At 71.2% G+C, this 57,318-nt stretch carries 49 protein-coding genes and 2 tRNA genes (2 of these 51 only partly in view); 33 read left to right on the top strand and 18 right to left on the bottom strand.

All coding sequences use genetic code 11. The features are described from left to right. Positions 1-2,342: the 5' portion of a lysylphosphatidylglycerol synthase domain-containing protein gene (locus ACZ4LX_RS25800; RefSeq protein WP_467648870.1), read on the bottom strand. 517 nt of this gene lie to the left of the window's left edge; the window shows 2,342 of its 2,859 coding nt (coding positions 1-2,342); the start codon lies at positions 2,340-2,342; the stop codon falls past the left edge of the window. Between the two features lie 221 nt (positions 2,343-2,563). Here ACZ4LX_RS25800 and ACZ4LX_RS25795 point away from each other — a divergent pair, with 221 nt between their 5' ends. The 5 genes from ACZ4LX_RS25795 to nudC all read left to right on the top strand — a co-directional run bounded on the left by ACZ4LX_RS25795 (position 2,564) and on the right by nudC (position 12,697). Then, on the top strand, positions 2,564-2,968 hold the full coding sequence (locus ACZ4LX_RS25795; protein WP_467648873.1) for an MGMT family protein: 405 nt from the start codon (positions 2,564-2,566) through the stop codon (positions 2,966-2,968). 318 nt (positions 2,969-3,286) lie between these two features. Continuing rightward, positions 3,287-6,643 carry an ATP-dependent helicase gene (locus ACZ4LX_RS25790; RefSeq protein ID WP_467648877.1) on the top strand — a complete coding sequence of 1,119 codons (3,357 nt, stop codon included), beginning with the start codon at positions 3,287-3,289 and terminating at the stop codon, positions 6,641-6,643. Between the two features lie 105 nt (positions 6,644-6,748). Continuing rightward, a complete protein-coding gene (locus ACZ4LX_RS25785; RefSeq protein ID WP_467648882.1) occupies positions 6,749-10,303 on the top strand; it encodes a UvrD-helicase domain-containing protein in 3,555 nt (1,184 codons plus the stop codon). Positions 10,304-10,313: 10 nt separating this feature from the next. Beyond that, positions 10,314-11,708 (top strand): dipeptidase, encoded by a 1,395-nt coding sequence (locus tag ACZ4LX_RS25780; RefSeq protein WP_467648886.1) that lies wholly within the window; start codon positions 10,314-10,316, stop codon positions 11,706-11,708. Positions 11,709-11,752: 44 nt separating this feature from the next. Beyond that, on the top strand, positions 11,753-12,697 hold the full coding sequence (nudC, locus tag ACZ4LX_RS25775) for an NAD(+) diphosphatase (protein WP_467648890.1): 945 nt from the start codon (positions 11,753-11,755) through the stop codon (positions 12,695-12,697). 162 nt (positions 12,698-12,859) lie between these two features. Here nudC and ACZ4LX_RS25770 read toward each other — a convergent pair whose 3' ends face one another. Continuing rightward, positions 12,860-13,117: a mycoredoxin gene (locus ACZ4LX_RS25770; RefSeq protein ID WP_467648894.1), complete on the bottom strand. Its 258-nt coding sequence runs from the start codon at positions 13,115-13,117 to the stop codon at positions 12,860-12,862. Between the two features lie 426 nt (positions 13,118-13,543). On the opposite strand from ACZ4LX_RS25770, the gene ACZ4LX_RS25765 reads away from it, so the two are divergent. From ACZ4LX_RS25765 to ACZ4LX_RS25745, 5 genes are all read left to right on the top strand, one after another. Continuing rightward, a complete protein-coding gene (locus ACZ4LX_RS25765) occupies positions 13,544-15,733 on the top strand; it encodes an ATP-dependent DNA helicase UvrD2 (protein WP_467648896.1) in 2,190 nt (729 codons plus the stop codon). Between the two features lie 165 nt (positions 15,734-15,898). Then, a complete protein-coding gene (locus ACZ4LX_RS25760) occupies positions 15,899-16,234 on the top strand; it encodes a hypothetical protein (protein WP_467648900.1) in 336 nt (111 codons plus the stop codon). A 173-nt stretch (positions 16,235-16,407) separates the two neighbouring features. Next, entirely contained in the window at positions 16,408-16,776 is a 369-nt protein-coding gene (locus ACZ4LX_RS25755) for a WhiB family transcriptional regulator (protein ID WP_326738612.1), read from the top strand. A gap of 32 nt (positions 16,777-16,808) precedes the next feature. Beyond that, positions 16,809-17,132 (top strand): hypothetical protein, encoded by a 324-nt coding sequence (locus ACZ4LX_RS25750; RefSeq protein ID WP_467649145.1) that lies wholly within the window; start codon positions 16,809-16,811, stop codon positions 17,130-17,132. Between the two features lie 279 nt (positions 17,133-17,411). Continuing rightward, on the top strand, positions 17,412-17,615 hold the full coding sequence (locus ACZ4LX_RS25745; RefSeq protein ID WP_467648906.1) for a hypothetical protein: 204 nt from the start codon (positions 17,412-17,414) through the stop codon (positions 17,613-17,615). Positions 17,616-17,654: 39 nt separating this feature from the next. Here ACZ4LX_RS25745 and ACZ4LX_RS25740 read toward each other — a convergent pair whose 3' ends face one another. Next, positions 17,655-19,202 carry an ABC1 kinase family protein gene (locus ACZ4LX_RS25740; RefSeq protein ID WP_467648908.1) on the bottom strand — a complete coding sequence of 516 codons (1,548 nt, stop codon included), beginning with the start codon at positions 19,200-19,202 and terminating at the stop codon, positions 17,655-17,657. 41 nt (positions 19,203-19,243) lie between these two features. Continuing rightward, the gene (locus ACZ4LX_RS25735) at positions 19,244-20,389 is read right to left on the bottom strand and encodes a ThiF family adenylyltransferase (RefSeq protein WP_467648911.1); all 1,146 of its coding nucleotides are present in this window, start codon (positions 20,387-20,389) and stop codon (positions 19,244-19,246) included. A 202-nt stretch (positions 20,390-20,591) separates the two neighbouring features. On the opposite strand from ACZ4LX_RS25735, the gene ACZ4LX_RS25730 reads away from it, so the two are divergent. From ACZ4LX_RS25730 to ACZ4LX_RS25715, 4 genes are all read left to right on the top strand, one after another. Beyond that, positions 20,592-21,215, top strand: coding sequence for a M48 metallopeptidase family protein (locus ACZ4LX_RS25730; RefSeq protein WP_467648914.1), 624 nt, complete (start codon positions 20,592-20,594; stop codon positions 21,213-21,215). A 130-nt stretch (positions 21,216-21,345) separates the two neighbouring features. Beyond that, a complete protein-coding gene (locus tag ACZ4LX_RS25725; RefSeq protein WP_467648917.1) occupies positions 21,346-23,028 on the top strand; it encodes a TerD family protein in 1,683 nt (560 codons plus the stop codon). A gap of 11 nt (positions 23,029-23,039) precedes the next feature. Continuing rightward, complete coding sequence (locus tag ACZ4LX_RS25720; protein ID WP_467648920.1) at positions 23,040-23,720, top strand: AIM24 family protein; 681 nt, start codon at positions 23,040-23,042, stop codon at positions 23,718-23,720. Positions 23,721-23,739: 19 nt separating this feature from the next. Beyond that, positions 23,740-24,495, top strand: a complete 756-nt coding sequence (locus ACZ4LX_RS25715) for an AIM24 family protein (RefSeq protein WP_467648922.1) — start codon at positions 23,740-23,742, stop codon at positions 24,493-24,495. 105 nt (positions 24,496-24,600) lie between these two features. On the opposite strand, the gene ACZ4LX_RS25710 is transcribed toward ACZ4LX_RS25715, so the two are convergent. Then, positions 24,601-25,152 (bottom strand): NUDIX hydrolase, encoded by a 552-nt coding sequence (locus tag ACZ4LX_RS25710; RefSeq protein ID WP_467648925.1) that lies wholly within the window; start codon positions 25,150-25,152, stop codon positions 24,601-24,603. Continuing rightward, positions 25,149-26,606, bottom strand: coding sequence for a zinc-dependent metalloprotease (locus tag ACZ4LX_RS25705; protein WP_467648929.1), 1,458 nt, complete (start codon positions 26,604-26,606; stop codon positions 25,149-25,151). Before ACZ4LX_RS25705 ends, ACZ4LX_RS25710 begins: the two co-directional genes overlap by 4 nt. Before the next feature lie 190 nt (positions 26,607-26,796). On the opposite strand from ACZ4LX_RS25705, the gene ACZ4LX_RS25700 reads away from it, so the two are divergent. From ACZ4LX_RS25700 to ACZ4LX_RS25685, 4 genes are all read left to right on the top strand, one after another. Further along, the gene (locus ACZ4LX_RS25700) at positions 26,797-27,963 is read left to right on the top strand and encodes an SDR family oxidoreductase (RefSeq protein WP_467648932.1); all 1,167 of its coding nucleotides are present in this window, start codon (positions 26,797-26,799) and stop codon (positions 27,961-27,963) included. 189 nt (positions 27,964-28,152) lie between these two features. Then, a complete protein-coding gene (locus ACZ4LX_RS25695; protein ID WP_467648936.1) occupies positions 28,153-28,614 on the top strand; it encodes a molybdenum cofactor biosynthesis protein MoaE in 462 nt (153 codons plus the stop codon). 128 nt (positions 28,615-28,742) lie between these two features. Beyond that, positions 28,743-28,931 carry a hypothetical protein gene (locus ACZ4LX_RS25690; protein WP_467648939.1) on the top strand — a complete coding sequence of 63 codons (189 nt, stop codon included), beginning with the start codon at positions 28,743-28,745 and terminating at the stop codon, positions 28,929-28,931. 144 nt (positions 28,932-29,075) lie between these two features. Next, entirely contained in the window at positions 29,076-30,164 is a 1,089-nt protein-coding gene (locus ACZ4LX_RS25685) for a YlbL family protein (protein ID WP_467648942.1), read from the top strand. Positions 30,165-30,193: 29 nt separating this feature from the next. Here ACZ4LX_RS25685 and ACZ4LX_RS25680 read toward each other — a convergent pair whose 3' ends face one another. Next, entirely contained in the window at positions 30,194-30,763 is a 570-nt protein-coding gene (locus ACZ4LX_RS25680; protein ID WP_467648945.1) for a PPA1309 family protein, read from the bottom strand. A 127-nt stretch (positions 30,764-30,890) separates the two neighbouring features. Between ACZ4LX_RS25680 and ACZ4LX_RS25675 the strand changes: the two genes are divergently transcribed. The 4 genes from ACZ4LX_RS25675 to ACZ4LX_RS25660 all read left to right on the top strand — a co-directional run bounded on the left by ACZ4LX_RS25675 (position 30,891) and on the right by ACZ4LX_RS25660 (position 36,473). After that, the gene (locus ACZ4LX_RS25675; RefSeq protein ID WP_467649148.1) at positions 30,891-33,824 is read left to right on the top strand and encodes a UPF0182 family membrane protein; all 2,934 of its coding nucleotides are present in this window, start codon (positions 30,891-30,893) and stop codon (positions 33,822-33,824) included. Between the two features lie 51 nt (positions 33,825-33,875). Continuing rightward, positions 33,876-33,949 (top strand) — tRNA-Met (locus ACZ4LX_RS25670). A 213-nt stretch (positions 33,950-34,162) separates the two neighbouring features. After that, on the top strand, positions 34,163-36,220 hold the full coding sequence (locus ACZ4LX_RS25665) for a tetratricopeptide repeat protein (protein ID WP_467648949.1): 2,058 nt from the start codon (positions 34,163-34,165) through the stop codon (positions 36,218-36,220). A 179-nt stretch (positions 36,221-36,399) separates the two neighbouring features. Next, a tRNA-Met gene (locus ACZ4LX_RS25660) sits at positions 36,400-36,473 on the top strand. 73 nt (positions 36,474-36,546) lie between these two features. On the opposite strand, the gene ACZ4LX_RS25655 is transcribed toward ACZ4LX_RS25660, so the two are convergent. The 4 genes from ACZ4LX_RS25655 to ACZ4LX_RS25640 all read right to left on the bottom strand — a co-directional run bounded on the left by ACZ4LX_RS25655 (position 36,547) and on the right by ACZ4LX_RS25640 (position 40,071). After that, the gene (locus tag ACZ4LX_RS25655; RefSeq protein ID WP_467648953.1) at positions 36,547-37,695 is read right to left on the bottom strand and encodes an ABC transporter substrate-binding protein; all 1,149 of its coding nucleotides are present in this window, start codon (positions 37,693-37,695) and stop codon (positions 36,547-36,549) included. A 32-nt stretch (positions 37,696-37,727) separates the two neighbouring features. Further along, on the bottom strand, positions 37,728-38,597 hold the full coding sequence (locus ACZ4LX_RS25650) for an ABC transporter permease (RefSeq protein ID WP_467648956.1): 870 nt from the start codon (positions 38,595-38,597) through the stop codon (positions 37,728-37,730). Continuing rightward, positions 38,594-39,412, bottom strand: coding sequence for an ABC transporter ATP-binding protein (locus ACZ4LX_RS25645; RefSeq protein WP_467648959.1), 819 nt, complete (start codon positions 39,410-39,412; stop codon positions 38,594-38,596). Before ACZ4LX_RS25645 ends, ACZ4LX_RS25650 begins: the two co-directional genes overlap by 4 nt. Before the next feature lie 239 nt (positions 39,413-39,651). After that, on the bottom strand, positions 39,652-40,071 hold the full coding sequence (locus tag ACZ4LX_RS25640) for a Fur family transcriptional regulator (protein ID WP_467648961.1): 420 nt from the start codon (positions 40,069-40,071) through the stop codon (positions 39,652-39,654). Between the two features lie 173 nt (positions 40,072-40,244). Here ACZ4LX_RS25640 and ACZ4LX_RS25635 point away from each other — a divergent pair, with 173 nt between their 5' ends. Further along, on the top strand, positions 40,245-41,696 hold the full coding sequence (locus tag ACZ4LX_RS25635) for a catalase (protein WP_467648965.1): 1,452 nt from the start codon (positions 40,245-40,247) through the stop codon (positions 41,694-41,696). 111 nt (positions 41,697-41,807) lie between these two features. Here ACZ4LX_RS25635 and ACZ4LX_RS25630 read toward each other — a convergent pair whose 3' ends face one another. Then, positions 41,808-42,209 (bottom strand): CBS domain-containing protein, encoded by a 402-nt coding sequence (locus tag ACZ4LX_RS25630; protein WP_467648968.1) that lies wholly within the window; start codon positions 42,207-42,209, stop codon positions 41,808-41,810. A 225-nt stretch (positions 42,210-42,434) separates the two neighbouring features. Beyond that, complete coding sequence (gene hisN / locus ACZ4LX_RS25625; protein ID WP_467648972.1) at positions 42,435-43,235, bottom strand: histidinol-phosphatase; 801 nt, start codon at positions 43,233-43,235, stop codon at positions 42,435-42,437. Positions 43,236-43,357: 122 nt separating this feature from the next. Here hisN and ACZ4LX_RS25620 point away from each other — a divergent pair, with 122 nt between their 5' ends. Beyond that, positions 43,358-43,978: a TetR family transcriptional regulator gene (locus ACZ4LX_RS25620; protein ID WP_467649151.1), complete on the top strand. Its 621-nt coding sequence runs from the start codon at positions 43,358-43,360 to the stop codon at positions 43,976-43,978. Between the two features lie 66 nt (positions 43,979-44,044). Here ACZ4LX_RS25620 and ACZ4LX_RS25615 read toward each other — a convergent pair whose 3' ends face one another. The 4 genes from ACZ4LX_RS25615 to ACZ4LX_RS25600 form a co-directional block, all read right to left on the bottom strand. Then, the gene (locus tag ACZ4LX_RS25615; RefSeq protein ID WP_259928749.1) at positions 44,045-44,368 is read right to left on the bottom strand and encodes a DMT family transporter; all 324 of its coding nucleotides are present in this window, start codon (positions 44,366-44,368) and stop codon (positions 44,045-44,047) included. Between the two features lie 149 nt (positions 44,369-44,517). Further along, positions 44,518-45,534, bottom strand: coding sequence for a ribosome small subunit-dependent GTPase A (gene rsgA, locus ACZ4LX_RS25610; protein ID WP_467648974.1), 1,017 nt, complete (start codon positions 45,532-45,534; stop codon positions 44,518-44,520). Between the two features lie 3 nt (positions 45,535-45,537). Continuing rightward, positions 45,538-46,878 carry a 3-phosphoshikimate 1-carboxyvinyltransferase gene (gene aroA, locus ACZ4LX_RS25605; protein ID WP_467648978.1) on the bottom strand — a complete coding sequence of 447 codons (1,341 nt, stop codon included), beginning with the start codon at positions 46,876-46,878 and terminating at the stop codon, positions 45,538-45,540. A 101-nt stretch (positions 46,879-46,979) separates the two neighbouring features. Continuing rightward, the gene (locus tag ACZ4LX_RS25600) at positions 46,980-47,693 is read right to left on the bottom strand and encodes a M50 family metallopeptidase (RefSeq protein WP_467648980.1); all 714 of its coding nucleotides are present in this window, start codon (positions 47,691-47,693) and stop codon (positions 46,980-46,982) included. Positions 47,694-47,758: 65 nt separating this feature from the next. Between ACZ4LX_RS25600 and ACZ4LX_RS25595 the strand changes: the two genes are divergently transcribed. The 9 genes from ACZ4LX_RS25595 to ACZ4LX_RS25555 all read left to right on the top strand — a co-directional run bounded on the left by ACZ4LX_RS25595 (position 47,759) and on the right by ACZ4LX_RS25555 (position 56,332). Beyond that, the gene (locus ACZ4LX_RS25595) at positions 47,759-48,574 is read left to right on the top strand and encodes an SOS response-associated peptidase (protein ID WP_467648984.1); all 816 of its coding nucleotides are present in this window, start codon (positions 47,759-47,761) and stop codon (positions 48,572-48,574) included. A gap of 50 nt (positions 48,575-48,624) precedes the next feature. Continuing rightward, a complete protein-coding gene (locus ACZ4LX_RS25590; protein ID WP_467648988.1) occupies positions 48,625-49,275 on the top strand; it encodes an alpha/beta hydrolase family protein in 651 nt (216 codons plus the stop codon). A 351-nt stretch (positions 49,276-49,626) separates the two neighbouring features. Then, a complete protein-coding gene (locus tag ACZ4LX_RS25585) occupies positions 49,627-50,283 on the top strand; it encodes a sigma-70 family RNA polymerase sigma factor (RefSeq protein ID WP_018105559.1) in 657 nt (218 codons plus the stop codon). Next, a complete protein-coding gene (gene rsrA / locus ACZ4LX_RS25580; RefSeq protein WP_467648992.1) occupies positions 50,280-50,600 on the top strand; it encodes a mycothiol system anti-sigma-R factor in 321 nt (106 codons plus the stop codon). The genes ACZ4LX_RS25585 and rsrA overlap by 4 nt, the downstream gene beginning before the upstream one ends. A 280-nt stretch (positions 50,601-50,880) precedes the next feature. Continuing rightward, complete coding sequence (locus ACZ4LX_RS25575) at positions 50,881-52,314, top strand: HD-GYP domain-containing protein (RefSeq protein WP_467648995.1); 1,434 nt, start codon at positions 50,881-50,883, stop codon at positions 52,312-52,314. Beyond that, positions 52,311-53,603, top strand: coding sequence for an HD-GYP domain-containing protein (locus ACZ4LX_RS25570; protein ID WP_467648997.1), 1,293 nt, complete (start codon positions 52,311-52,313; stop codon positions 53,601-53,603). The genes ACZ4LX_RS25575 and ACZ4LX_RS25570 overlap by 4 nt, the downstream gene beginning before the upstream one ends. Before the next feature lie 90 nt (positions 53,604-53,693). Beyond that, positions 53,694-54,686, top strand: a complete 993-nt coding sequence (locus ACZ4LX_RS25565; protein WP_467649001.1) for a tetratricopeptide repeat protein — start codon at positions 53,694-53,696, stop codon at positions 54,684-54,686. Positions 54,687-54,792: 106 nt separating this feature from the next. Next, positions 54,793-55,431, top strand: coding sequence for a peptide deformylase (gene def, locus ACZ4LX_RS25560; RefSeq protein WP_467649003.1), 639 nt, complete (start codon positions 54,793-54,795; stop codon positions 55,429-55,431). A gap of 169 nt (positions 55,432-55,600) precedes the next feature. Further along, a complete protein-coding gene (locus ACZ4LX_RS25555) occupies positions 55,601-56,332 on the top strand; it encodes a D-Ala-D-Ala carboxypeptidase family metallohydrolase (RefSeq protein ID WP_467649006.1) in 732 nt (243 codons plus the stop codon). 44 nt (positions 56,333-56,376) lie between these two features. Here the strand turns inward: ACZ4LX_RS25555 and ACZ4LX_RS25550 are convergent, their stop codons facing one another. After that, positions 56,377-57,318, bottom strand: partial view of a family 20 glycosylhydrolase gene (locus ACZ4LX_RS25550; RefSeq protein ID WP_467649009.1) — the 3' end only. Its footprint extends 963 nt past the window's final position; only the last 942 of its 1,905 coding nucleotides appear in the window; the start codon falls outside the window, past its right edge; the stop codon is at positions 56,377-56,379.

Below are 57,318 nucleotides of genomic sequence, written 5' to 3'. Positions count from 1 at the left end.
TTCTCCGTACCCGTCAGATAGCCGAACGCGGCCAGCAGCACGATGTGGCACCCGAGCCCGAACAGCTGCGAGGCGCCCACACTCGCGACCGCCAGCCCCGGGCGCACACCGGAACGCTGGAGGAACCGGGTGTTCAGCGCCACACCGCCCACCGCGGCCGGGGCCACGATCTTCACGAACGAGCCGGCGACCTGCGCCAGCACCGTCTTGCCGAACGGCACCCGCTCGGGCACGAAGCCCAGCAGGCTCATCGAGGCCGCGATGTAGCTGAGCGCCGAGAAGCCGAGCGCGGCCGCCACCCAGCCCCACTCCGCCTGCTCGACCACCGCACCGAAGTCGGCCTCGGTGACCTGGGAGATCAGGAAGTAGGCGGCGATCGCACCGGCGATGAAACTGAACAGGGTGCGCGGCTTGATGCGTTCCAGACGGACCGGCTCGACCGGGGCCTGCGGCCGGATCAGCAGCACCTCCTGGCGGATCTGGGAGAGCAGATCCTCCTCGCGCGCGCCGTCCAGCGCGTCGTCCATGGCCCGCTTCTCGGCCTGCTTCTCGGTGCGCTGGGACTTGCGGGCGGTCTTGCGGCCGGCGCCGGCGGTACGCTCCGCCCCCTGCGACCGGGCCCGCTTGGCCGCGTCCGAGGCGTCGAGTACGGCCTCGCGCTCGCGCTGCGACCGCTCCCGGGCGAGCCTGCGCAGGTGGGCGCGGGTGGAGCGGCTGAGCGCGATCGGCTGGAGCAGTGGCAGACAGTCGGCGACGGCGTCCGGGCCGAGCACCGCCAGTGCGGCCGCGACCGCCCGCTCGGCGCCCACCCGCAGGCCCGTGGTGGTGAGCAGCTGGGCGATGTCCATCCGCAGGACCAGATCACCGGCGGCGATCTCGCCGCCGCGCAGGTCGGTGACGAACACCTTGCCGGATCGGTCCGCCAGGATGGCGTCACCGGTCAGCCTGCGGTGCGCGATCCGCCGTGACTGGAGGGCCTGCACCTGACGCCAGGCGCCGCGCACCAGGTCGTCGGTGATCTCGGAATCCTCCAGCGCGTCCAGTGAGCGGCCGCCGATGTGCTCGTACACCAGCATCACGGCATCGGGACCGAGCTCGGAGGTGGCGATCAGCTTGGGGGCGTTGGCGCCGGCGGCGATCGCCGCGTACGCGAGCAGCGCCTCCTGCTCCAGTGCCTGGCGCAGCGACTGGATGGAGCGCCGCTGGGTGATGCCGCGCAGGGTGAGCCTGCGCCACACACGGTAGAAGAAGCCCTGCGCCTGCTGTTCGCGGTCCACGACCGTCACATCGAGCGGTGGGCCGTCCTCCAGGGAGACCACGTAGCGGCGTCCCCGGTCGCTCTGGTCGCCCGAGTCGGGGGCGTCCTCGGCCCGCATCGCGGTGACCGGGCGGAAGCCGACGTGGCGCAGGCCTGCCATCAGGTGCTGGCCGGTCGGCCGGACATTCGGCGAACCGACCGCGTACAGCGTGCCGTACGCGACCGTCCAGCCGATGAGCACCGTGAGGATGATCGAGAGCGGGGTCGTGTACCCGCCCACGAGCATGGTGAAGGCGTCGAGCAGCAGCACCACCCACAGCACGACCCGCCACCGGGGCCGTCTCGCCATGCCGACCGCCGTCATATAGGCGATCACCGGGGCGAGATAACCGTGTACGGGGTCGGTGAGCGCGTCACCGGGCTGCGGCTGGGTCAGGGCGTCCTGAATCGTGCCGGACGCGGAGTTGGACACCCACAGATCCGTGGCGAGGGTGACCCCGTGCGCCAGCACGGCGGCCAGGACGCCGTCCGCGATCCGCAGCCCGTCGCGTTTGATCAGCCGCTCGATGGCGAAGGCCACCGGGACGAGCAGCACGGCGATGCTGGAGACGAGACCGGCGAGCTTGATGAGCAGATCGGGCGCCTGGCCGGTGCCCTTGTTGATGTCCTGTTCGAGGCCCGCCGTCGTGCCGTGGGCGAACGCGGCGACGGCGAACAGCACGACGACCGCCAGCACCCCGATGAGGAGCCGCAGCAGGTCGGAGGGGCGGTGCACCCGGGCGGGGAGCAGGGGCTCGTCCCCCGAGACACGGTCGGACAGAGCCGCCTCGGAGGTCGAGAGCGTCGAGCCCTCCAGACGGGCCGGGCCCGGACGGTCCGAGCCTCCGGGACGGTCCGAGCCCTCCGGACGGTCCGGGGACGGCTTCGGGCGGGCAGCGCGCTGCTCGTTCCGGTCCGGGGACGGCTGCGGACGGTTGCCGGTCCGATCCGAGGTGGTGTGCGGGCTGACGGCGGTCTCCTGCCCGTTCTTCTCCTCGGGGTGTGGCTCGGCATCAGAGGCGTCGGCCGCCTTCGGTGGCTGCACGCCCTGCTCCTTCGTCGCCTCTGATTGGTCTTCGTGTTCTCGTATCACCGGTCACCGCCCGCATGATGGTGGCACGGCCGGCGCGCGTAAGGGGGCATCAGGGTGCGATGCAGGGGTGCGGGATGCGCAAGATACGCTCCGTTCCGCTCCGGCGCACACTCCGTGTCCGGACGGATACGGAACAGCCCGGACTGTCGGTGGCGTACGGCAGGATGGGACGGATGAGCGAACACCCGACGAGCGACGCGCTGCCGGAGTACGCGGAGCGCGTGCTCGACGTCGCCGAACTGATCCCGCCCGGCCGCGTCATGAGCTACGGCGACATCGCGGAGTGGCTGGGGGACGGCGGGCCGCGCCAGGTCGGCCGGGTCATGGCGCTGTACGGGGGAGCGGTGCCGTGGTGGCGCGTGGTGCGCGCCGACGGTGCGCTGCTGCCCGGTCACGAACTGCGGGCGCTGGACCACTACCGCGAGGAGAACACCCCGCTGCGCGAGGCCTCGCGCTCCGCGGAGGGCCACGTCCCGCGCCTCGACATGAGGCGCGCACGGTGGGACGGCGGGGCGGCGGGCTCCGGGCCGGGCGGGCCCGGCCCGGAGGGCGACGACGGCGGGGGATCTCACACCTGACAGCTTCGGCCATCCGGCGGCACATCGGGCGGAGCCGGGCCCGTACGGCGTACCGGAAGCCTGAAGCGGATGCGGCTCGGGGACCGTCCCACCGGCGGCGCCGTCCGTTCCGGTGAGGTCCCCCGCCCGGGCGCGGCCCGCCGGCCGGGCCGCGTTCCCCGCCCGCCCCGCACCGCCCACACCGGCGGAACGTGACGATCCACGCATCCGTACCGCGCCGATCGGCCGCCTCGCCGGAGTAGCGTCGTCAGTTCGCGGCACGCGCCGCGCCGTCATCTCCAGCACCCCAGCACACCCACCAGGACCGGCGATCCCCACGTGAGCTCCTCCTCCACCACCCGGAACAGTCCGCACCGTCAGGCACGACGGCGGACCGCGGGCGCGTACCGGCTGGTGCGTACCCTGCCGGGCTCCGTGGATTCCCCTCTCCTGGACGCGGCGCAACGAGCGGTGGTTGACCACACCGGCGGCCCGCTGCTCGTCCTCGCCGGGCCCGGGACCGGCAAGACCACCACGCTCGTCGAAGCGGTCGCCGCCCGCATCGCCCGGGGCGGCGACCCGGCCCGCATCCTGGTCCTCACCTTCAGCCGCAAGGCCGCCGTCGAGCTCCGCGACCGGATGGCCGCCCGGCTCGGCGCCGTCCGAGGACCGCAGGCCACCACGTTCCATTCGTTCTGCTACGCCCTGGTGCGCGCTCATCAGGACGCCGATCTCTTCGCGGACCCGCTGCGGCTGCTCTCCGGACCGGAACAGGACGTCACCGTCCGCGATCTGCTGGCCGGCCAGCTCGACCTGGAGAAGGAGGGCCATGCCCGCATCGGCTGGCCCGACGAACTGCGGGCCTGCCTGACCACACGCGGATTCGCCGACGAGGTGCGCGCCGTGCTCGCCCGCAGCCGTGAGCTGGGCCTCGGTCCGGAGGCCCTGGCCGACTTCGCCCGGCGCACCGGACGGCCCGACTGGGGTGCGGCCGCCGCGTTCCTCGCCGAGTACCTCGACGTCCTGGACGCCCAGGGCGTGCTGGACTACGCGGAGCTGGTCCACCGCGCGGTGCTGCTCGCCGAGCGCCCCGAAGTGGCGGGGCCGCTGGCCGGTGCCTACGACACCGTGTTCGTCGACGAGTACCAGGACACCGACCCGGCGCAGGTGCGGCTGCTGCACGCGCTGGCCGGGAACCGGGGGAGCACCCCGGGCGGTGGCGGTGGCCGCGACCTGATCGCGTTCGGCGACCCGGACCAGTCGATCTACGCCTTCCGGGGTGCCGACGTGAACGGCATCCTCGACTTCCCCGAGACGTTCAGGCGTGCGGACGGCGCTCCGGCCCCGGTCGGCGTCCTCACCACCTCGCGCCGCTCCGGCGACCGGCTGCTCGCCGCGACCCGGCTCCTCACCCGCCGGATGCCGCTCACCCGGCTGCCGTCGGCGAAGGTCCGCGCCCACCGGGAGCTCGGCGCGGTCCGCGAGGGCGGCAGCGTCGAGACGTACACCTACCCGACCGCGTCCACGGAGCTCGACAACATCGCCGACCTGCTGCGCCGGGCACATCTGGAGGACGGGGTGCCGTGGAACGAGATGGCGGTCCTGGTCCGCGCCGGCGGCCGCACCATTCCCGCGGTGCGCCGGGCCCTGACCTCGGCGGGCGTCCCGCTGGAGGTCGACGGCGACGACCTGCCCCTGCGCCACGAACCGGCGGTGGCCCCGCTGCTGACGGCTCTGCGCACCGTGGCCACGGCCGCACTCCGCCGGAACACGGAGCCGGACCCCGCCGCCGGGGCGGAATCCGGGGCTCCGGCCCCCGCCTCCTGGCTCGACACCGAGACTGCGCTGACCCTCCTCGCCTCTCCCCTGGGGTCCATGGACGCCGCCGATCTGCGCCGGCTCGGCAGGGCCCTGCGTGACGAGGAGCGCGCCGCCGGCAACCGGGTGCCCGCGCCCTCCGGCGACCTGCTCGCCCGCGCTCTCGCCGAACCCGAGCGCCTGGTGGCGCACGATCCGGCGTACGCCCGGGGCGCCCAGCGCCTCGGTGCGCTGCTGCGCACGGCGCGCGAGCTCCTCGAAGCCGGCAGCACCGCCGAGGAGGCGCTGTGGGCCCTGTGGTCGGGCACCCCCTGGCCGGCCAGGCTGGAGCGCGCCGCGCTGCGCGGGGGCGCGGGCGGCCGCAACGCCGACCGCGACCTCGACGCCGTCTGCGCCCTCTTCGACACCGCGGCCCGCGCGGAGGAGCGCACCGGCGGCCGGGGCGCGCTCAACTTCCTGGAGGAGGTCGACGCCCAGGACATCGCCGCCGACACCCTCTCCCGGCGTTCCGTGCGGCCCGACGCCGTACGGCTGATGACCGCGCACCGCTCCAAGGGCCTGGAGTGGCGCATGGTCGTCGTCGCAGGAGTGCAGGAAGGCCTCTGGCCCGACCTGCGCCGCCGGGGCTCGCTGCTCGAAGCGGACCGGATCGGCCGCGACGGCCTCGCCGAACCCCTCACCCCCGGCGCCCTTCTCATGGAGGAGCGCCGGCTCTTCTACGTCGCGGCGACCCGCGCCCGCGAACGTCTCGTCGTCACGGCGGTCAAGGCGCCCGCCGACGACGGCGACCAGCCGTCCCGCTTCCTCACCGAGCTCGGCGTCGAACCCCGCGACGTCACCGGCCGCCCCCGCCGCCCCCTCGCCGTCGCCGCCCTCGTCGCCGAACTGCGTGCCACCACGGTCGATCCCACCGCCTCCGACGCGCTGCGCGAGGAGGCCGCCCACCGCCTCGCCCGCCTCGCGGCGCTCAGCGACGACGAGGGCCAGCCGCTCGTACCGTCGGCCCACCCCTACCGGTGGTGGGGCCTGTACGAGCCGACCCGCTCGGCCGTCCCGCTGCGCGACCGGGACCAGCCCGTCGCCCTGTCCGGCAGCGCGCTCGACCAGCTCGCCAACTCCTGCGCGCTCCAGTGGTTCCTGGGCCGGGAGGTGAAGGCCGACGCCCCGGCGACCGCGGCCCAGGGCTTCGGCAACGTCGTCCACGTCCTGGCCGACGAGGTGGCGTCCGGCCGGACCCCCGCCGATCTGGCCGTTCTGATGGAGCGGCTCGACTCGGTGTGGGACGGGCTGGTCTTCGACGCCCCCTGGAAGTCGCAGCAGGAGAAGCAGCAGGCCCGCATTGCCCTCGAACGCTTTCTGCGCTGGCACGTCATGGACCGCACCGGCCGCACCCCGGCCGCCAGCGAGCACGACTTCGATGTGACGCTGGAGGCGGGGGAGTACGAGGTACGCATCCGGGGCTCCATGGACCGCGTCGAACGCGACGCCGACGGCCGTGCCTACGTCGTCGACTTCAAGACCGGCAAGCAGGCCCCGACGAAGGACGAGGTCGCCCGCCATCCCCAGCTCGCCGTGTACCAGCTGGCGGTCCGGGAAGGCGCGGTCGACGAGGTCTTCGACGGTGTGCGCCCCGCATCCGGGGGCGCCGAACTCGTACAGCTGCGCCAGCCCGCCCCCAAGAAGGAGGGCGGCGATGCCGTCCCCAAGGTGCAGGCCCAGGAGCCGCCCGCCACCGAGTGGGTCGCCGATCTGCTGGCGACCGCCGCCGGCCGGGTCCTGGACGAACGGTTCACGCCCTCGACCGGCCAGCACTGCACCCACTGCGCCTTCAGGGCCTCGTGCAGTGCGCAGCCGGAGGGCAGGCACGTCGTGGAGTGAGGCGCTTCACGGCTTTCCCCGGGCTCCGCGCGCAGGCCCTCGCGAGCACGCCGCCGCCTCACGCGACTTCGTGGGTTGTCGGTCCCTCCGGTTAGCCTCTGTGGAGTGGCCTCACGTATCACCGATCCCGAGCAGCTCAAGGAGCTTCTCGGGATCCCCTTCACTCCGGAGCAGACGGCGTGCATCATCGCGCCGCCCGCCCCGCAGGTGATCGTCGCCGGAGCCGGGTCGGGGAAGACCACGGTGATGGCCGCCCGCGTCGTGTGGCTGGTCGGGACGGGGCAGGTCGCCCCCGAGCAGGTCCTCGGGCTCACCTTCACCAACAAGGCGGCCGGCGAGCTCGCCGAGCGTGTCCGCAAGGCACTGATCGCCGCCGGGGTCACCGACCCGGACACCATCGACCCGGACAACCCCCCGGGCGAACCCGGTATCTCCACGTACCACGCCTTCGCCGGCCGGCTCCTCACCGAGCACGGGCTGCGGATAGGACTCGAACCCACCACCCGCCTTCTCGCCGACGCCACCCGCTACCAGCTCGCCGCCCGTGTGCTGCGCGAGGCGCCCGGCCCCTACCCGGCCCTGACCAGGTCGTTCCCCACTCTGGTCAGTGATCTGCTGGCCCTGGACGCCGAGCTCGCCGAACATCTCGTACGTCCCGAACAGCTCGCGGAGTACGACACCGGACTGCTCCGTGCCCTGGAGACCGCCAAGCTCAGCAACGCGGAACTGCGCAAGATCCCCGAGACCGCCGGGGCCCGCCGTGAACTGCTCTCGCTGACCAGCCGCTACCGGGAGGCCAAGCGCAGCCGCGACCTCCTCGACTTCGGTGACCAGATCGCCCTCTCCGCACAGCTCGCCCTCACCCGCCCCGAGGTCGGCGCGATCCTGCGCGACGAGTACCGGGTCGTCCTGCTCGACGAGTACCAGGACACCTCGGTCGCCCAGCGCCTCCTGCTCTCCGCCCTCTTCGGCAGCGGCCCCGACGGCTCCGCCTCCGGACACGCCGTCACCGCGGTCGGTGACCCCTGCCAGGCCATCTACGGCTGGCGCGGCGCGTCCGTCGCCAACCTCGACGACTTCCCGAGCCACTTCCCGCACGCCGACGGCACCCCGGCCGCCCGCTACTCCCTCAGCGAGAACCGCCGCAGCGGCGGCCGGCTGCTGCACCTCGCCAACGGACTCGCCGCACCCCTGCGCGCCATGCACGAGGGCGTCGAGGCCCTGCGACCCGCCCCGGGGGCCGAGCGCGACGGCCTCGTACGCTGCGCGCTGCTGCGCACCCACGCCGAGGAGATCGACTGGCTCGCCGACTCCCTCGCCCACCTCGTGCGCACCGGCAAGGCCCCGGGCGAGATAGCCGTGCTGTGCCGCACCGCCGGTGACTTCCCCGAGATCCAGGCCGCGCTCGTCGCCCGGGACATCCCGGTCGAGGTCGTCGGCCTCTCCGGGCTGCTCCACCTCCCCGAGGTCGCCGACCTCGTGGCCGTCTGCGAGGTCCTTCAGGACCCGGGAGCCAACGCCTCCCTGGTCCGGCTGCTCACCGGCCCCCGCTGGCGGATCGGCCCCCGTGACCTGGCGCTGCTCGGCCGCCGTGCCCGCCTCCTCGTCCACCGCGCCTCCCACGGCGACGACGAGGACTTCGACCCCGACCGCCGGCTCGCCGAAGCCGTCGAGGGCATCGACCCGGCCGAGGTGATCTCGCTGGCCGACGCCCTGGACACCTTCCTCGACTCCGGCGGCGAGGAGGACGACCGCCTGCCCTTCTCCGCCGAGGCCCGGGTCCGCTTCGCCCGCCTCGCCACCGAGCTGCGCGACCTGCGCCGCTCGCTCGCCGATCCGCTGATGGACGTCCTGCACCGGGTCCTCACCACCACCGGCCTGGAGGTCGAGCTCTCCGCCTCGCCACAGTCCCTGGCCGCCCGTCGCCGTGAGACCCTCGCCAACTTTCTCGACGTCGCCGCCCGGTTCGCCGCAGTCGACGGCGAGGCGACGCTGCTCGCCTTCCTCGGCTTCCTGCGTACCGCCGTGCAGTACGAGAAGGGTCTCGACAACGCGCTGCCCGGCGGCGAGAACACCGTCAAGGTCCTCACCGCCCACAAGTCCAAGGGCCTCGAATGGGACGTCGTCGCCGTGCCGGGCCTGGTCACGGGCCAGTTCCCCAGCGGCCAGTCCCGGGATGCCTGGACCTCCCAGTCCCAGGTCCTCCCGCACGCACTGCGCGGTGACACGGCCACGCTGCCCGCCGTCCACTCCTTCGACGCCAAGGGGCTCAAGGACTTCAAGGCGGAGATGAAGGAGCACCAGCACACCGAGGAGCTGCGCCTGGGCTATGTCACCTTCACCCGGCCCCGCTCCCTGTTGCTCGGCTCCGGCCACTGGTGGGGCCCGAACCAGAAGAAGCCGCGCGGCCCCTCCGCCTTCCTGGACGCGCTGTACGAGCACTGCGCGGCCGGATACGGCGAGATCGAGGCATGGGCGGACCAACCGGCCGAGGACGAGGAGAACCCGGCCCTCGGTGAGGCCACGGCCGACCACGCCTGGCCGCTGCCGCTGGACGACACCGCGCTGGCCCGCCGCCGGGCCGCCGCGGACACGGTGATGGCCCACCTGGAGGCGCTGGCCACGGCGGGCCCGGTGCCGGGTGCGCACGCGGCGACGGAGCGGCCGGCCGTGCCGGATGAGGTCCGCCCCGGTTCCTTCGGGGACGAGTTGTTCTCCGGGGGGCGGCCGTCCGCGCCGCACGACGCCCGCCTCGATCCCCTCGGCGACGAGCTGTTCCCCGAGGAGCAGCCGCCCGTGCCGGAGGAGGCCCACCTCGATCCCCTCGGCGACGAGCTGTTCCCCGAGGACGATCCCTTCCTGGACGACGCACCCTTCCCCGATGACGACGACGCGCCCCGGGCCCCTGCCGCCCCGCACGTCCCGGCGGCCCGCGCCCCCGAGCGGCTGCCCGCACGCCTCACCCCCGAGGAGTCCCGCACCCTCGCCTCCTGGGACCGTGACCTCGACGCCCTCGCCGGGGAGCTGCGCCGCGCCCGCGCCACCGTGCGCGACGTCCTCGTGCCCGCCTCGCTCTCCGCCACCCAGCTGCTGCGCCTCGCCGACGACCCCGACGGCTTCGCCCGGGAGCTGGCCCGTCCCATGCCCCGCCCCCCGCAGCCCGCGGCCCGCCGAGGCACCCGCTTCCACGCCTGGGTCGAGTCCCGCTTCGAGGAGCTGCCGCTGCCGATGCTGGGCCCCGACGAGCTGCCCGGGGGCGACGAGAGCGATGCCGACATCGCCGACGAGCGCGATCTCGCCGAGCTCAAGGAGGCCTTCGAGCGCACCCCGTACGCCCGCCGGACCCCGTACCGCGTCGAGACGCCCTTCCAGATCACGCTGGCCGGACGGATCATCCGGGGCCGTATCGACGCCGTCTACCGCACGGGGGACACGTACGAGATCGTCGACTGGAAGACCAGCCGCACCAACACCGCCGACCCCCTCCAGCTCGCCGTCTACCGCCTCGCCTGGGCCGAACTGCACGGGCTGCCGCTCACCGATGTCACGGCCACCTTCCTCTTCGTGCGCAGCGGCGAGAGCGTCCGCCCCGCCCGCCTTCCCGGCCGCCCGGAGCTGGAGCGCATCCTCCTGGACGAGCCACCTCCCACGGACGGATAAGCTGAAGGTCATGAGCGACACCCCGGACAGCGCCGTCCGTACGTACACCGAGCAGCATCGCGCAGCCTTCCTCGACGATCTCGCCGAGTGGCTGCGCATCCCCTCCGTATCCGCGCAGCCGGAGCACGACGGGGACGTACGGCGCAGCGCCGCATGGCTGTCCGCCAAGCTGAAGGAGACCGGATTCCCGGTCACCGAGGTCTGGGAGACGGACGGCGCGCCCGCCGTCTTCGCCGAGTGGCCCTCCGACGATCCGGACGCCCCCACGGTCCTCGTGTACGGGCACCACGACGTCCAGCCCGCCGCCCGCGAGGACGGCTGGGACACCGACCCGTTCGAACCGGTGATCCGCGACGGCAGGATGTACGGGCGCGGCGCGGCCGACGACAAGGGGCAGGTGTTCTTCCACACCCTCGGCGTCCGGGCCCATCTCGCCACCACCGGCCGCACCACCCCCGCCGTCCACCTCAAGCTCCTCGTCGAGGGCGAGGAGGAGTCCGGTTCCCCGCATTTCCGCGCCCTGGTCGAGCAGCGGGCCGACCGGCTCGCCGCGGACGCGGTGATCGTCTCCGACACGGGCATGTGGGACGAGACGACCCCGAGCGTCTGCACCGGCATGCGTGGTCTCACCGAGTGCGAGATCGAGCTGCGCGGGCCGGATCAGGACATCCACTCGGGATCGTTCGGCGGCGCCGTTCCCAACCCCGCGACGGAGATCGCACGCCTCGTCGCGGCGCTCCACGACACCGACGGCCGGGTCGCCGTCCCCGGTTTCTACGACGGCGTGGCCGAACTCACGGACACCGAACGCGCGCTCTTCGCCGAACTGCCCTTCGACGAGGCCACCTGGCTGCGCACCGCCAAGTCCGGGGCCGCCTCCGGTGAGGCCGGCTACTCCACGCTGGAGCGGATCTGGGCCCGCCCCACCGCCGAGGTGAACGGCATCGGCGGCGGCTATCAGGGCGCCGGAAGCAAGACGATCATCCCGTCGTCCGCCGTCGTCAAGATCAGCTTCCGGCTGGTCGCGGGCCAGGACCCGGACCATGTCCAGAACGCCGTGCGGAGCTGGGCCGAGGACCGCGTCCCGTCCGGAATCCGCCACCGGATCACCTTCCTCCCGGCCACCCGCCCCTGCCTGACGCCTCTGGACCACCCCGCGCTGCAAGCCGTGGCCCGCGCGATGGGACGGGCCTTCGGCCAGAAGATCCTCTTCACCCGCGAAGGAGGCTCGGGCCCCGCCGCCGACCTCAGGGACGTGCTCGGCGCCCCCGTCCTCTTCCTGGGCATCTCCGTACCGTCCGACGGCTGGCACGCCCCCAACGAGAAGGTCGAACTCGACCTGCTGTTCAAGGGTGTGGAGACCACCGCCCACCTCTGGGGCGAACTGGCAGCCGCACTCCGCTGAATCCTCTGAACACCCGATCCATCCCGGGGGAGTAGGAAGCACCTGTGAGCACCTTCGACAACGCCACCACGGACCGTCCTATCGGCCTGACCGCGCCGAGCGGTATCGACCGCGCGGCGCACCACCGTCTCGACGAGGCCTGGCTGGCCGCCGCGTGGAGCCACCCGACGACCCGGGTCTTCGTCGTCTCCGGTGGGCAGGCGCTGATCGACGACACCGCCGACGGCACCGAACTCGTGATGACGCCCGCTTTCGAGGCCCCGGTCACCGAGACCCACCGCTACTTCCTCGGCACCGATGACGACGGCGTCAGCTACTTCGCTCTCCAGAAGGACACGCTGCCGGGCCGTATGGACCAGTCGGCGCGTCCGGCGGGCCTGCGCGAGGCGGGGCTGCTCCTCGGCGCCCGCGACGCCGGTCTGATGGTGCACGCGGTGGCGCTGGAGAACTGGCAGCGGCTGCACCGCTTCTGCTCGCGCTGCGGCGAGCGCACGGTCATCGCGGCGGCCGGTCACATCCGCCGCTGCCCGGCCTGTGGCGCCGAGCACTACCCGCGTACCGACCCGGCCGTCATCATGCTCGTCACCGACGACCAGGACCGCGCCCTGCTGGGGCGCCAGGTGCACTGGCCCGAGGGCCGGTTCTCCACACTGGCCGGTTTCGTCGAGCCGGGTGAGTCGATCGAGCAGTCCGTGGCCCGTGAGGTGTTCGAGGAAGCGGGCATCACGGTCGGTGAGGTCGAGTACATCGCCAGCCAGCCGTGGCCGTTCCCCTCCAGCCTGATGCTCGGCTTCATGGCGCGGGCCACGACGTTCGACATAAACGTCGACGGCGAGGAGATCGAGGAGGCCCGCTGGTTCTCCCGCGAGGAGCTGACGGCAGCCTTCGAGTCGGGCGAGATCCTGCCGCCGTTCGGCATCTCGATCGCGGCGCGCCTGATCGAGATCTGGTACGGCAAGCCGCTCCCGAAGCCCGTCCGCGCGAGCTGACGCGCTGAGCACGCAGGCGCTGAGCACGCACGCGCTGAGTAGGCATGCGCTGAGCACGCAGGTGCTGAGCACCACGCGCTGAGCCCCACGCCCGCTTTCGCACGTACAGCACCGCCCCTCCGCGAGATCACTGCGGAGGGGCGGTGCTGTGCATGCGGGGAATCAGGCGGTGAGGGCCTGCTTCACCTGGGCCAGGCTCGGGTTCGTCATGACGACGTTCTCGCCACCGGCGGAGGGCGTCACCAGAACGGTCGGAACCACCTGATTTCCGTCATTCGCCTTCTCGACGAACGCCGCCGATTCCGGGTCCTGCTCGATGTTGATCTCGGTGTACGCGATGCCCTCGCGGTCCAGCTGGCCCTTGAGCCGACGGCAGTATCCGCACCACGTGGTGCTGTACATCGTCACAGTGCCCGGCATGTCTTCGCGCTCCTCTGTCTCATCGGTCTCGGCAATCCCGTCACATCCCGGCCAGGTCTCTTCCGTCACACGGAGAGGAATCGAAGGCCGGGACGTGCGATGCCGCACAGGAAGGGAACGTACGCGACCTGGCAGCCATTCCCGGAGCCGCCCCCACTCCGGTCGGAACCACACAGACTCTGGCCGGAACCGTGCGCCTCGCCCCGGAACCGTGCGCCTCGCCCCGGAACCGCGGGGGCGCCGTGTGGTCGTGGGCCCGGCCCGTACGGGGACGAGTGTCCGGCGGAGTCCAAGGACGTGTCCGGGGGCGAGTCCCGGGCCACGTGATGGCCCGAGTGGCACACCCCACCCGTATTAGTACGACAGATACGACCCCCCTGTGGACAACTTCCGCGGTGGCCGCTTTCGACCTGGCAGCATGGCGGGGTGACATCAGCAACGCATGCCAGCCTCTTCCCTCAGGTCCCCGACTCCGCCGACGCCGTCCTCGACGGGCTCGACCCCGAGCAGCGCGAGGTCGCCGTGGCCCTGCAGGGCCCGGTCTGCGTGCTGGCCGGAGCCGGTACGGGCAAGACGCGGGCCATCACGCACCGCATCGCCTACGGGGTGCGCGCGGGCATACTCCAGCCGTCGAGTGTGCTTGCCGTCACGTTCACCAACCGCGCCGCCGGCGAGATGCGCGGGCGCCTGCGCCAGCTCGGCGCGGGCGGGGTGCAGGCGCGGACCTTTCACTCCGCGGCGCTGCGTCAGCTCCAGTATTTCTGGCCGAAAGCAGTCGGTGGTGATCTGCCCCGGCTGCTGGAACGCAAGGTCCAGCTGGTCGCCGAGGCGGCGGCCCGCTGCCGTGTCCGGCTCGACCGCAACGAGCTGCGCGATGTCACGAGCGAGATCGAATGGGCCAAGGTCACCCAGACCGTGCCTGCCGACTATCCGGCCGTGGTCGCCAAGTCCCAGCGGGACGCCCCGCGCGATCCCGCCGAGATCTCCCAGGTCTACGCGATGTACGAGCAGCTGAAGCGCGACCGTACCGTGATCGATTTCGAGGATGTGCTGCTCCTCACCGTCGGCATCCTGCAGGACCGGCACGACATCGCCGACCACGTGCGCCGCCAGTACCAGCACTTCGTCGTCGACGAGTACCAGGACGTCAGCCCGCTCCAGCAGCGGCTGCTCGACCTCTGGCTCGGCGACCGGGACAACCTCTGTGTCGTCGGTGACGCCAGCCAGACGATCTACTCCTTCACCGGAGCCACCCCCGACCATCTGCTCAACTTCCGCACGCGCCACCCCGGGGCCACTGTGGTCAAACTGGTCCGGGACTACCGCTCCACGCCCCAGGTCGTCCATCTGGCCAACGGGCTGCTCTCGCAGGCGCGCGGCCGGGCCGCCGAGCACCGGCTCGAACTGGTCTCGCAGCGCGAGTCCGGACCCGAACCCGCCTACCTGGAGTACGCGGACGAGCCCGCCGAGGCCGAGGGCACCGCTCGTCGCATCAGGGACCTGGTTGCCGCCGGTGTCCCGGCCGGTGAGATCGCCGTCCTCTACCGGGTCAACTCCCAGTCCGAGGTCTATGAGCAGGCCCTCGCGGACGCGGGCGTGCCCTACCAGCTCAGGGGCGCGGAGCGGTTCTTCGAACGTCCGGAGGTGCGGGAGGCGGGCGTCGCGCTGCGCGGCGCGGCCAGGGCGGGGGGCAACGACTCCCTGCTGGACGATGCGGAGGGGCTGCCCTCCGCAGTGCGGGCAGTGCTCTCCACCAAGGGCTGGACCAGCGAGCCGCCCGCCGGATCAGGAGCGGTGCGCGACCGCTGGGAGTCCCTCGCCGCCCTCGTCAGGCTGGCCGAGGACTTCGAACAGGCCAGGCCGGGCGCGACCCTCTCCGACCTGGTGGCCGAGCTGGACGAGCGGGCGGCCGCCCAGCACGCCCCGACGGTCCAGGGCGTCACGCTGGCCTCGCTGCACTCGGCGAAGGGCCTGGAGTGGGACGCCGTGTTCCTGGTCGGGCTGACCGAGGGCATGATGCCCATCACCTACGCCAAGACGGACGAGCAGATCGAGGAGGAGCGCCGGCTGCTCTACGTCGGCGTCACCCGGGCCCGCTTCCACCTCTCCCTGTCGTGGTCGCTGGCGCGCTCACCCGGTGGCCGGGCGGGCCGCCGCCCGAGCCGGTTCCTGAACGGGCTGCGCCCTGGTTCGGGGGCGCTCGGCGGCAGGCCGACCGCAGGTGGCGGCGGCGGGATCGAGCGACCGGCAGCCGCTCGCCGCAAACGGCGCGGACCCGCGCTCTGCCGGGTATGCGGCAAGACCCTGACCGACGCCGGCGAGATGAAGCTGATGCGCTGCGACGACTGCCCGTCCGACATGGACGAGGCGCTGTACGAGCGGCTGCGCGACTGGCGTGCGGTGCGGGCCCGCGACATCGGCCAGCCCGCGTACTGCGTGTTCACCGACAAGACGCTGATGGCCATCGCCGAGGCGGTGCCCGGCAGCGAGGGCGAGTTGGCCGGGATCTCCGGCGTCGGCGCGCGGAAGCTGGGCCGGTTCGGCGCCGCCGTGCTGGACATCTGCGCAGGTGGGGACGGGGCGGAGGGAGGTTCGGAGGCTGACGAGGAGATGTGAGAAAAACTCGTCGAAAAAATAGTTTGCGCCCGCCCCAGTCATCACCATAGGTTCTTAACCACGGGAACAGCGACTTCTCTGAAGCCCTGATCCTGTGCTGTACTTATCCGAATACGTAGGACCGGCTCTGCCGGTCCCCAGAGACGCCGAGAGGAGGCGATTGAAGTGATCAGCATCATCGAGACCAACAAAATGACCGATCTTTCGGTCGTCTCCGCCTGCTCGCTCGGCCTCGCCTGCTCGTCGGCTTCCTCGCTGCGTGGCACCGGTATGTCCGGCATTTCCGCCGCCAGCCCGCTGCCCCTGGCAAGCCTTCCCGTGCGGGAGCGTAATGAGCGACCGACCCAGGCACCGGCAGCAGCAGTAGCGAAGGGACAGGCCCAGGCCTATGCCTTTGCGGCCGTCGGTGCGGGAGCGGAATCCGGAGCCAAGAAGCAGACGACGCACCACCACACGATGTGGGCCTTCCGTGGGCCTGAACCCTGGAGTGATCCAGCCTGATCGACGATCAGGCCGGCGCCTTCAGGGCCGCGGAACCCCACTCGGGATCCGCGGCCCTTTTGTTTTGTCCGAACGGACGAGACAGCGCGAAGGAGCCTCGGGACAAGCAAGACCTGGTACCAGCCGCCCCCCGGCCAACCGGCCGGAAACGACCAGACGAGGACACCACCACCGTGCAACTCGAAGCGCACGCCCCGTCCGTACCGCCTTCCGAAACGATCTCCCCGCCCGGCCTCACGGAGGACTCCACCTTGATCCCCCTCACTGCGCTCACCGCGCTCGACGACGCCATCGAGAACCTCGGCGTACCCGTTCCCTGCCGTTCCTACGACCCCGAGGTCTTCTTCGCCGAGTCGCCGGCCGACGTCGAGTACGCCAAGTCCCTCTGCCGCACCTGTCCGCTCGTCGAGGCCTGCCTCGCCGGCGCCAAGGAGCGCCGCGAGCCGTGGGGTGTCTGGGGTGGCGAGCTCTTCATCCAGGGCGTCGTCGTCGCTCGCAAGCGGCCGCGTGGCCGTCCGCGCAAGAACCCGGTCGCGGCGTGACCGCCGATCTGGGGGCCATGGCCCCCAAGCCCATGAACCGCATTGGAACCATCGACCGTCCCCTGACCCACGACCCCCGAAACCAGGCAGCAATGACCGTCCCCACGAGGGAGCCCGTCGGCTCCGCGACACCGAACGTCACCATCATCGGCGCGAACGACTCGCGTCAGAACAGGACCCGTGAAATGCAACTCATCCCAGAAGCCCTGGCTCGTGCGCATATGCACGACCGCCTGCGGGAAGTCGACGCGGAGCGTCAGGCCGTGCGCCTGATCAACGCGCGACGGATGCAGCGCAGGGCTGAGCGCGCTTCGATGCGTGCCCGCCGTGCGCTGGCCATGGCGGTCATGCACTGAACCAAGCAGGACAGCACACCGGTACCGTCCGCCGAGGGGCAGCCGCTCTCTGCTCCTCGGCAAGCAGTACCCACCACGCCAGGACCCCTACCGCGGGGCCGGTCCATTCGGACCGGCCCCGCAGTCGTTCCCGGGGTCGTCCACCGCGGTGCCGGTGCCAGGACCGGTGCCGTGCCACCGTGGCGCGCGCGGTCACGTGGCGGGCGAACCATGACGGACCCTGCGATGCCGTGGTGGCTGCGCCGCGCCGAAGCGCGGCGGCGGAGTTATCGTCACGAAGTGGACGAGCAGACTCATCGCCCCGGAGCGGGTGGTGCCGAGGATGTCGTATGCGCCCTGTGCGGGACCCGCTCCGGGGGCGAGACCGCACCGCCGACCTGGCTCTGTTCCGTCGAGAACGGCACGCGTCGTTACTACTGCGACGACTGCGCGCGCACGCACATCAGGGCGATCGAGGGCCGCCTCGACTCCGACTGGTGGTAACGGACCACGCCGCCCTCTTCGTGCCCGGCCGGAGGCCGGCTACCGCGCCTCCACGCCGGCCGTCGCCCCCGCTGTGGGCTCCGCCCCCTCGAACCCTGCCGCTGTCTTGTCGGTCTGAGATCCTTCGGCCGGCGTCTCGTCGGGCAGGGCCTCTTCGGCCGGTGACTCCTCGGCCGTCGTCTCCTCGGCCCGGTTCTCCTGGTCCTGAGGCAGGAATCCCGGGAGCCAGGACTCCAGTTCCTCACGCAGCCGGACCGTGGCACCGAGCTGGCACAGCACCCCGATCGTGCTCAGTGTCACCCGGTGTATCAGGAGGTAGGCGGGCGGCAGATTCAGCTGCTTGCCCAGCTGATGAGCGGGAGAACGCGGGTCCGCTATGCGAGCGGCCTGATTGCGCATCCAGGTCCGGCTGAAGGTGAACTCGTCCACCTCGGCCGGTTCGATGATCGGGAGGAGGTAGTCGAGGACCGCATCCGGGTCGAGGTCGATCGAGTCCTTGACGAACCCCTCTCCACACAGCAGCTCGTACACGGAGTCCGCGTCTCCCTGAAGCGTCAGCCGCAAGGAGTCTCCGATGGTCTGCGGCAGCCCCCCCGGCAGCCGGTCCACCGTGCCGAAGTCCAGCACTCCCAGGCGCCACTGAGCCTCACCGGAGTCCACGGTGCTGTCCGGATCGCTCCCGTCCCCGCTGTCCGCCGCGTTGGACGGGTCCGCGGGCAGCAGCCGGAAATTGCCCGGGTGCGGGTCCGCGTGCAGCAGCCCGGTGCGCGCGGGGCCGGAGAACAGGAACCTGGCCAGCAGCTGCCCGGCCCGGTCCCGCTGTTCAGGGGTCCCGTCGGCGATCACGTCGGCCAGCGGAACACCGTCCATCCATTCGGTGACCAGCACCTGGTCGGACTGGTGGACCACCCCGGGGACCACCACATCGGGATCGTCAGCGAACTCCTCGGCGTGCTCCCGCTGTGACTGCGCCTCCTGCTCGTAGTCCAGCTCCTCCGACACCCGGTCGCGCAGCTCCGTGATGAGCGGCTTGATGTCCATGCCGGGGATCAGCGGACCGAGCAGCCGGGCGAACCGGCTGAGCTGTGTGAGATCCGAGAGCAGCGCCTCACCGGCGCCCGGGTACTGCACCTTCACGGCGACGTCCCGGCCGTCGTGCCACACCGCTCGGTGCACCTGCCCGATGGATGCGGCGGCTGATGGCTTGTCCTCGAATTCCAGGAACAGCTCCCGCCAGTCCTCACCGATCCGCTCCGCCAGCACCGCGTGGACCGTGGCGCTCGGCAGGGGAGGGGCGGCCTCCTGAAGTTTGGTCAGGGCCGCGCGATAAGGACCCGCGACCTCCTCCGGCAGGGCGGACTCGAAGACTGACAGGGCCTGCCCCAGCTTCATGGCACCGCCCTTCAGCTCCCCCAGCACCTTGAAGAGCTGTTCGGCGGTGCGCTGCTGGACTTCACGGGCGACCAGTTCCGCGGACTTCCCGCCGATGCGTTTTCCCAGCCCCCACGTGGCGCGGCCTGCGAACCCCAAAGGCAGCGCGGCCAGCTTGGCGGTTCGGGTGACCGCCTTCCGGGGAAGATCAGACATATGCCCCTCCAAGTCCCAGACTGCCGCGCTGCGTGCGGCGGTTACCCGGCCATTGTGTCGTGCGCCGTGCCGGCCGCGGAGGCGCGCACCCCCTCAGTGTGACCACCTGCTCCGCAGGAACAGTCGATGTGTGCTCCGATCTGCTCGGACCGCCAGTCCAACAGCGGCAGCGCGGCCTCCCAGCGGGCCCCGGTGCTGGCCGGCAGCTCACCGTCGAGGAAGGCCAGCGCATGGGACGCCCCGAGTCCTGCCACCGCCGTGGCGAGTGCCAGGTCGCACGCCTGTACGGCCTTGCGCCGGCCGGACTGCCACTGGGCCAGCATCCTCGGCCACTGCGGGTCCCGGTCCCGCCGGTGCAGATCGAGACAGCCCGCACAGGCCGTGCCTCCCGGCAGCACCAGGGGCCCGACGAAGCCGGTGGCCTCGATGACTCCGGCATAGAGATGGGGTGTGCCCGATGTGATCCACGGCTCGGCGGTGCGTGGGTCGGGGACGTAGACGGACAGGCCGTCGCGAGGGGCGACGACGATCAGGGACAGGCCGGGCTCCCCGATCGAGCATCCGGCCGGGGACTGCGTGGTCCGAGGGGCTGGGCCGGGGGAGGCGCGGCGGACCAGTTGCCGTGCCGCCGAGTCCCGGCGTTCTCCGACCGCCGAGGCCGGCAGGCCGGCGGGCGATACGTCGCACGGTTCGACGCATCCGCCGTCCAGCACTTCGACCCAGCCCACCCCGGCCCCGGAGAGCACCGCGGCGATCGCCGCACCGACCCGGCCCGCTCCTCGCACCTGGACACGCATGGAGCGGCGGGCCGCCAGCCGGCGCATCCCTCCTCCTGGTTCGGGATGCATGACGGAGAGCGATGCCAGATCAGGCCGGTGGCGCTCCATCGCGTCCACCCGGTTCCGTAAGGTGTCGGCCTCCGGGCCGCCCGCCCGGACGTCGTCGATGAGTCCGGCATCCATCAACCGCACGACGAGTGTGTCGACTTGATGATCATTCAGGTCGAGGGCTCTCGCTTCTTGGCGCAGCAGGGACATCCCGCGTGTTCCGTCGAGCAGTTCCAGGAAACAGCCCGTCGCGTAATCCATCGGGCCGACCTTGACGGCATGCGCGGGTGTCACGCCGAATTGCACGGTGCCGCTGCCGCGCCATGCGCGGCGCAGTGCGGGCTTCAACATCGGATGCACGGCTTCCCCCGGTCTGTGTGGCTCTGTGACTGTGTGGCTGTGCGGGACCCATTGCCAGAATGGAGCGTGCCGAGGAACCGTGCGGAAAGTTATCCACAGGCGGGGGGTATTAGTCGTTCAAATGGTGCAGCCATGAGGCGGATCAGGCGCGAACCGTGCCGGAGGCGGGACTTCCCCCACTGACAGCGGGTAACGTCGTGGCGTGCCCGCCGACTCGTCACCCGGCTTCGCCGGGGAGACCTCCGCGCGCGGCGCCGGAACCCGCCGGCGCAGTGCGGCCGACCACCAGTCCCGTGCCTCGGCGACGAGCGCGGTCGAGGTCCGCAGGAGCGCCCGCCGCAGCAGAACGGTCTCCGCCTACCGGGAGGGTGATCGCACGATCGTGCTGATTCCGGCCCGGATGTCCGAGGCCGAGGAGCAGCGCTGGGTGAATGTGATGCTGGACAAGCTCGCCGCTCAGGAGAACAAGCGGATCCTCGGCGACAGTGAGCTCGCCGAGCGTGCGGAGCGTCTGTCCACCCAGTATTTCGACGGCCGGGCCCGTCCTGTCTCGGTGCGCTGGGTGACCAATCAGAACACCCGTTGGGGGTCGTGCACCCCGGCCGAGGGCAGCATCCGGCTCTCGCACCGGCTGCAGGGCATGCCGGAATACGTCGTCGACTACGTGCTCGTCCACGAGCTGGCCCACCTTCTGGTCCCCGGGCACGGGCCGCGGTTCTGGCGGCTCCTCGATGCCTACCCCCGTACCGAGCGGGCTCGCGGCTATCTCGAAGGGGTGGTGGCCGCCGACCGGCTGCCCCACCTGCCGGCCGCGCGCGGCGAGTGACGTTCGCGTACGCGCGGCGAGTGACGTGCGCGATTCTGTACCGGGTCTGTACCGGCTTGGCCCAACGCCGGAGTTTGCGGTTAGCCTGACGCGACGCATTCACCTTCCGGATGGGGGACGGTCGTTACGCATGGCCAGGGAATTCCAACGCGGCCACAAGGCCAAGATCAGCGATCTCACGCCGGGGACGGACCTGTACGTAGGTGTGCAGATCGCCGGCCCGGGGCTGACGTTTGACATCAGTTGCTTCGGCCTCGATGTCAATGAGCAGCTCTCCGACGACCGTTATTTCGTCTTCTTCAATCAGCCGAAATCGCCCGAGGAGTCCATTCAGCTCCTTGGTGCGCAAGCAGGTGACACCGAGTCGTTCCGTGTCACTCTGGACCGCATTCCGGCGAACATTCACAAGCTGTCCTTCACCGCGACGCTGGACGGTGCCGGACAGATGTCGCAGGCCGGTCCGGGGTATATCCGGATCGTCGCGGGCGGCGAAGAAGTAGTCAGGTACGCCTTCACGGGCTCGGAGTTCACGACCGAGCGCGCGGTGATGCTGGGTGACTTCTACCTCAAGGACGTATGGCGGTTCGCCGCCGTCGGCCAGGGCTTCGACGGTGGGCTCGACGCGCTGCTGAAGAACTTCGGCGGCGAGGTCGCCGAGGAGGCCCCCGCCGCTCCCCAGCCCCAGGCCGCGGCCCCGTCGTTCGCCCCGCCGGCCCAGGCGGCAGCACCTGCGCCCTCGTTCGGAGCCCCGGCCGCACCGCAGGCCCCACAGCCCGCGCAGCCCTTCGGCGTACCGGCAGCTCAGGCGCCGGCGCCCACTCCGCAGCATCAGCAGATCCATGCCGCGCCGACCATAGCGGCGCCACTGGCTCCGCAGGGCGGCAGCGTTCCGCCGCCCGCGCCCGCTCCGTACGGGCAGCCGGGACAGCAGCCGGGACAGCAGCCGGGGCAGCCGCCCCAGCAGCCGCAGTTCGGGCAGGTCCCGGCCCAGGCCGCGCCCTTCGGACAGGCCCCCGCCCCGTACGGACAGCAGGCCGCGCCGTACGGACAGCAGGCTCCCGCCCCCTACGGACAGCAGGCCCCGAATCCGTTCGGGCAGCAGCCGCCGGGAATGCCCCAAGGCGTGCCGCAGGGTGTGCCGCAGGCCGGAGCCGGCCTGCTGGCCGCGCTCCAGCCGTACAAGGAAACGGCCACCGGGCAGCGCTGGACTCCGCAGAACCAGCAGCTCATGCGCGTCGACCTCACCCTGGGCGGCGGAGCGGGAGTGCTGGCCCGGCAGGGCAGCATGGTGATGTACCAGGGCAAGGTCGACTTCGGCTACAAGGGCGCGGGCTTCGCGGGCCGGATGGTCGGCAACGCCACCGGCCAGGAGATGCAGCTGATGCGCTGTACCGGCCGGGGTCAGGTCTTCCTCGCCGAGGACGCCTCCCATCTGCACGCCATCGAGCTCCAGGGCGACGGCATCTGCGTCTCGGCCGAGAGCGTCCTCGCCTTCGACGAGTCGCTCCAGCACGAGGTCCGCAGGATCGAGGGCCACGGCATTCCCGGCGGCGCCCTGTTCACCATGCAGTTCCAGGGCACCGGCACCGTCATCGTCAAGACGCACGGAGTCCCGGTCGTCCTTCCGGTCACCCCGACCACGTTCGCCGACTGCAACGCCGTCGTGGCGTGGTCCGCCGCGTCCCAGGTGATCATCTCCAGTCAGGTCCGGCTGCGTCGCAACGCCTATCCCGGACACAGCGGAGAGACCGTGAACCTCCAGTTCCGGGGTGCTCCCGGCAACTTCATCGTCGTCCAGCCCTACGAGGTCTGAGGGAGCCCGTCATGAACCAGCAACTCGCGGGCTACGCCCCGACCCCCGTCACGGCCCGGATGGAGAACCACGGCCATTCGATGCTGAAGGTCGCCATGGCGACCGGGCAGGACCTCTTCGCGCGCACCGGTTCTATGGTGTCGTACGAGGGCTTCATCCAGTACGAGCCCAACCCGCCCGCCGTCCGCCAGATGGCATCCCAGTGGATCACCGGCGAGGGCGCGCCCCTGATGAAGTGCGCCGGGGACGGTCTGCTCTACCTCGCCGACTACGGCGCCGACGTGGTCGTCATCAATCTCAACAACGACTCCATCTCGGTCAACGGCACCAACCTCCTCGCCTTCGACAGCCACCTCACCTGGGGTGTCGAGAGGGTCAAGGGGCTCGCCAAGTTCGCCGGCCAGGGTCTGTGGAACGTCTGTGTCTCCGGCACCGGCTGGGTCGCGATCACCTCGCGCGGCACGCCGATCGTCGTCGACTGCGGACGCGGCGAGGACGAGACGTACGTCGACCCGGACGCCCTCGTGGCGTGGTCCCCGAACCTGAAGGTGAAGGGCAAGCGCAGCTTCAAGGCCTCCTCGCTCATCGGGCGGGGCAGCGGCGAGGCGTTCCAGATGGCCTTCTCCGGCCAGGGGATCGTCGTCGTCCAGCCGAGCGAGGACAGTACCGACCGCCTGCGCGTACGGGCCTGACGGGGAGGGAGAACACACCATGCAGAGTCCGCTTTTCAGCTACACGGAACAGCAGTCCCAGGAGCGCTACACGGTCCAGAACCCGCAGCTGCTGCGGGTTTCGCTGACCGGGCACGACGACGTCCTCGCCCGTAAGGGGGCCATGGTCGCGTACCAGGGGCTGATGGAGTTCGACGGCGAGTACCAGTCGCACAGCCAGCGCAACGCCCGCGCCGCCACCGGTGAGGGCCTCGACCTGATGCGCTGCTCCGGGCAGGGCACCGTCTACTTCGCCAACCTCGCGCAGTACGTCCACGTGGTGGACGTCGACCACGACGGGCTGACCGTGGACAGCGCCTATGTCCTGGCGCTCGACTCGGCGCTCCACACCGAGGTCATCGCCGTGGACAGCCAGTACGGCATCTCGGGCACCGGCAAGTACCAGCTCAACATCTCCGGCACCGGCAAGGTCGCGCTGATGACCTCCGGCCAGCCGCTGATGATGCAGGTCACGCAGGACAAGTACGTCAATGCCGACGCCGACGCGATCGTCGCCTGGTCCAGCTCCCTGAGGGTGCAGATGCAGGCCCAGACACACTCGTCGGGAGTGTTCCGCCGGCGTGGCAACACGGGCGAGGGCTGGGAGCTGAGCTTCCTCGGACAGGGCTTCGCCCTGGTGCAGCCGAGCGAGGTGCTGCCGCCGCAGAGTGCCCAGATCGGCCAGGGCCTGCGTGCCCAGTACGGCATGGGCCAGCAGGGGGCCCACGGCCAGAACCAGAACAACGCCTGGAACTGAGCAGCGAGCCGTCAGCTCCATGTACGGGGTGAGGCGGGCGCGGCGACGGTAACGGTAAGGGGCGGCCTCCAGGGAGGCCGCCCCTTACCGTTACCGTCGTGCTTCCTACCGCGGGCCGCCGCCCAGGGCCGCGCGCGTACGTTCCAGCAGACGGACCACAGAGGAGTCGGCGACCTCGGCGACCTCGTCGTAGGCGAACCAGCGCAGATCGAGCGACTCCTCGCTGATCCGCTCCGCCGCGCCCGGAGGCGCCAGCGCGGCGTACTGGACATCCAGGTGCCAGTGGCACGGTGCGGGGATCGGATGGCGGTCCAGGATCACGGGGCCGCCCGGCAGCAGGGCCAGTCCGGCGATGCCGGACTCCTCCGTCGCCTCACGCAGCGCGGCGGCGGCCAGGGTGGCGTCCCCGGGCTCGCAGTGGCCGCCCATCTGCAACCACATCCGCAGCTTCCGGTGCAGTGTCAGCAGCACCTTTCCGCGCTCCGGGTCGATGACCAGGGCGCTGGCCGTCAGATGCCCGGTCTCGCATGCCTTCCACATGCCGTCGGGGTGCAGTCCGAGATGGTCCAGATAGGCGCGCCGCAGTTCTTCCTGTGCGGGATCCTCGCCGGCCGCGTAGTTCTTCAGGACGAGAACGGCGTCGTCGTGCAGGGTCACTTGTCGGTGTCGCCCTTGCCGTCGCTGTCCTTGGGGCCGTCCTCGGGGCCGTCCTCGGCGTCGCCATCCGTACCGGCGGCGGGCTTCTGCGGACCCTTTGCCGCCTCGCCGAGCATCTTGTCCAGCTCGGAGAAGTCCACCTGCTCGTGGTGGACGAAACCGTCCGGATCGTCCAGATCATGAGCGGTCGGCAGCATGTCGGGGTGCTCCCACAGCGCGTCGCGCCCTTCCAGACCTCGCGCGTCCGTGAGCGAGGCCCACAGCCGCGAGGCGTCGCGCAGCCGCCTCGGACGCAGCTGGAGTCCGATGAGCGTGGCGAAGGTCTGCTCGGCGGGACCGCCGGAGGCACGGCGCCTGCGCATCGTCTCGCGCAGCGCGTCGGCGGAGGTCAGCCGGGACTTCGCGGCCTCGTGCACGACGGCGTCCACCCAGCCCTCGACGAGCGCGAGCGCCGTCTCCAGACGGGCCAGGGCCGCCTTCTGCTCCGGCGTGTCCTCCGGCTGGAACATGCCCTGCTGAAGGGCGTCCTGCAACTGCTCCGGGTGGGACGGGTCGAACTGACCGACCACGTCCTCCAGCTTGCTGGTGTCGACCTTGATCCCGCGTGCGTACCCCTCCACCGCGCCGAACAGATGCGAGCGCAGCCACGGCACATGGGCGAAGAGCCGCTGGTGAGCGGACTCGCGCAGGGCCAGGTACAGCCGCACCTCGTCCTGCGGCACGCTCAGGTCCTTGCCGAAGCGCTCGACGTTCAGCGGAAGCAGCGCGGCCTTGCCGGCCGGTCCGAGCGGCAGCCCGATGTCGGTGGAACCGACCACCTCACCGGCCAGCACGCCGACGGCCTGCCCGATCTGCTGGCCGAACATCGCGCCGCCCATCGACCGCATCATGCCGATCAGCGGGCCCGCCATCGCCTGCATCTCCTCGGGCAGCACGTCGCCCATGGCGAGGCCGACACGCTCGGCCACCGGGTCGACCAGCTTCTGCCAGGCGGGGAGGGAAGCCTCGACCCACTCGGCACGGCTCCACGCCACCGTCGAGACGGAACCCGAGGGCAGTGACGTCACACCGTCCAGCCACAGATCCGCCAGGCGCAGCGCCTCGTCGACCGCGGCACGCTCGGACGGGCCCACGCTCGCGTCCTTGGTGCCGTCAGGGGTGCCCTGCGACACCGTCTGGCGGGCGATCTGCTTGGCCATGTCCCAGTTCACGGGACCGCCCTCGTAGCTCAGCATCTGGCCGAGCTGCTGGAAGGCGGCGCCCAGGTCGTTCGGGTTCATGGAGCCGAACATGGCGGCGAAGGGGTTGTCACCGCCCGCGCCGGGGCCGAAGCCGAACGGGTTCGCCGGACCGCCCGAACCCTGCCCACCTCCGGTGGGGTCGTTCTTCTTGCCCTGGTCGCCGTCGTCCGGCTCCTCCGGCGGAAGGCCGAATCCGAATGGGGTGTCACTCACGGGTTTCCTCGGCTCATAGGGCCGCCGGCTCGAACCGACGGCGACTGCCCGACATCACCATCCAGCGTAGACACCAAGTCCGCTCGGGGCCTCAGTGCTACGCCTGCTCCCGGCCTGCGGCAGGATGGACGCCACCTGGTACGTACGCGTCATTCGGGTACGTACTGAAGACAACCGCTGGAGACGCCCGGTGAGTTCCCCAGATCCTCAGGTTCGCGCAGCGCGAAACCTGGCCGACCGTTCGCCCGAGAACACGACCGAGAACGAGTACGAGAACAAGTCCGTCCGCAGCCGCTCCAGGAGCCGCGGCCCTGTCGTGGCCGTCACCGGAGCCGCGACGGGCGTGGGTGCGCTGCTCACGGCACGCCTGGCGGCCTCCGAGGAGATCAAGCAGGTCATCGCCATCGACGAGCGCCGCGGAGAGGTCTCCGAGGCGACGTGGCACATCCTCGACGTCCGCGACCCGGCCATCGCGGAGAAGCTGCGCGGCGCCGACGTGGTGGTGCACCTGGCGCTCGATCTCGATCTGGAGACCGATCCCGCCGCCCGTACCGCGTACAACGTGCGCGGCACGCAGACCGTGCTGACCGCGGCCGCGGCCGCGGGTGTCCACCGCGTCGTGCTGTGCACCTCGGCGATGGTCTACGGCGCGCTGCCCGACAACGACGTGCCGCTCGCCGAGGACGCCGAGCTGCGCGCCACGGCCGAGGCGACCGGCGTCGGCGACCTCCTGGAGATCGAACGGCTCGGCCGCCGCGCACCCCGCGCCCACCCCGGACTCCACGTCACCGTGGTCCGTCCCACCGTGCTCGTCGGCGGTACGGACACGGCGCTGACCCGCTACTTCGAGTCGCCCCGCCTCCTGGTGGTCGCCGGATCGCGGCCCGCCTGGCAGTTCTGCCACGTCGACGACCTGGTCGAGGCGCTGGAGTACGCCGCGCTGGAGAAGATCGACGGGGAGTTCGCGGTCGGCTGCGACGGCTGGCTCGAGCAGGCGGAGGTCGAGGAGCTCAGCGGCGTCCGCCGGATGGAGCTGCCCTCGGCCGTCGCACTCGGCGCGGCGGCCCGGCTGCACCGGATCGGCCTGACCCCGTCACCGGCGGGCGACCTGGCGTACACGATGCATCCCTGGGTGGTGAGCGTGAGCCGGCTGCACGATGTGGGGTGGCGGCCGCGCTGGACCAACGAGGAGGTGCTCGCGGCACTCCTCGAAGAGGTCGAGGGGCGCCACACCGTCGCCGGCCGCCGGCTCGGCCGCAAGGACGCGACCGCGGCCGGGGCCGCCGGTGCGACCGTGGCACTGCTCGGTACCGCTGCCCTGGTGCGCCGCGCCCGCAAGGCGCGCCGCCGTTTCTAGGGCGTGGACCGGCCGCGACCGGTCGCCGCACGGCGGGCGGGGCCGGACGGACGTGGGGCCCGTTCCATGGGCGCCTGCCGCCGGCGGTGACTCCGGGGCGGCTCCTGTAGAAGGCTCCAAGCCGCCCGGCGGCCCGCCGGGTGAAAGCCGTATTCCGCGATGCCTCGGCGGTACGGCACGATGGTGGCCATGGCACCCACGTATGACCACCCGGGCGAGCAGGCGGCACAGGATCCCATCCGGCTCCTGGAGATCCGCGACACACCGCTTTCGGTGGACGAGGTCTTCCGTGCCGTGGGCGACGACGCGGCGGGTGGCACCGCGCTCTTCGTCGGCACCGTGCGCAACCACGACGGCGGGCAGGACGTCGGGGCGCTCGGTTACTCGTGCCACCCCTCGGCGCAGGACGAGATGCGCCGCGTGGCGGAGAAGGTCGTCGCCGGATTCCCGGTCCGTGCGCTGGCCGCAGTCCACCGTGTGGGTGAACTGGAGGTGGGCGATCTCGCGGTGGTGGTGGCGGTCTCCTGCCCGCACCGGGCGGAGGCCTTCGAGGCCTGCCGCAAGCTGATCGACGACCTCAAGCACGAGGTTCCGATCTGGAAGCACCAGCGCTTCTCCGACGGCACGGAGGAGTGGGTCGGCGCCTGCTGAGCGCAAACCGTGCAGGCGGACATCCACCCCGATTTGCGTAACCGCACCCCTGCCATGAGCGTTAGTTCCGCGGATGGTTAATCTGCTGATCATTCAGTTGCGGTTGCTCATGAGGCAGGGAGGTCGTCATGGCAGCACTCGCCTGGTTGTTGATTCCGCTTTTCGCTGCGTTCGGTGCTGCGATATGGGGAAGCTGGGCCGCCCGTAATCGCACGACCGGCGATGTCACCGAGCTCGCCGGCTACGCCCGGTTCCGTGAAGCGATGGAGCGTTCACACTCCGCTTCCGAGCCCGTCGAGCAGGTCTCGAACGTCTGACGCCGCGCCGGGCGTACACAGTCGCCAATCCACCGCCCGTTCCCTCCGGCTCTGCCGCCCGTCGCCCTTGCCGCACCCAGCCGCGGTCCGCGTACGGACCGGCCCCGGCGGTGCACTGACAGGCGTTTCCCGTACTGTCGTTCCATGCCACGCCGCACCGCGACGATGCTCGCGTCCACTCTGATCCTGATCGTGCTGCTCTGCGCAGCCCTGGTGATCAAAGTGCCGTACTCGGAGATGTCACCCGGGCCGACCGTGAACACCCTCGGCAAGGTCGACGGCGAGCCCGTCCTGCAGATCAGCGGGCACAAGACGTACGAGACCTCCGGCAACCTCAACATGACGACGGTCAGGGTCACCGGCGCCGACTACCGGATGAACCTCGTCGAGGCCGTCTACGGATGGCTGGGCCACGACAGCGTGGTCGTGCCCCACGACACGCTGTACCCGAACGGCAAGACCGAGGAGCAGTCGACCCAGGAGAACGCCGAGGAGTTCAGCCAGTCCCAGGAGAGTGCCAAGGTCGCGGCACTCACCGAGCTGGGGATTCCGGTGTCGTCGCGGGTCGTGGTCTCCACCGTCCTCAAGGACAGCCCCTCCCAGGGCAAGCTGCACGCGGGCGATGTGATCAAGGCCGTCGATGCCACCGCGGTCAAGCAGCCCGAGGACGTGGCGAAGCTCGTCACCAAGCACAAGCCCGGCCAGGACGTCACCTTCACGGTCGTCCCGGCCAAGACCGCGGCGGCGGCCGAGAAGGCCGGCAAGGAGCCCGAGGGCACCGAGAAGGTCACCATCACCACGGAGAAGGCCCCCAAGGAGAACCGGGCGATCGTCGGTATCCAGGCGGGGACCGACCACACCTTCCCGTTCGAGATCGACATCAAGCTCGCCGACGTGGGCGGCCCCAGCGCCGGTCTGATGTTCTCCCTGGGCATCATCGACAAGCTGACCCCGGGCCAGTTGACGGGCGGCAAGTTCATCGCCGGCACCGGGACGATGGACGACACGGGCAAGGTCGGGCCGATCGGCGGGATCAACATGAAGCTGGTCGGCGCGCGCGACGCCGGTGCACGCTACTTCCTGACACCCGACGAGAACTGCGAGGCGGCCGCCTCCGACACCCCGGACGGACTCACGCTGGTGAGGGTCAAGACCATCGACGACGCCAAGAAGTCGCTGGAGAAGATCCGCACCGGGGACACGGCCGCACTGCCGAGCTGCTCGACAGGCTGACCCCGCGCCCCCGGGGCGGGACCGCGGGGTCAGGACTCGAAGGTCGCGGCCAGCGCCTCGGCCAGCCCCGGCACCAGGCCGGCGCCGGTCAGCACGTCGTTGGGCGAGTCCTTCTCGCGCAGGCGCACGGCCGACTCGCGGGCGCCGTCCCGCAGGACGGCCACGGTCATCCGCACCTCCTGCCGGTCGGGGTGCTTGGCCACCCACTTGGTCAGCTGGGCGTCGTCGAGGCCCTCCGGCACGGAGGCCTCGGCGGACGGCGGCAGCATCAGCCGCTCGACCGTCATCGCGCACCCGACGACCGCGTCGGGCCAGGCGATCGTGGCGAGGAACTCGTCCAGCGCGGTGCCTGCGGGAAGCTCCTCCTGCTCGACGGGGGTGAGCGCGGCGGCCTTCGAGCCCTCGTCGTCGAGACCGAGCTGAGCGGCGAGGCCGGGCTCCTGGGCCCGCAGCCGTGCGGTGTCGACAAGGGCGAAGAGGCGGGCGGGCTGGTCCCAGCCGAGGCCGGAGATGTATGCGTCGATTTCGAGCACCGCGACGGTGAGCGGGCTCGCGGCCATCGGAGGGCCTGAAGAGGAAACGTTGGACATGGACAACATCCTGCCTCCTTCCGCCCCGGGAACGGGAACTAGGTAAAGCCTCAGTAAGTTGCATAGGTGGGCTCTACGATCGCTGGGCCCGCTCCACACGACCGCGAACTTTGAGGTGCGCACGTTGGCTTTCCAGATGCCGGACCGCGGCGGAGGCCCGACCGGGCCACGGATCAGAGTCGGCCGCCCGTCCCGGCGTGCCCGAACCCTGCTCATGACACTGGGCGTCCTGGCGGTCCTCGCCATGGCGTTCGTCATGTTCTCCGGGTTCTGGACGGACTGGCTCTGGTACAGGTCGGTCGGATTCTCGTCCGTCTTCACCACCACCCTGTGGACCAAGATCGGGCTGTTCCTCGTCTTCGGACTGCTGATGGCCGTCGCCATCGGTGTGAACATCTGGCTCGCGCACCGGCTCCGGCCGCCGCTGAGCGCGATGTCGCTGGAGCAGCAGAGCCTGGACCGCTACCGGATGGGTCTCGCCCCGTACAAGAAGTGGGTGCTGCTCGCGATCACCGCTCTTGTCGGTCTGATCGCCGGAGCGTCCGCCTCCGGCCAGTGGCGTACCTGGCTGATGTATGTGAACGGGGTGTCGTTCGGCCAGAAGGACCCCCAGTTCCACCTGGACGTGTCCTTCTACGCCTTCGATCTGCCCTGGTACCGCTTCCTGCTGGGCTTCGGCTTCGCGGCTACGGTGCTTTCGCTGATCGCTGCCGCGCTGACCCACTACCTGTACGGCGGGCTGCGCATCACCAGCCCCGGCGCGCGGGCGACGGGGGCGGCCACCGGCCATCTCTCGGTGCTGCTCGGTATCTTCGTCGCGCTGAAGGCCGTGGCCTACTGGCTCGACCGCTACGGGCTCGCCGTGAAGTCCAGCGACTTCAAGGCCACGGACAACTGGACGGGCCTGCGCTACGTCGACGCCAACGCCTATCTGCCGGCGAAGACCATCCTGTTCTGCATCGCCGCGATCTGCGCGGTGCTGTTCTTCGCGACGCTCTGGCGCCGCACCTGGCAGCTTCCGGTGATCGGGTTCGGGCTGATGGTCCTCTCCGCGATCCTGATCGGCGGGCTCTACCCGGCGATCGTGCAGAAGTTCCAGGTCCAGCCGAACGAGCAGGCCAAGGAAGCCCCGTTCATCCAGAAGAACATCAAGGCCACGCGCGACGCCTACGACATCGATGACGCGAAGGTCACCGACTACGCGGGCAAGTCCACCACGGACGACGACACGAAGCTCCGTGCCAGCGCGGACGCCGCGGCCAGCTACCGGGTGATGGACCCCAACGTCGTCTCCCCGGCCTTCCAGCAGCTCCAGCAGAAGAGGAACTACTACCAGTTCCCCAAGACGCTGGATGTCGACCGCTACAAGGACGCGACCGGCAAGGAGCAGGACACGGTCATCGGTCTGCGCGAGCTCAACCTCCAGGGCATCCCCAAGCGCAACTGGATCAACGACCACTTCACCTACACCCACGGCTACGGCGCGATCGCGGCCCGGGGCACCACCACAGGCAAGAACCCGAAGGGATCTCCCGACTTCACCGAGTCCGGTCTGCCGACCACCGGCGAGCTGGGCACGTACCAGCAGGAGATCTACTACGGCGAGAAGACCGAGCAGTACTCCATCGTCGGCGGGCCCCAGAAGGAGCTCGACTACGAGGAGGACGGCGAGAAGACCACCAGCTACAAGGGCAAGAGCGGCGTCAGCCTCTCCAACGCGTTCAACCGCGCCGCCTACGCCGTGGCGTTCAGCGAGCCGCAGATCCTGTACTCGGGAGCCATCGGCGAGGGTTCGAGGATCCTCTACAACCGCACGCCCAAGGAGCGCGTCGAGGCGGTCGCCCCCTGGCTGACCATCGACGGCGACGCCTACCCGGCCGTGGTCGGCGGGAAGATCCAGTGGGTCGTCGACGCGTACACCACGACCAACGGCTACCCGTACGCCTCGCGCACGACGCTCGGTGACACCACGGCCGACTCGCTGACCACCAACCAGCGTGCGGTGGTCGCCCAGCAGAACCAGGTCAACTACATCCGCAACTCGGTGAAGGCCACCGTCGACGCGTACGACGGCAAGGTCACGCTGTACGAGTGGGACACCGAGGACCCGGTCCTCAAGACCTGGCGCAAGGCGTTCCCGGGCACCGTGAAGGCCAAGGCGGATATTCCGCAGGACCTCATGGACCACCTGCGCTACCCGCAGGACCTGTTCAAGGTGCAGCGCGAACTGCTCACCCGCTACCACGTCACGAGCCCCGCGCAGTTCTACAGCGGCAGTGACGCCTGGCAGGTCCCGGACGATCCGACCAACAAGGAGTCCGGTGCCGTTCCGCCGTACTACCTGAGCATAAAGATGCCGGACCAGAAGGCTCAGAAGTTCTCGCTGACGACGACGTTCACGCCCAAGGGACGACCCGACCTGGGGGCGTTCATGGCGGTCGACGCCGACGCGGCCAGCAAGGACTACGGCACGATAAGGCTGCTCAGAGTCACCACCACGGTGAAGGGCCCCGGTCAGGTACAGAGTGAGCTCAACGGCAACGACGACGTCGCCGAGTTCGTGAGGAACCTCAAGGGAACCGACTCCGACATCGAGTACGGCAACCTGCTCACGGTGCCACTCGAAGGCGGCTTCCTCTACATCGAGCCGGTGTACACGCGCGGTGGCACGCAGAACTATCCGCTGCTGCGCAAGGTCGCCGCGTCCTACGGATCGAAGATCGTCTTCGAGAACAGTCTCGGGGAGGCGCTCAACGCGGTCTTCGGGGTGGACGGCTCCGATACGAGCGAGCCACCGGGCGACACCACGGAACCGCCGGGCGACACCACGGAGCCGCCGGCCACCGGTGACGCCGCGCTGAAGAAGGCGATCGCCGATGCGCAGAAGGCCTATACGGCAGGTGAGACGGCCCTGAAGGAACAGGACTGGACCGCCTACGGCAAGGCCCAGGACGAACTGCAGGACGCGCTGGAGCGGGCGGCCGCGGCCCAGCCCAAGTCCGGCAGCCCCGGCACGGCGGACGGTGCGAAGAAGCCGGCGTCGTCGGCCAGTGCCGACAGCGGCGGCTGAGTAACCGGTAAAGCTGCATCCCCGCGTCGTGGTACGGTTTGAACACAACGACGCGGGGTGGAGCAGCTCGGTAGCTCGCTGGGCTCATAACCCAGAGGTCGCAGGTTCAAATCCTGTCCCCGCTACTGAAAGACGAAGGCCCGGATCCTCCAGGGGATCCGGGCCTTCGTCATGTCGTGGTGACTTTTCTGTGCAGTCTGCGTGAAGTGCGGTTCATGAGGCGCGAGTTGGGCACGAGCGTGTTTGACTTGTCTCTCTGTGGGCATGTCGACAAAACGCTGAAGTGACCTCACTGGCCGCGATATACCAGGTGTACGCGGGTTGCGGGTGGTGCGACGATGGTATTTATGGGGGACAGGGCAACTCTGTTGGAGACAGGGCGGTTTGTGCAGCGGCGCGTCCATCCGGCGGAAAAGGCAGCGGATATGGCATTCGCCGATGCCGCCGCGCAGTACAACGACCACATCGGGACCGCCGAGACAGCGGAGTGTGCCGCGACCGTCGAGAGTGCAGAGACCGTGGAGTCCGCCGACGGCGTGGAGCACGCCGAGAGTGCGGAGACCGCGGCGAGCGCGGACGCCGCCGAGAGTGAGGCGCGTCACCGCCGCGCCGCCGACGCGGGGGACACCACCTCGATGAGCGTGCTCGGCGCGCTGCTGCTGCGCCGGGGCGACCTGAGCGGTGCCGAGTCCTATCTGCGTGCGGCCACCGCCGACGGCGACCGTGCCGCGGCCAACAATCTGGGTGTCCTCCTGCACCAGCGCGGATACGCGGACGAGGCGGCCGGCTGGTGGCGGATCGCGGCTGTCGCCGGTTCCGCCGCCGCCGCGCACGCGCTGGGCCGCCACTACCGTGAACGTGGTGACGAGCCCGGCGCCGAGTACTGGCTGCGCCAGTCCGCCGAGCAGGGCCACGCGCTGGGGGCGTACGCCCTCGCCGACCTGCTGGAACACCGAAGCGACGTGGGCGCCGAGCACTGGCTGCGCGCCGCCGCCGAGCAAGGTCACCGCGAGGCGGCCTACCGGCTGGCACGCATGCTGGAGCGCAACGCGACGGACGGCGCGCACGACGCGTTCGGCCGCCACGGCCTGGGCCCCCGTTCCGGACCCGGGTCCGAGGCGGGCGCCGGAGCGCGCGGGCCCGCCGCGCGCAAGGACGACAGCCCGGTCGCCGGCCCCGGCACGGGACGTGTGGGCGAGGCCGAGCAGTGGTACCGGCAGTCCGCCGCCCGGGGGCACCGGCGTGCCGCGCTGCACCTCGGCTCCATCCTCGAACAGCGCGGCGAGCTCAAGGAGGCCGGCCGCTGGTACCTCATCGCCGCGAAGGCGGGCGAGGCGCGGGCCGCCTGTGCCCTCGCCTTCCTGCTGCGCGACGCGGGCGACACGGAGAGCGCCGCCGTGTGGTGGCTGCGCGCCGCCCAGGACGGCGACGGCAACGCCGCCAACGCACTCGGCGCGCTGCACGCGGCCCGGGGCGAGCAGCAGACCGCCGAGCGCTGGTACCGCGCGGCGATGGACGCGGGCGACGTCAACGGCGCGTACAACCTCGGGCTGCTCTGCGCCGCCCAGGACCGCACGCCGCAGGCCGAGCAGTGGTACCGGCGCGCCGCCTACGCCGGACACCGCGAGGCCGCCAACGCGCTGGCCGTGCTCCTGCTCCAGGCGGGTGACGCGACCGGGGCGGAGCCCTGGTTCTCCAAGGCGGCCGAGGCCGGCAGCGTCGACGCCGCCTTCAATCTCGGCATCCTGCACGCCGGGCGCGACGAGGACCGTGCGGCGCTGCGCTGGTACGAGCGTGCCGCGGCGGCGGGCCACACCGAGGCCGCGCTCCAGGTCGGCATGGCGATGCTGCACCACGGCCAGGAGCGCGAGGCCGAGCGGCATCTGCGCTGCGCGGCGGGCGGTGGCAGTGCGGAAGCCGCCTTCCGCCTGGCCGGGCTGCTGGACGCGCGCAGGCCGCCGCCCGGTCCGCCCGTGCTCGGCGAGCCGATGCCGGACAAGACCGAGTGCGAGGAGTGGTACGAGCGCGCGGCCGAGCAGGGGCACCGCCGTGCCCAGGTGCGTGTCGGCATGCTCGCCGCGGCCCGGGGGGACGTGGAGAGCGCCGCCCGCTGGTACCGGGACGCGGCCGAGGCGGGCAGCCGTAACGGGGCCTTCAACCTCGGTCTGCTGCTCGCCCGTGAGGGCAGCGAGCGCGAGGCCGCACTGTGGTGGAGCCGTGCCGCCGACGACGGACACGGACGGGCCGCTCTGCGTCTGGCCCTGCTGGCCGCGCGCCGAGGCGAGCTCACCGAGGGGCAGCGGTGGTGTGCGCGGGCCGTCGAGCTGGGGCCCGCGGAGGTCTCGGAGCGGGCCGCGCGGCTGCGCGAGGCGCTGCATCAGGAGCTGACCGCGTAGCGGCTGCGGCCCCCCGGGCCGCGCGGGCCGCACCGGTGCGACGTGGGGGCGCGGGGGGCCTTCCGGCGCACCGCGGCCCGCTGCGGGGCGAAGCTGCTGCCCGGTGCGGCCTGGTGGGGGTGCCCGGGAAAGGGATTTGCGCTGGTCCAGGGCGTGACGTAGTGTTGCAACCACAACGACGCGGGGTGGAGCAGCTCGGTAGCTCGCTGGGCTCATAACCCAGAGGTCGCAGGTTCAAATCCTGTCCCCGCTACTGAAGACAGAGGGCCGGATCCTTTCGGGGATCCGGCCCTCTGCGCATGTCTCATGGTTCCACGCTCACCGGCTCAGGGCTTGTGGCCCACCGCCTCCCCGTACATCGCCCGGTCCACGGCCTTGTCCTCCTGGACCGGATCGCCCTCCGAGACGCCCGAGTCGGCGTACGCCTTCTGCAACCGGTCCGTCGTGCCCTTGCGGATCTCCCAGTCCATCCGCATCGAGGGGGTCGAGCGAAGCGTGTCCTCGTCGGTCTTCATCAGCCCGGCCAGTTCGGTGACGAAGGCGGGGTCGGACTTGTAGTCGCCCGCGAAGTAGGTGTTCACCGTGCGGATATAGGCCCGGAGGAAGGCGACGCCCGCGTCGGGGTCCTTGTTCAGCAGGTTGGGGCCGAAGAGCAGCCCGCCGAGCGGTTCTCCCACCGGCTGGCCGCCGAGGAAGGCGTACTTCTTGTCGCCGTCCACCTTCCGCCAGATCGGGTCGAGCAGCCAGGCGGAGTCCACACCGCCGTTCTGCAGGGCGGTGAGCACGTCCGCGGAGCCGAGCTGCTGGAAGCTGATCCTGTCGAGGCCGCCGCCGTGCTTCTTCAGCGAGGTGTCCATCGGATACGCGATCACCGAGCCCTTGCCGATCATCGTGCCGAGCTTCCGCCCCGCCATGTCCACGTGATCGGCGCTCTCGCCGTCCTTGAGCCTGACCCACAGGCCGCTCTTCGATGCCGGGTCGGGGGAGAAGTTTCCCGCGACCCACTTGATGGCGAAGCCGCCGTTGATGCCGTTCATCACCGCGGCCTCGGGAGCCGCCCACTGGGCGTCGACGTCCCCCTTGGCGAGCAGGGGCAGGGCGTCAGGGGTGGGGAGCACCTTCAGGGAGACGTCCAGGCCCTCCTTCGCGAACTCGCCCTTGGCGACCGCGACCTGGAGCGGCGCGACGTACTCCGCGCTCAGGGTGCCGGTGGCGACGGTGATCTTCCGCTTCTTCGTGAGCGGCTGGGGGGCCGGAGCCCCCTTGTCGCAGCGGGCGGGCTCGCGGTCGGGTGCGAGATCCGAGGGATCGGTCCAGCCGCCGGTGCCACAGCCGGCGACCGGCCGGACGGTACGCGGCGCGGCGTCGGCGGCGTCGGCGCCGTCCGACGAGTCGGTCCCGGCGCAGCCTGCCGCACCGAGCAGGGACACCGCCACGAGTGCGACGGTGCAGGTCAACGGGGTACGTGTGCGCACAGTTCCTCCGTAAGGGGAGCGGGTTGAGCCGTTCACGACTGACTGCGGCCGCGATCGCGTGGGGCCCACGGGGTGAGCAGCCGGCCCGCGATCCGCACCACTTCGGAGAAGACGACGCCCAGTACCGCCACGCAGACGATGCCGACGAACATCACGTCGTTCCTGAACAGGGCGCGGGAGTCGAAGATCAGGTGTCCCAGTCCGTCGGCCGCCGCGATCTGCTCCGAGGCGACGATGACCAGCACCGCCACCCCCGCGGCGATCCGGGCGCCGACGAGAACGGCGGGGAGCGAGGCGGGAAGCAGGATGTGCCGGAACATCTGCCAGGGCGAGGCGCCGAACACCTGCCCGGCATCCCGGTGACCGGCCGGAACGGCGAGCACGGCCGCCATCGTCGAGATCCAGACGAAGAAGAAGACGGTGGCGGCGACCAGGGCGATCTGCGGCCCTTCGCCGAGGCCGAACATATTGAGGAAGACGGGCAGGAGCGCCAGTTTCGGTACGACGTAGAGGGCGTCGAGCAGCGGTTCCAGGGCGGCCCGGACGAGCGCGAGCGAACCCATCAGCAGGCCGAGGGCGTAGCCCGCGACCGTGCCGATCGCATAACCGCCGAGGACCCGCTTGAGCGTGGCCCACACATCCGGCCACAGTTCGCCGTCGGCCGCGCGGTCCCAGCCGTCGGCGAAGATGGTGGAGGGTGCGGGGTAGACGCGCTCGTCGATCCAGGACCTGGCGGCGGCCAGCTGCCACAGCAGCACGAGGAGCAGCGGTACGGCGACGGCGAGGGCGATCTCCAGGGTGCGGCGTCGGCGGTGAGTGCGTACGGGATGGAGTTCCTGCGGCCCAGGCCTGCGGACCAGGATCTGTTCGCCGGTGCTCGTGGACTTCACGGCTGTGCTCATACCGGGGCCGCCTCTCCGCCGACCTCGCCGCGCAGCAGTTCCCACAACTCGCTCTTCAGCGCGGTGAACTCGGGTGTCGAGCGGATGGAGCCGGTGCGCGGCCGGGCGAACGGAGGGCGGTGTTCGGCGATGAGGCGGCCAGGCCGGGCGGACATCACGAGGACCCGGTCACCGAGCACGATCGCCTCCTCCAGGCTGTGGGTGATGAACAGGGTGGTGGTGCGGGTGGTCTGCGTGAGGTCGAGCAGTTCGTCCTGGAGGATCGTGCGCAGCTGTGCGTCGAGCGCCGCGAACGGCTCGTCCATCAGCAGGATCTCGGGCTCGACGGCGAGTGCGCGGGCGATCGCCACTCGCTGGCGCATCCCGCCCGAGAGCTCGGCGGGATAGGCGCCGGCGAAATCGGCGAGACCCAGCCGGTCCAGCCAGTCGCGCGCCCTGGCATCGGCCACCCGGCGGGGTACGCGCTGGATGTCGAGGCCGAAGCGGACGTTGGCGAGGACGGTCTTCCAGTCGTGGATCCCGTAGTCCTGGAAGATCATCGCGGCCGGCCGGGGCGACGTCGTACGGATGGACAGCTCACCGGCGCTGGGGCGCAGGAGCCCGGCCGCGATTCTCAGCAGGGTGGACTTGCCGCAGCCGGACGGTCCGACGATGCAGGTGAACTCGCCCGGCGCGATGTCGAGATCGACGGGTCCCAGGGCGGCCAGCGCCTTGGCGCCCCGCCCGAAGGAGCGGGAGAGCGCGCGGGCGCGGAGCTTGGGGGCGGTGGTTGTCTGCGCGGTTGCCTGGGGTGGGTTCGGGTGCGGGTCTCCCACGGGTCTCTCCTCGTACACATCGAGGTGCGCAGCCGTCGCGTGGGCGGCTGTGATCGCCGATGACGATATGACGACCCGTCAGATTCGGGAAGGGGGTGCGCAGGGGGTGCGCTCGGCGTGGTGTGTCCGGGGGCCCGCGGAACGCCGGGCGGGCGGGGGCGTCCTGGGTGTATTGCCCGTGGCGCCCACGCGAAACGCCCTCACCGGGAACGTCCGGTGAGGGCGGAGGTGCGTCGAGGTCAGGCGCTCGCGGCGCAGTTCGGGCAGATGCCTCGGTAGGTCATCTCGACGCCGGAGATCATGAAGCCGAAGCGCTCGCCTGCCGGCAGATCCGCGAGCGGGTCGCCCTCCGGGTGTACGTCACGGATGGCGCCGCACCTCGCGCAGACCAGGTGGTGGTGGGGGCGGTGTGCGTTCGGGTCGTAACGCTTGGCCCGGCGGTCGGTGGAGACCTCGATGACCTCGCCCAGGGTCACCATCTCGCCCAGGGTGTTGTAGACGGTGGCGCGGGAGATCTCGGGCAGCTTGGCGACGGCTCGCGCATGGACCTCGTCGGCCGTCAGGTGTACGTGGTCCCCGTCGAGAACCTCGGCCACGACGCGCCGCTGTGCGGTCATGCGCCAGCCGCGTCCACGGAGTCGTTCCAGCAGGTCACTCATGGCGCAAGCCTAACAGTGGGTGAAGTGGATTCCGAATGGGTGTGGCTTTGGATGCCACCTTGACTTGGACTTAGTCCATTGTAGGATCGGCTACGACGTGGGACAGGGCAGGTTGTGCTCGCCATGAGCCATGACGGCATGACGTATGTGCAGGAACAACGCAGGAGGCGCACGTGACACAGGGACCGCTCACCACGGAGGCCGGCGCACCGGTCGCCGACAACCAGAACAGCCAGACGGCGGGCGTCGGCGGTCCGGTCCTGGTGCAGGACCAGTCGCTGCTGGAGAAGCTCGCGCACTTCAACCGTGAACGCATACCGGAGCGCATCGTGCACGCCCGCGGCGCCGGTGCGTACGGCACGTTCACGCTGACGCGTGACGTCTCGCAGTGGACGCGGGCGAAGTTCCTCTCCGAGGTCGGCAAGCAGACCGAGACCTTCCTGCGCTTCTCCACCGTCGCGGGCAACCTCGGATCCGCCGACGCGGTACGCGACCCGCGTGGCTTCGCGCTGAAGTTCTACACCGAGGACGGCAACTACGACCTCGTCGGCAACAACACCCCGGTGTTCTTCATCAAGGACGCCATCAAGTTCCCCGACTTCATCCACACCCAGAAGCGCGACCCGTACACCGGCTCGCAGGAGGCGGACAACGTCTGGGACTTCTGGGGTCTGTCGCCCGAGTCCACCCACCAGGTGACCTGGCTCTTCGGCGACCGGGGCATCCCGGCCACGCTCCGTCACATGAACGGGTACGGCTCGCACACCTACCAGTGGAGCAACGAGGCCGGCGAGGTCTTCTGGGTCAAGTACCACTTCAAGACCGACCAGGGCATCAAGAACCTCACCCAGGACGAGGCCAACAAGCTCGCCGGTGAGGACCCGGACAGCCATCAGCGCGATCTGCGCGAGTCCATCGAGCGGGGCGACTTCCCGTCCTGGACCGTGCAGGTGCAGATCATGCCGGCGGCCGAAGCGGCGACGTACCGCTTCAACCCGTTCGACCTCACCAAGGTGTGGCCGCACGAGGACTACCCGCCGGTCGAGATCGGGAAGCTGGAGCTCAACCGGAACCCGGAGAACATCTTCGCCGAGACCGAGCAGTCGATCTTCAGCCCCGCGCACTTCGTGCCCGGCATCGGCCCGTCCCCCGACAAGATGCTCCAGGGCCGTCTCTTCGCGTACGGCGACGCGCACCGCTACCGCGTCGGCATCAACGCCGACCACCTGCCGGTCAACCGCCCGCACGCCACCGAGGCGCGGACCAACAGCCGTGACGGGTATCTGTACGACGGCCGTCACAAGGGTGCGAAGAACTACGAGCCGAACAGCTTCGGCGGGCCGGCCGAGACCGGCCGCCCCCTGTGGGAGGCCACCCAGGTCACGGGCGGCACCGGCACCCACGAGGCGCCGAGCCACGCGGAGGACAACGACTTCGTGCAGGCCGGGAACCTCTACCGGCTCTACTCCGAGGACGAGAAGAGCCGGCTGATCGACAACCTCGCGGGGTTCATAGCGAAGGTCTCGCGCGACGACATCGCCGAGCGTGCGATCAACAACTTCCGCCAGGCCGACGGGGACTTCGGCAAGCGGCTGGAGGCGGCCGTCCAGGCCCTGCGCGGCTGAAGGGCTGTCCCCGGGCCCTCTCGTCCGGACCGTGCCGGGCCGGCTCGGGTTCTCCGTTCCGGCGGCCGGCCGGTTCCCCTGCGCGGGGGCCGGCCGGCCGTGCGGCGCCCGTCAGCCGGCCAGCTCCATCGGGTGGCGCCTGGCCGGCGTCCAGCAGCGGATGATGTCGCGCACCGAGACGATGCCGACCGGCCCGTCGGCGTCCAGCACGATCAGATGCCGGAAGCCTCCGTGTGTCATGGCCTCGGCGGCCTCCTCCAGCGTCCAGGTCGGTGCCGCGAAGACCACATCGGTCGTCGTGTGGGCGGACGCGGTCTCGGTGTCGGGGTCCTGCCCCAGCCCGACCGCGTCGAGGATGTCGCGCTCGGTGATGATCCCGAACCCGCAGGTGTCCGGGTCGTGCACGACGGCTGCTCCGATCCGGCGCGCCGACATCAGCCGGGCGGCCTCGCGGAGGGTGTGGGCCGGGCCGATGGTGAGGACCATCGTGCTCATGGCGTCGCGGACGAGCATGAGGGGAGCCACCTCCTGCGTGAAACGGATTCTGTGAGCCGATTCACAAGTTCACAAGTGGGGGGACTCTCAGAGTGGCACCGATGCGGGGCGGCAACAAGGGGGAGTGAAGGTCGTTGAGGGGGCGTGCGGCAGTGCCGCACGCCCCCTCGTTGGTTCGGCGCGCCTGCTCGGGCCCGGACGCCCCGGTACGGCCTCGGGCCCGGACGGCCCGGTACGGCACGCTCAGTAGCGCTGGTTCAGATAGCCGAGCAGTTCGTGGTGGAGCGTCCCGTTCGAAGCCGCGGCATTTCCGCCACCCGGTCCGTCGACCCCGTCCAGGCTGGTGAACCGGCCGCCGGCCTCCTGGACGATGATCGCGTTCGCCGCCATGTCCCAGAGGGAGAGCTCCGGCTCGGCGCAGATGTCGACGGAACCCTCGGCGACCATCATGTACGGCCAGAAGTCCCCGTACCCACGGGTGCGCCAGCAGGCCCGGGTCAGGTCCATGAAGCCGTCCAGCCTGCCCTGCTCCTCCCAGCCGGTCAGCGAGGAGTACGCGAACGAGGCGTCCGCGACGCGCTCCACCTTCGAGACCTGCAGCCGGGTCGCCGAGGTCAGGCTCCGGCCGGAGAACGCGCCCGCCCCCTTCGCCGCCCACCACCGCCGCTGCAGCGCGGGCGCGGACACCACACCGACCACCGGCTGGAACCCGTCCTCGCCGGCCTCCATCAGCGAGATCAGCGTCGCCCAGACCGGCACGCCGCGCACGTAGTTCTTGGTGCCGTCGATCGGATCGATCACCCAGCGGCGCGGACCCGTCCCCTCGATCCCGTACTCCTCGCCCAGGATCGCGTCGCGCGGACGTGCCCGATGGAGGTGGCCGCGGATCAGCTCCTCGGCGGCCTTGTCGGCCTCGCTCACCGGCGTCATGTCCGGTTTGGTCTCGACCTTGAGGTCCAGAGCCTTGAACCGGTCCATCGTCGTCGCGTCGGCGGCGTCCGCCAGCACGTGGGCGAGGCGCAGATCATCGTGGTAATCGGGCATGCCGTCACAGTATCCACCGCCGCTGAACGGAGCCACATGGGCCCGGAGGCCGCGCGGCCCCTTGACAGGGTGCGGGAGCGCCTCAACTCTGAATCGCAGGGCCCTCGGTGGGGGAGGCGATGATGCCGACAGCGCGGGAAGCACTGCTGGACGCGGCCCACGCGGCGCTGGCCGCCCGGCCCTGGCCCACCGTGAGGATGGTCGATGTGGCGGCGGGCGCGGGGGTGTCCCGCCAGACGCTCTACAACGAGTTCGGCAGCAAGGACGGACTGGCCCGCGCCCTGCTCCGGCGCGCCGCCGACAGCTATCTGGCAGGCGTCGAGCAGGCGCTGGGATCCTCGGGCGGTACGGGCGACAGGCTGGCCGCCACCGCTGCCTGGACGGTCCGCGCAACCCGGGCGAACGCCTTGGTCAGGGGGTTGCTCACGGGCTGCTGGGGCGAGCGGCTGCCCCGCCCCGCCGCCGCGGTGCGCCGTGCGCCCTCCGCCGTGCCGGCCCAGCGCAGGGCCGATGCCGGACCTCCCACCCCCGCCGAACTCCTCGGCCAGGTCAGGGACCGCGCGGTGGCCGCTCTGGAGGAGGGCCGTCCCCCGTACGACCCGGCGGCCCTGGCCATGGCGTGCGAACTCGCTCTTCGGCTCGCCCTGTCCTACGCACTGGTGCCGCCGCCTCCGGGCGTGGCCGGAGACGGGGTGCCGCTGGTGCGGGAGATCGTGGGCCGGCTGCCGGACGTGGCGGCCTGAGCGGACGGTGGGGGAGAAGCTGGTGGGGGAGATACCGGCGGGTCAGGCCGTCAGCGGGTCAGGCCGTCAGTGGGACGAGCCGGAGAGCTGGAGTCCGATCACGCCGAGGATCACCAGGGAGATCGAGACCAGTTTGAGCGTGGAGACCACGTCGTCCAGGAACACCATGCCGTAGATCGCGGTGCCCGCCGCGCCGATGCCGGTCCACACCGCGTAGGCGGGCCCGACGTCGAGCTTCTTCAGCGACAGGGTCAGCAGGCCGAAGCTGCCGAGGGCGAAGACGCAGAAGGCGATGGTCGGCCAGAGCCGGGTGAAGCCGTGCGAGAGCTTGAGGCAGACCGCGAAGCCGGTCTCCAGAAGTCCCGCGACCACGACCAGCAGCCACGCCATCGTCAGTGCCTCTCCCGGGTAGGTGACCGCCTTGTACCGCTGGGTGTGATTATGCACTTACCAGTCGCGTGTGATCGCAAACGTGGCGGAGCCTGTCGCCTTCGTATCGTTTCCGGGGCAGCCGGTCCCGCCCGCGCGCCGCCACGAGGTCAGTCGCCCTCGCGCCGCTCCCGCGTGGACAGCAGCCTGCGCAGCGAGTCCAGCCGTGCGGGATCGGCGTGGCCCGCCGCCACCCAGGCATCCAGCGCGCATTCCGGTTGCTGGCTGTCATGGGTGCAGCCGCGCGGGCACTCCTCGGTGCCGGGCTGCAGGTCGGGGAAGGCGTTGATGACCCGCGACGGGTCGATGTGGTTGAGCCCGAAGGAACGGACGCCGGGGGTGTCGATCACCCAGCCCCGGTAGTCCGGCAGCGGAAGCGCCAGCGCCGACGTGGTGGTGTGGCGGCCTCGTCCGGTGACCGCGTTGACGATGCCGGTCGTCCGCCGCCTGTCCTTCGGTACGAGCGCGTTGACCAGCGTGGTCTTTCCGACACCGGAGTGCCCCACGAAGGCGGTCACCCGGTCGTTCAGCTGCTCGCGTACGCGCTCCGCCGCGTCGCCGTTCTCCAGTTCCTCGCGACTGGTGACGATGAACGGGACCCCCAGCGGGGTGTACGCCTCCAGCAGCTTGTCCGGGGAGGCCAGATCGGACTTGGTCAGCACCAGGAGAGGGGAGAGCCCGCCGTCGTACGCGGCGACCAGACAGCGGTCGATCATGCGCGGACGGGGTTCCGGATCGGCCAGGGCGGTGACGATCGCCAGCTGGTCGGCGTTGGCCACCACCACCCGCTCGAACGGGTCGTCGTCGTCCGCCGTCCGGCGGAGCACCGACCGGCGCTCGCCGATCCGCACGATCCGGGCGAGGGTGTCCTTGTCGCCTGAGAGGTCGCCGACGATGGAGACGGTGTCGCCCACCACCGCGGCCTTGCGGCCCAGCTCGCGGGCCTTCATCGCGATGACCGTGCGCCCCTCGACGAGGCAGGTGAGGCGCCCTCGGTCCACGGTGAGGACCATGCCCTCCTCGGCGTCCTCGTGCTTGGGCCGGATGTGCGTACGAGGCCGGTTGCCCTTGCGGTTGGGGCGGACCCGGATGTCGTCCTCGTCGGGGTTCTTGCCGTAGCGGCGCATGTCTCAGGCCCCGAGCATTCCGGTCCACATCTGCGGGAAGTCGGGCAGGGTCTTGGCGGTCGTCGCCACGTTCTCGATCTCCACTCCGGGGACGGCAAGGCCGATGATCGACCCCGCGGTGGCCATCCGGTGGTCGTCGTACGTATGGAAGGTACCGCCGCGCAGCGGCTTCGGCCGGATGTGGAGGCCGTCCTCGGTCTCGGTGACGTCGCCGCCGAGCCCGTTGATCTCCTTGGTGAGCGCGGCCAGCCGGTCCGTCTCGTGCAGCCGCAGATGGGCGACGCCGCTCAGGGTGGAGGGGGAGTCGGCCAGGGCCGCGACGGCCGCGATGCCCGGGGTCAGCTCGCCGACCTCGCCGAGGTCCACGTCGATGCCGTGGACCCGGCCCGAGCCGGTGAACGTGAGCCCGTGCTCGGTCAGCTCGCAGCTGCCGCCCATCGCGGTGAAGATCTCGCGCAGCGCGTCTCCGGGCTGCGTGGTGCGCAGCGGCCAGTCAGGAATGGTGACCCGGCCACCGGTGACCAGTGCCGCCGCCAGGAACGGCTGGGCGTTGGAGAGGTCCGGCTCCACGGTCAGGTCGCGGCCGAGCAGGGCCGAGGGGGAGACCCGCCAGACGTTCGGCTCGCCGCCCGTCTCCGGCTCGTCCACCTGTGCGCCGACGGCCCGCAGCATGTCGACGGTCATCCGGATGTGCGGCATCGAGGGGAGCCGGGGGCCGGTGTGACGTACCTCCACGCCCTGGTTGAAGCGCGGCGCCGACAGCAGCAGGGCCGAGACGAACTGGGAGGACGAGGAGGCGTCGATCGCCACCGGGCCGCCGTCCAGCGCGCCGCCGCCGTGCACGGTCATCGGGAGGGAGCCCCGGCCGTCGTCGTCGATCCGGGCGCCGAGCACCCGCAGGGCGTCGATCACACCGGTCAGCGGGCGCTCGTAGGAACGGGGGTCACCGTCGAAGCGGACCGGCCCGTTGGCCAGGGTGGCCACCGGAGGAAGGAAGCGCATGACCGTACCGGCGTTGCCCACGTCGACGGTGACCGGGCCGTGCAGGCCGGCCGGGATGACCCGCCAGGCCTCGCCCGAACCGTCCGGGCCACCGGCGGGGGACGAGCTGGAGGAGACCGTCTCCTCGATGCCGACACCCATCGCGCGCAGCGCCTCGGCCATCAGCAGGGTGTCGCGGGAGCGCAGCGGGCGGCGCAGCCAGCCGGGCTCGGACGAGAGCGCGGCCAGCACCAGCGCGCGGTTGGTGACCGACTTCGATCCGGGCACCGTGACGGTGGCGTCGACGGCTCCGCTCGCGTGAGGGGCGGGCCAGAGGGCGGGGTGCACGGCACTTTCGGTCATGGAGTTCACTTTAGTGGCTTGTCGCAAGCCTGGATTCTGATCAAAAACGATGAAATCGCGCCGTAACGCCGTGCTGGTAAGGGCATTGCCCACGGACCGGCTCACAGCCCCAGCAGCCAGCTCCCGCCGCCGATCAGCGAGCAGAGCGACACCGCGTGGAACAGGAACAGCCACAGCGCGGCCGGTACGTCGGTCAGCCGGGAGAGCTGGTCCGCGTCCGAGTCCGGCGCCCCGCCGTGCCGCCGCTTGGACTGCAGCTCGAACGCCGGACGCACGCCGCCCAGCAGCAGGAACCAGACCGCGCTGTAGGCGAACAGCGACTGCCAGGCGGGTGAGGCCAGCCATGACATCAGCAGGAAGAGCGAACCGGTGAGGATCACCGTCAGCGCCCCGTACACATTGCGGATCATCACCAGCATCACCGCGAGCAGGGCCGTGGCCACCCACAGCAGCAGGGTGATCCTGCCGTTCACCAGCAGCCAGGCACCGCCGAGGCCCAGCAGGGAGGGCGCGGTGTAGCCGGCCGCCGCGGTCAGGACCATGCCGATCCCGGTCGGCTTGCCTCGGCTCACCGTCAGTCCGCTGGTGTCCGAGTGCAGCCGGATGCCCGAGAGCTGCCGCCCGGTGAGCAGCGCGACCAGGCCGTGGCCGCCCTCGTGGGCGATGGTGATCGCGTTGCGCGACAGCCGCCATATGACGTTCGGTACGACGGCGATGAGCGCCGCCGTGGCGGTCACCACGACCAGCCACTGCTCCGGGGCGGGCTGGGTGCCGAAGACGCGGTCCCACAGGTTGCCGAGATCGGTGCTGTCCATGGTGCGGGCGGCTCCTTGGGGTAATGGCGTCCGGTCGGGATGACGGTCGTGGCAGTCTGGCACTTATGTGCGGACGGTATGCAGCGAGTCGGCGGCCCGAGGATCTGACCGGACTCTTCCAGGTGGAGAAGTGGGAACCGGCCGAGACGCTGGAACCCGACTACAACGTGGCGCCGACCAAGGAGGTCTACGCCGTACTGGAGCGTCCTGTGAAGGACGCCCACGACCGGCGTCCGGTTCGCCAGATGCGTGCCCTGAAATGGGGGCTCGTCCCCTCCTGGGCCACATCCCCGGAGGGCGGCGCCCGGATGATCAACGCCCGCGCCGAGACGGTCCACGAGAAGCCGTCCTTCCGCCGCCCCTTCGTCTCCCGGCGCTGCATCCTGCCGGCCGACGGCTATTACGAGTGGGTGACCGGTACCGAGGAGCGGCAGCTGGAGGAGAAGGGCCGGAAGAAGCGCCCCCGCAAGCAGCCGTACTTCGTGACCCCCGCCGACGGATCGGTCTTCGCCATGGCCGGTCTGTACGAGTTCTGGCGCGACCGCACCCTGCCGGACGACCACCCGCAGGCCTGGTGGGTGACCTGTTCGGTGATCACGACCGAGGCGGAGACGAGCCCGCTCGCCGTCGCGCCCGCCGAGGGGCCTGCCGCGCTCGCCGACATCCACCCCCGGATGCCGCTGATGCTGACCCCGGACCGCTGGGACGACTGGCTGGATCCCTCCCGTACCGACGTCGAGGAGCTGCGCGGGCTGCTCGCGCCCCCGCCCGGCGGGCTGATGCGGGCCTATCCGGTGGCCACGGCCGTCAGTAATGTCCGCAACAACGGTCCCGAGCTGCTCGACGAGCTGGCCGCACCCGAGGTGGGCACGCTCTTCTGAGGGCCGTGCCGCACCCGGGACGGCCCGCTGCGGATTGGTTGGATGGGGGTGTGAAAGCCACCGAGAAGGACCCCCGCGCCGAAACGGTCGACACCGACGCCGGCCCCGCCCGGATCACCTGGGTGCCCGCGGCCCGGCCCCGCCTCCTGCTCGCGCTCGGACACGGCGCGGGCGGCGGCATCGAGGCCCGGGACCTGAAGGCCCTGGCCGCCGCGCTGCCCGCCCGGGGGGTGAGCGTCGCCCTGGTGGAGCAGCCCTGGCGGGTCGCCGGGAAGAAGCTCGCGCCCGCCCCGAAGACCCTGGACACCGGCTGGCGCGGCCTGTGGCCTGCGCTGGCGGCCCAGGGGCTCCCGGTCGTCGCCGGCGGACGCAGTGCCGGGGCGAGGGTGGCCTGCCGTACGGCGGCCGGTCTCGGCGCCCGCGCGGTCCTCGCGCTGAGCTTCCCGCTGCACCCCCCGGGCCGCCCGGAGAAGTCCCGCGCGGACGAACTCCTGGCTTCCGGCCTTCCCACGCTCGTCGTCCAGGGCGGCAACGACCCGTTCGGCAAGCCCGGCGAATTCCCTCCGGGGGAGTACCGGATGGCCGAGGTGCCGGACGGGGACCACGGCTTCGCCGTCCCCCGGCGGTCCGGGCTGACCGAGGATCAGGCGATGGAGATCCTCACCGCGGCCGTGACCGGCTGGCTGGCCGACGCCGTGTGACTGGAGGCCGGGACCCGTCGGCCCGGGTCCCGCGGCCACCGTGCGGAACACGGCCGGGAATCCGCCCCTGGCATGTGACCCGCGACCCGGGAATGTTGGACGGGGGGCCGCTGTTGTTCGGGACGTCGGTACACCAACGTCGTATGTGGAGAGGGAGTCCGTCGCATGGGTTCGACCATCTGCCCGCGTCGCTCGAACGCCGCTGACCTGGAGTGGACGGTGCTGCATGCGGCCAGGACCACTCCCGAGCGGGCACTGAGCGGATCGGATCGACAGCCCGCGTCGGACCAAGGTCGACTATTCTCCGATTCGAGCGGGTCCGGTTTCGGCTCCGCCACAGCGTTGGAGGAGGTGGGTCCGGTCACTGGGACCGACACAGGGACCGACGACGGCCGCCCGCAGGAGACGACCGCCGAGCGCAACGCGCGCTTCGAGCGCGATGCCCTCGGTTTCCTCGACCAGATGTACTCGGCCGCGCTGCGCATGACGCGCAACCCCGCGGACGCCGAGGACCTGGTCCAGGAGACGTATGCCAAGGCGTACGGCTCCTTCCACCAGTTCCGTGAGGGCACCAACCTCAAGGCCTGGATGTACCGCATCCTCACGAACACCTTCATCAACTCGTACCGCAAGAAGCAGCGCGAACCTCAGCGCAGTGCCGCCGAGGAGATCGAGGACTGGCAGCTGGCGCGCGCCGAGTCGCACATGTCGACCGGTCTGCGCTCGGCCGAGTCCCAGGCCCTCGACCACCTGCCCGACTCCGATGTGAAGTCTGCGCTGCAGGCGATCCCCGAAGAGTTCCGCATCGCGGTTTATCTTGCCGATGTAGAGGGCTTTGCCTACAAGGAGATCGCGGACATCATGGGGACTCCCATCGGTACGGTGATGTCCCGGCTGCACCGGGGCCGCCGTCAGCTGCGCGGCATGCTGGAGGACTACGCCCGTGACCGCGGGCTCGTGCCGGCGGGCGCCGGTGAGTCGGACGATCGGAAAGGCTCGGGCTCATGAGCTGCGGAGAGCCGCACGAGACGGAGTGCTCAGAGGTCCTCGATCACCTCTACGAGTTCCTCGACCGGGAGATGCCCGACAGCGACTGCACCAAGTTCGAGGTGCACTTCGGTGAGTGCTCCCCCTGCCTGGAGAAGTACGGCCTGGAGCAGGCCGTGAAGAAGCTCGTGAAGCGCTGCTGCGGTCAGGACGACGTACCGTCCGACCTGCGCTCCAAGGTGATGGGCCGGATCGATCTGATCCGGTCCGGGCAGGCGGTGCCGGACCAGGACGTCACGGCCTCCGACACCGAGCTGCCGGCCGCCGCCGGCGAATGACGCATCACCCGAACGTGCTAATCGCGGTCGTCGGCCCTCGGCCGGGACGCCCAACTCGTTAGCCTGGCGCCTTCATTGGCGATGCCGGGGAGTGACCGAAAAGTATCGTTTTCCGCCCGGAAGGGTGGGTTTGTGGCGTCCGATGCGTGCTCTTGCAAGGCGCCGGAGCGTCCTCGTGACGGAATTCGCGCGGGCGTCCCGGCAACGCCGCGAGAGTGCGTGCCGGACGCCGTGAACCGGGCGGCACTGCGCGGACACGACCTGGGGGCGGGCGGAACGGGTGAGAGCCACACGTGGCGCGGCGCGGGCGTACATCCTGGCCGTCGCGCTCGGTGCCGCCCTCTGCGTGCTGCCCGCGCTGCGTCCCGGCGCGGGCACCCCGTGGACCACCCTCGGCATGCTGGCCGGGCTCTACCTGGTCTCTGAACTGCCCGGCCGGTTCCCCTTCTTCGGCAGCTCCGTGACGGCCGGTGCCGGATCGTTCTTTCCCCTGCTGCTTGCCGCGGCCTTCCTGCTGCCGCCCCAGGCCGCCGCGCTGGTCGCGATCCCGGGCTCGCTCGTCGGCCGGGTGGAGAAACCGCCCGCGGCCGCGCGCCGGATCTGGCGTGCGGGCCGGCTGTCCCTCACCGTCTGGGCGGCCTCGTCCGCACACACCCTGCTCGGCGGTCCCGCCGCGCTCGGCGGGTCCGGCCCCGGCAGGCTTCCCGACCTCCCGTACGCCCTCCTGCCCGCCTGCGCCGCCGCACTGGTCTTCAGCCTCGTCCTGACCGCCCTGGACGGGGCCGTCCTCGCCGCCGCCGAGCAGCTGCCGCTGCGGCGTGCCTGGAGCGGGCTGCTGCCGCGCTCGCTCGGGCCGCACCTGGTGCACGGCCTCGCCGGCCTGATGATGGCGGTCCTGTGGAACAGCTCGTACGGGCCGCTGGCCGCGCTCTTCGTCCTGCTGCCGATGTACATCTCCTGCTGGGTCTTCGCCCAGTACCACCGCGAGCACGCCGCGCACCGCGCCACGATCAGGGCCCTGGTCCAGGCCGTCGACATCAAGGACACGTACACCCGGGGGCACAGCGAGCGGGTGGGGCACGCGTCCGTGCTCATCGCCCAGGAGCTGGGCATGGCGCGGGAGCGCATCGAGGTGCTCCGGTTCGCCGGGATCCTGCACGACATCGGCAAGCTCGGCGTGCCGACGCGCGTGCTCCGCAAGGACGGGCCGTTGACGCCGGAGGAGCGCCGGGTGATCGAGCTGCACCCGGAGTACGGGCACGAGATCGTACGCGGCATCGGCTTCCTCGGCGAGGCGCGGGCCGCGATCCTGCACCACCACGAACGGCTCGACGGCAGCGGGTACCCGTACGGGCTGACCGGTCGCCGGATCCCCGAGTTCGCCCGGGTCGTCGCCGTGGCCGACGCGTTCGACGCCATGACCTCGACCCGCTCCTACCGGCCGGGCCGCCCCGTGTCCGTCGCCGTGGCGGAGCTCAAGCGGTGTGCGGGCACCCAGTTCGACCCGCAGATGGTGCGGGCGCTGGCGCGGGGGCTGGAACGGAACGGGTGGCCGGGGTCGGCGACGGCGGTGACGGCGGACGAGGCCCGGGTCCCGCTGACGCGGGGCGAGGACGGGAGCGGAAGCGGGGCCCGGAGCACGGGTGGCGGGGCCGTCCGGGAGCCGGTGCGTCCCCGGACGCCGGACGGGCTCGACTCGGGCCTGCCCCGGTGAGCCCCCGGTGGATACGGCTGTCGCCCGTCGTCCTGGCCGTGCGCGGCGCCGCCCTCGCGCTCGCCGCCGCCGGGCTCGGGCACACCCTCTGGTACGGCGTCCGCGAACCCGGCCTTGCCCTCGCCTTCGGGGTGCTCATCACCATCGGTGAGCTGGCCCGCTGGGGCGCTCAGCCGGGGGAGCGGGAGCCGGCGCCGCTCGGCGCGGCAGGGGCGCTCGCGTACTCCCTGCTCGGGCGCAGCGGCGGGGAGCCCACCCATCACGGGGTGCTCCAGGTGATCGCCGTGCTCGTCACGGCGCAGCTCGTCGCCTCCGTGCCCCACATCGCGCGCGGCAGCGGTCCGGGCCCCGACCGGGTGGCCCGCCGGATCCTGACCGTCGCCTTCGCGGCCGTCTGCTTCCAGCCGCTGTACAACTCCGGCCGGTCGGCGGACTGGTTCGGCGAGGGGCCGTACCACGCGGCCTTCCTCCTCGTGCTGCTCGGCCTCACCGCCCTGTGCGAGGCCGTGCTGGGCGCCCTGCTGACGCGGGCCCGGACGCGGCCCCGCCGCCTCCGCGCGGCGGGCGCCACCCCCGTCCCGTACGGGCCGCTGCTCCGCGACGAGCTGAGGGCGCTGAGAGGCATCGGACCGGCCGTCTGCGCGACCGGTGCCGTGATGGCGCTCGGCGTCGCCGTCGCCGGTCTGTGGGCGCTGCCCGTCCTGTGCGTGCCCCTGTTCCTGACGCAGGTCTCGTTCCGCCGGTTCGCCGCTGTGCGTACCACCTACCGCCAGACCATCGCCTCGCTCGCCCGGTCCACCGAGATAGCCGGATACACCCCGCACGGCCACGCCCGCAGGGTGGCGGTGCTCTGTACGGCCGTCGGGCGCGAGATGGGCCTCTCCGGGCCCGAGCTCACGGTCCTGGAGTACGCGGCGCTCATGCACGACATCGGCCAGCTCTCGCTCGTCGATCCCGTGCCGGCCGGGGCGACCGCCGTGCTGCCGGCCGACGAGCAGCGCAGGATCGCCCTGCTGGGCGGCGCCGTGGTCCGGCAGACCGGGGTGGACACCGAGGTCGCCGTCGTCGTGGAACAGCAGGCGGACCCCTATCGCGAGCAGCCGTTGTCCGCCAGGATCGTCCGGGTGGCCAACGCATACGACGATCTGTGCGGGGAAGGTCTCAGCGGGCCGCTCGGCGCTCTGGAGCAGCTCAGGCTCGGGACCGGCCGTGATTACCAGCCCCAGGTCGTGGAATCGCTTGCCAGGGTTCTGGCCAGGGGCGGTCTGACCCCTGTCCTGCCTGGGTAACCCATGGGTAATGAGCGGGCGTCCGGCCGGGCATGGTTGGATGCGAAGAGAGTGGAAAACGAGGGTGTCCAGTCGGGACAGGCGGGAATCGTGAGGATCTTCGGGAAGGTACGGCATCGGCCATCCGCCTCTTGGCGGCAGGCCACGGACCGCGCGTTCACGCTGATCGGCGACGGCCGGTACGAGGACGCGGGGGCGCTGCTGACGCGTGCGGCGGATCTGGAGCCCTGGCTCTCCGAGTCGTGGTTCAACCTGGCGCTGCTGCACAAGTTCCGGCACGACTGGGAACAGGCGAGAGCCGCGGGCCTGCGGGCCGTCGCGCTGCTCGACAAGGAGTCCGGCGCCCCGGACTGGTGGAACGTGGGGATCGCCGCCACGGCCCTCCAGGACTGGCCGCTGGCCCGCCGGGCCTGGCAGGCGTACGGCCTGAAGGTGCCCGGCGGCGGGCAGCAGACACCGGCTTCGGGCAGTGAGCCGGTCGGCATGGAGCTGGGCAGCGCGGCCGTGCGGCTGTCGCCCGAGGGCGAGGCCGAGGTCGTCTGGGGCCGCAGGCTGGATCCGGCACGGATCGAGGTGCTGTCGATCCCGCTGCCGTCCTCCGGGCGGCGCTGGGGCGAGGTCGTGCTGCACGACGGGGTGCCGCACGGCGAGAGGGTCACCGCGGCCGGGCCCTCGTACCCCGTGTTCGACGAGATCGAACTGTGGGCCCCGTCCCCCGTACCCACCTGGGTGGTGCTCCTGGAAGCGGCCACCGAGGCGGACCGGGACGCGCTGGAGCAGCTGGCGTCCGACGCCGGATTCGCCGCCGAGGACTGGTCGTCGTCCGTCCGGCTGCTGTGCCGGGCCTGTTCGGAGAGCCGGATGGAGAGCGACGAGGGCGACGGCGAGCACCTGGACCCGCACGACCACAGCGAGCCTGGCCATCCCGGCCCGCTGGGCCACCGCACCGCCGGTGAGCTGTGGGTGCCCGAGCGCGAATGCGGTCTCGCGGCCCCCGCGGGGCTGGTGCGCGGGCTGCTCGACGGCTGGGTGGCCGACAGTCCGGACAGCCGGGAGTGGCGGGATCTCGAAGAAGTCTGCTGACCGCTGCCCGTAGGCTGTACGCGCACCGATTCCGGTGCTCGGGTGCCCGGGTTCTCGCGAGCCGCGGATCCCGGGTTTCAGGTTGTGAGGAAGGCGTACGGCGGACATGGCCCAGCAGGAGACGGACGAGCAGATCAGCGTCGACGAGGAAGGCTTCCTGGTCGACACCGAGGACTGTGAGGCGCGTGAGGCGGCACACCGCGAGCGCGGCACCTCCCGCCCGATCACGGTCGTGGGCAACCCGGTCCTGCACAAGGAGTGCCAGGACGTCACCGCGTTCGACGACGAGCTGGCCCAGCTGATCGACGACATGTTCGCCAGCCAGCGGACGGCCGAGGGCGTGGGCCTGGCCGCCAACCAGATCGGGGTCGACCTCAAGGTCTTCGTCTACGACTGCCCGGACGACGACGGGGTCCGGCACACGGGCGCCATCTGCAACCCGGTGCTCGAAGAACTGCCGCCCGAGGCGCGCGTCCTGGACGACTCCAACGAGGGCTGCCTCTCGGTTCCGACGGCGTACGCCTCGCTGGCCCGCCCGGACTACGCCGTGGTGCGCGGCCAGGACGCCAAGGGCAATCCGGTCAGGGTGCGGGGCGACGGTTACTTCGCCCGCTGCCTCCAGCACGAGACGGACCACCTGTACGGCTACCTGTACATCGACCGGCTCTCCAAGCGCGACCGCAAGGACGCGCTGCGGCAGATGGCGGAGAACACCCCGCGCTACGAGGTCGTTCCGAACGACTGACCCGGCCGAACGCCTCTGCTGCGAGGAGCCCTGTCCCGGTGCGCCGGGGCGGGGCTCCCGGTATGTCCCCGCGCTGTCAACTGCCGTTCTTTTCCACATAGTTGACGCGCGTCGACTCGTCCGACAGGCTGTCGCTCCACACCTTCACCGTGGTAGGGAGCCCCCCCCCATGCTCAGACGTTCCGCACGACTCCTGCTCGGGCTTGTCATGACCATGGCTTTCGCCTTGGGCGGGGCGGTCGTGACGGCCGGCACCGCACAGGCCGACGGCTGCTACACCTGGACGCGCACCATGTCCCCGGGCGCCACCGGCAACGATGTCGCCCAGCTCCAGATCCGGGTGGCCGGGTACCCCGGGTACAACTCGGTACTCGCCATCGACGGTTCCTACGGGCCCGCCACCACCGCGGCCGTCAAGCGCTTCCAGGCCGCCTACGGACTGGCCGCCGACGGCATCGCCGGCCCCGCCACCCAGGCCAAGATCTACGCGCTCCAGGACAACGACTGCACGCCCATCCACTTCACGTACGCCGAGCTCAACCGCTGCAACAGCACCTGGACGGGTGGTGCCGTTGCGGCGGGCACCGCGAAAGCCAACGCGCTGAGCACCATGTGGAAGCTGGAGGCGCTGCGCCACGCGCTCGGTGACCGCCCCATCACGGTCAACAGCGGATTCCGCTCCGCGTCCTGCAACAGCGCGGTCGGCGGTGCCTCCAACAGCCGTCATATGTACGGTGACGCGGCCGACCTCGGCGGGATCGCGTTCTGCACCCTGGCCCAGCAGGCCCGTAACCACGGGTTCAACGGGATCCTCGGTCCGGGCTACCCGGGCCACAACGACCACATCCACGTGAACCAGGGCCCCAGCCACTACTGGTCGGCGCCCAACTGCGGCATCTGACACGACTGTGGGGCCCGCCGCACCGGCGGGCCCCACAGCAGCGGTCAGGCGGACTTCGCCGTCAGGCGCGTCCCGCCCGTCGTCTGCACCGCGGCGCCGTCGGCGGGCCGCTCCGTCAGCCGGAGCTGCGAGACGGCGTTGCGCAGGACCAGCGCACCGTTACCGGCGTCCAGCTGCCAGCGCTGGGTGCGCGCGCCCGCCGCACAGGTCCCGAGCGACAGCTCCGCCCCCACCTCCAGCGGAGCGCCCAGGTACTTCTTCCCGCGCACCGCGTCCAGGCACAGACCGCTCTGCGCGGACCGGACCGTGTAGTACCCGTCGGAGGTCGCCGTCAGCGTCCAGGCCGCCTCCGGGTCCCGGACGAGCGAGACCCCGGCGTCCGCGCCGGGCGCCAGCGCCCTCGCGCCCGCCGTCAGCCGGTACGTACCGTCCGCCAGCGGGGTGCGGTCGGTGTTCTCCCACCCGGGGGCGTGCCCGATCCGCCGGGCGAGCGCCTCGAAACCGGCGTACGTCCCACTGGGCTTCGGACCGCCCCAGGTGGCCTGCGCGAGGAAGCGCAGCGGCATGAACACCTTCGCCTCGACCTCGTTCTCGGTCTCGGCCGCCGCGCTGTCCGGCCACAGGCTGATCTTCGCGCCGGTCAGGTTCGCCGCCGGGGCGGACAGCGTCTGGCCCTCGAAGCGCAGCGGCGTCCAGTCGCTCTCGTACAGCTCCCGGGTCTTCATCGTGTAGCCGCCGCGCACCAGGTAGAGCGCGTACGCCGAGTTCATCACCGGCCGGCCCTCGGCCAGCAGCGCGGACGGCTGCTGGATGGCGCCGCCGCCCAGCCAGTGCTCGACGGCGATGTCACGGTCGAGCGGGACGACACCGTTGCGGCCGACGAGTCCGTCGTTCCAGATCCGCAGCGACCGCCCGCCGGCCTTCACATGCGCGTTGACCTGGTTGATGAAGTCGACGAAGAGGTCGTCGGGGGTGGCCGAGGCACC

The sequence above is a fragment of the Streptomyces sp. NPDC026062 genome (assembly GCF_055568375.1).
The sequence above is the reverse complement of the archived record's forward strand: the minus strand, read 5'-3'. Positions and strand labels throughout refer to the sequence as shown.

Bases quoted from the DNA above. Each gene is read 5' to 3' on its own strand.
- ACZ4LX_RS25795 (WP_467648873.1), top strand. From the start codon at position 2,564: ATGAGCGAACACCCGACGAGCGACGCGCTGCCGGAGTACGCGGAGCGC.
- ACZ4LX_RS25780 (WP_467648886.1), top strand. From the start codon at position 10,314: ATGAGCGACACCCCGGACAGCGCCGTCCGTACGTACACCGAGCAGCAT.
- ACZ4LX_RS25770 (WP_467648894.1), bottom strand. From the start codon at position 13,117: ATGCCGGGCACTGTGACGATGTACAGCACCACGTGGTGCGGATACTGC.
- ACZ4LX_RS25750 (WP_467649145.1), top strand. From the start codon at position 16,809: ATGAACCGCATTGGAACCATCGACCGTCCCCTGACCCACGACCCCCGA.
- ACZ4LX_RS25740 (WP_467648908.1), bottom strand. From the start codon at position 19,202: ATGTCTGATCTTCCCCGGAAGGCGGTCACCCGAACCGCCAAGCTGGCC.
- ACZ4LX_RS25725 (WP_467648917.1), top strand. From the start codon at position 21,346: ATGGCCAGGGAATTCCAACGCGGCCACAAGGCCAAGATCAGCGATCTC.
- ACZ4LX_RS25720 (WP_467648920.1), top strand. From the start codon at position 23,040: ATGAACCAGCAACTCGCGGGCTACGCCCCGACCCCCGTCACGGCCCGG.
- ACZ4LX_RS25715 (WP_467648922.1), top strand. From the start codon at position 23,740: ATGCAGAGTCCGCTTTTCAGCTACACGGAACAGCAGTCCCAGGAGCGC.
- ACZ4LX_RS25695 (WP_467648936.1), top strand. From the start codon at position 28,153: ATGGCACCCACGTATGACCACCCGGGCGAGCAGGCGGCACAGGATCCC.
- ACZ4LX_RS25690 (WP_467648939.1), top strand. From the start codon at position 28,743: ATGGCAGCACTCGCCTGGTTGTTGATTCCGCTTTTCGCTGCGTTCGGT.
- ACZ4LX_RS25685 (WP_467648942.1), top strand. From the start codon at position 29,076: ATGCCACGCCGCACCGCGACGATGCTCGCGTCCACTCTGATCCTGATC.
- ACZ4LX_RS25680 (WP_467648945.1), bottom strand. From the start codon at position 30,763: ATGTTGTCCATGTCCAACGTTTCCTCTTCAGGCCCTCCGATGGCCGCG.
- ACZ4LX_RS25675 (WP_467649148.1), top strand. From the start codon at position 30,891: ATGCCGGACCGCGGCGGAGGCCCGACCGGGCCACGGATCAGAGTCGGC.
- ACZ4LX_RS25665 (WP_467648949.1), top strand. From the start codon at position 34,163: ATGGTATTTATGGGGGACAGGGCAACTCTGTTGGAGACAGGGCGGTTT.
- ACZ4LX_RS25650 (WP_467648956.1), bottom strand. From the start codon at position 38,597: ATGAGCACAGCCGTGAAGTCCACGAGCACCGGCGAACAGATCCTGGTC.
- ACZ4LX_RS25640 (WP_467648961.1), bottom strand. From the start codon at position 40,071: ATGAGTGACCTGCTGGAACGACTCCGTGGACGCGGCTGGCGCATGACC.
- ACZ4LX_RS25630 (WP_467648968.1), bottom strand. From the start codon at position 42,209: ATGCTCGTCCGCGACGCCATGAGCACGATGGTCCTCACCATCGGCCCG.
- hisN (WP_467648972.1), bottom strand. From the start codon at position 43,235: ATGCCCGATTACCACGATGATCTGCGCCTCGCCCACGTGCTGGCGGAC.
- ACZ4LX_RS25620 (WP_467649151.1), top strand. From the start codon at position 43,358: ATGCCGACAGCGCGGGAAGCACTGCTGGACGCGGCCCACGCGGCGCTG.
- ACZ4LX_RS25615 (WP_259928749.1), bottom strand. From the start codon at position 44,368: ATGGCGTGGCTGCTGGTCGTGGTCGCGGGACTTCTGGAGACCGGCTTC.
- rsgA (WP_467648974.1), bottom strand. From the start codon at position 45,534: ATGCGCCGCTACGGCAAGAACCCCGACGAGGACGACATCCGGGTCCGC.
- aroA (WP_467648978.1), bottom strand. From the start codon at position 46,878: ATGACCGAAAGTGCCGTGCACCCCGCCCTCTGGCCCGCCCCTCACGCG.
- ACZ4LX_RS25600 (WP_467648980.1), bottom strand. From the start codon at position 47,693: ATGGACAGCACCGATCTCGGCAACCTGTGGGACCGCGTCTTCGGCACC.
- ACZ4LX_RS25595 (WP_467648984.1), top strand. From the start codon at position 47,759: ATGTGCGGACGGTATGCAGCGAGTCGGCGGCCCGAGGATCTGACCGGA.
- rsrA (WP_467648992.1), top strand. From the start codon at position 50,280: ATGAGCTGCGGAGAGCCGCACGAGACGGAGTGCTCAGAGGTCCTCGAT.
- def (WP_467649003.1), top strand. From the start codon at position 54,793: ATGGCCCAGCAGGAGACGGACGAGCAGATCAGCGTCGACGAGGAAGGC.
- ACZ4LX_RS25555 (WP_467649006.1), top strand. From the start codon at position 55,601: ATGCTCAGACGTTCCGCACGACTCCTGCTCGGGCTTGTCATGACCATG.